The sequence below is a fragment of the Arthrobacter sp. ZGTC212 genome, from assembly GCF_002929255.1.
Lineage (GTDB): Bacteria > Actinomycetota > Actinomycetes > Actinomycetales > Micrococcaceae > Arthrobacter_B > Arthrobacter_B sunyaminii.
Genome location: NZ_PJIJ01000002.1, coordinates 57,672 through 115,342, shown reverse-complemented (window position 1 = coordinate 115,342; position 57,671 = coordinate 57,672). Strand labels below are relative to the sequence as shown.

48 protein-coding genes (2 of these 48 cut by a window edge) are annotated in these 57,671 nt (G+C 64.9%); 11 read left to right on the top strand and 37 right to left on the bottom strand.

Translation table 11 applies throughout. The annotated features are described in order from the left end of the window. The 3 genes from CXQ89_RS07125 to CXQ89_RS07115 form a co-directional block, all read right to left on the bottom strand. Positions 1-265, bottom strand: the 5' portion of a protein-coding gene (locus CXQ89_RS07125) for a CrcB family protein (RefSeq protein ID WP_104160780.1). It extends 194 nt beyond the left edge of the window; the window shows 265 of its 459 coding nt (coding positions 1-265); the start codon lies at positions 263-265; its stop codon lies off the left edge, out of view. A gap of 239 nt (positions 266-504) precedes the next feature. After that, complete coding sequence (locus CXQ89_RS07120; RefSeq protein ID WP_104160779.1) at positions 505-4,062, bottom strand: S41 family peptidase; 3,558 nt, start codon at positions 4,060-4,062, stop codon at positions 505-507. A gap of 138 nt (positions 4,063-4,200) precedes the next feature. Next, a complete protein-coding gene (locus CXQ89_RS07115; protein ID WP_104160778.1) occupies positions 4,201-5,820 on the bottom strand; it encodes a protein kinase in 1,620 nt (539 codons plus the stop codon). A 136-nt stretch (positions 5,821-5,956) separates the two neighbouring features. On the opposite strand from CXQ89_RS07115, the gene lipB reads away from it, so the two are divergent. From lipB to CXQ89_RS07100, 3 genes are all read left to right on the top strand, one after another. Beyond that, complete coding sequence (lipB, locus tag CXQ89_RS07110) at positions 5,957-6,679, top strand: lipoyl(octanoyl) transferase LipB (RefSeq protein WP_104160777.1); 723 nt, start codon at positions 5,957-5,959, stop codon at positions 6,677-6,679. Then, the gene (lipA, locus tag CXQ89_RS07105) at positions 6,676-7,680 is read left to right on the top strand and encodes a lipoyl synthase (protein WP_104160776.1); all 1,005 of its coding nucleotides are present in this window, start codon (positions 6,676-6,678) and stop codon (positions 7,678-7,680) included. Before lipB ends, lipA begins: the two co-directional genes overlap by 4 nt. A gap of 110 nt (positions 7,681-7,790) precedes the next feature. Further along, the gene (locus CXQ89_RS07100; RefSeq protein WP_104054673.1) at positions 7,791-8,543 is read left to right on the top strand and encodes a DUF4191 domain-containing protein; all 753 of its coding nucleotides are present in this window, start codon (positions 7,791-7,793) and stop codon (positions 8,541-8,543) included. A 97-nt stretch (positions 8,544-8,640) separates the two neighbouring features. Here CXQ89_RS07100 and CXQ89_RS07095 read toward each other — a convergent pair whose 3' ends face one another. After that, positions 8,641-9,081 carry an RDD family protein gene (locus CXQ89_RS07095; RefSeq protein ID WP_104160775.1) on the bottom strand — a complete coding sequence of 147 codons (441 nt, stop codon included), beginning with the start codon at positions 9,079-9,081 and terminating at the stop codon, positions 8,641-8,643. Positions 9,082-9,331: 250 nt separating this feature from the next. Between CXQ89_RS07095 and glnA (CXQ89_RS07090) the strand changes: the two genes are divergently transcribed. Beyond that, positions 9,332-10,756 carry a type I glutamate--ammonia ligase gene (gene glnA, locus CXQ89_RS07090; RefSeq protein WP_104054675.1) on the top strand — a complete coding sequence of 475 codons (1,425 nt, stop codon included), beginning with the start codon at positions 9,332-9,334 and terminating at the stop codon, positions 10,754-10,756. A gap of 140 nt (positions 10,757-10,896) precedes the next feature. On the opposite strand, the gene CXQ89_RS07085 is transcribed toward glnA (CXQ89_RS07090), so the two are convergent. The 5 genes from CXQ89_RS07085 to glnA (CXQ89_RS07065) form a co-directional block, all read right to left on the bottom strand. Next, entirely contained in the window at positions 10,897-11,595 is a 699-nt protein-coding gene (locus tag CXQ89_RS07085) for a DUF2510 domain-containing protein (RefSeq protein WP_104160774.1), read from the bottom strand. 672 nt (positions 11,596-12,267) lie between these two features. Continuing rightward, entirely contained in the window at positions 12,268-12,996 is a 729-nt protein-coding gene (locus CXQ89_RS07080; protein ID WP_104054677.1) for an amino acid ABC transporter ATP-binding protein, read from the bottom strand. Beyond that, on the bottom strand, positions 12,993-14,462 hold the full coding sequence (locus tag CXQ89_RS07075) for an amino acid ABC transporter substrate-binding protein/permease (protein ID WP_372434078.1): 1,470 nt from the start codon (positions 14,460-14,462) through the stop codon (positions 12,993-12,995). The genes CXQ89_RS07080 and CXQ89_RS07075 overlap by 4 nt, the downstream gene beginning before the upstream one ends. A 134-nt stretch (positions 14,463-14,596) precedes the next feature. Continuing rightward, on the bottom strand, positions 14,597-17,614 hold the full coding sequence (locus tag CXQ89_RS07070) for a bifunctional [glutamine synthetase] adenylyltransferase/[glutamine synthetase]-adenylyl-L-tyrosine phosphorylase (protein WP_104160773.1): 3,018 nt from the start codon (positions 17,612-17,614) through the stop codon (positions 14,597-14,599). Between the two features lie 16 nt (positions 17,615-17,630). After that, positions 17,631-18,971 carry a type I glutamate--ammonia ligase gene (gene glnA, locus CXQ89_RS07065; protein ID WP_104160772.1) on the bottom strand — a complete coding sequence of 447 codons (1,341 nt, stop codon included), beginning with the start codon at positions 18,969-18,971 and terminating at the stop codon, positions 17,631-17,633. A 196-nt stretch (positions 18,972-19,167) separates the two neighbouring features. Here glnA (CXQ89_RS07065) and panB point away from each other — a divergent pair, with 196 nt between their 5' ends. Continuing rightward, complete coding sequence (gene panB / locus CXQ89_RS07060) at positions 19,168-20,055, top strand: 3-methyl-2-oxobutanoate hydroxymethyltransferase (RefSeq protein WP_104160771.1); 888 nt, start codon at positions 19,168-19,170, stop codon at positions 20,053-20,055. Between the two features lie 36 nt (positions 20,056-20,091). Here panB and CXQ89_RS18140 read toward each other — a convergent pair whose 3' ends face one another. Next, the gene (locus tag CXQ89_RS18140; protein WP_146067205.1) at positions 20,092-20,268 is read right to left on the bottom strand and encodes an SPOR domain-containing protein; all 177 of its coding nucleotides are present in this window, start codon (positions 20,266-20,268) and stop codon (positions 20,092-20,094) included. Between the two features lie 130 nt (positions 20,269-20,398). Here CXQ89_RS18140 and map point away from each other — a divergent pair, with 130 nt between their 5' ends. Beyond that, complete coding sequence (gene map / locus CXQ89_RS07055) at positions 20,399-21,277, top strand: type I methionyl aminopeptidase (protein WP_104160770.1); 879 nt, start codon at positions 20,399-20,401, stop codon at positions 21,275-21,277. A 38-nt stretch (positions 21,278-21,315) separates the two neighbouring features. After that, on the top strand, positions 21,316-22,119 hold the full coding sequence (gene ppgK / locus CXQ89_RS07050) for a polyphosphate--glucose phosphotransferase (RefSeq protein WP_104054683.1): 804 nt from the start codon (positions 21,316-21,318) through the stop codon (positions 22,117-22,119). Positions 22,120-22,256: 137 nt separating this feature from the next. On the opposite strand, the gene nrdR is transcribed toward ppgK, so the two are convergent. The 26 genes from nrdR to CXQ89_RS06920 all read right to left on the bottom strand — a co-directional run bounded on the left by nrdR (position 22,257) and on the right by CXQ89_RS06920 (position 52,278). Next, positions 22,257-22,742, bottom strand: coding sequence for a transcriptional regulator NrdR (nrdR, locus tag CXQ89_RS07045; protein ID WP_104102978.1), 486 nt, complete (start codon positions 22,740-22,742; stop codon positions 22,257-22,259). 201 nt (positions 22,743-22,943) lie between these two features. After that, a complete protein-coding gene (gene hisD, locus CXQ89_RS07040; protein ID WP_258059946.1) occupies positions 22,944-24,296 on the bottom strand; it encodes a histidinol dehydrogenase in 1,353 nt (450 codons plus the stop codon). Between the two features lie 40 nt (positions 24,297-24,336). Then, a complete protein-coding gene (gene dnaE / locus CXQ89_RS07035) occupies positions 24,337-27,873 on the bottom strand; it encodes a DNA polymerase III subunit alpha (RefSeq protein WP_104160769.1) in 3,537 nt (1,178 codons plus the stop codon). Positions 27,874-27,958: 85 nt separating this feature from the next. Beyond that, on the bottom strand, positions 27,959-28,894 hold the full coding sequence (locus CXQ89_RS07030; protein WP_237686793.1) for an RluA family pseudouridine synthase: 936 nt from the start codon (positions 28,892-28,894) through the stop codon (positions 27,959-27,961). Next, positions 28,891-29,520 carry a signal peptidase II gene (gene lspA, locus CXQ89_RS07025; RefSeq protein WP_104160768.1) on the bottom strand — a complete coding sequence of 210 codons (630 nt, stop codon included), beginning with the start codon at positions 29,518-29,520 and terminating at the stop codon, positions 28,891-28,893. Before lspA ends, CXQ89_RS07030 begins: the two co-directional genes overlap by 4 nt. A gap of 139 nt (positions 29,521-29,659) precedes the next feature. Further along, positions 29,660-30,379 carry a DivIVA domain-containing protein gene (locus CXQ89_RS07020; RefSeq protein WP_104054686.1) on the bottom strand — a complete coding sequence of 240 codons (720 nt, stop codon included), beginning with the start codon at positions 30,377-30,379 and terminating at the stop codon, positions 29,660-29,662. A gap of 155 nt (positions 30,380-30,534) precedes the next feature. Then, entirely contained in the window at positions 30,535-30,825 is a 291-nt protein-coding gene (locus CXQ89_RS07015; protein WP_104054687.1) for a YggT family protein, read from the bottom strand. 66 nt (positions 30,826-30,891) lie between these two features. Continuing rightward, positions 30,892-31,470: a cell division protein SepF gene (locus tag CXQ89_RS07010; protein WP_104054688.1), complete on the bottom strand. Its 579-nt coding sequence runs from the start codon at positions 31,468-31,470 to the stop codon at positions 30,892-30,894. A gap of 73 nt (positions 31,471-31,543) precedes the next feature. Continuing rightward, positions 31,544-32,320: a YggS family pyridoxal phosphate enzyme gene (locus CXQ89_RS07005; RefSeq protein ID WP_104160767.1), complete on the bottom strand. Its 777-nt coding sequence runs from the start codon at positions 32,318-32,320 to the stop codon at positions 31,544-31,546. Positions 32,321-32,396: 76 nt separating this feature from the next. Then, positions 32,397-33,149 (bottom strand): polyphenol oxidase family protein, encoded by a 753-nt coding sequence (locus CXQ89_RS07000; RefSeq protein ID WP_104160766.1) that lies wholly within the window; start codon positions 33,147-33,149, stop codon positions 32,397-32,399. A gap of 53 nt (positions 33,150-33,202) precedes the next feature. Further along, entirely contained in the window at positions 33,203-34,399 is a 1,197-nt protein-coding gene (ftsZ, locus tag CXQ89_RS06995) for a cell division protein FtsZ (RefSeq protein ID WP_104054691.1), read from the bottom strand. 227 nt (positions 34,400-34,626) lie between these two features. Beyond that, on the bottom strand, positions 34,627-35,559 hold the full coding sequence (locus tag CXQ89_RS06990; protein WP_181032257.1) for a cell division protein FtsQ/DivIB: 933 nt from the start codon (positions 35,557-35,559) through the stop codon (positions 34,627-34,629). Beyond that, the gene (gene murC, locus CXQ89_RS06985) at positions 35,552-37,045 is read right to left on the bottom strand and encodes a UDP-N-acetylmuramate--L-alanine ligase (protein WP_104160764.1); all 1,494 of its coding nucleotides are present in this window, start codon (positions 37,043-37,045) and stop codon (positions 35,552-35,554) included. The genes CXQ89_RS06990 and murC overlap by 8 nt, the downstream gene beginning before the upstream one ends. Further along, positions 37,042-38,151, bottom strand: a complete 1,110-nt coding sequence (murG, locus tag CXQ89_RS06980) for an undecaprenyldiphospho-muramoylpentapeptide beta-N-acetylglucosaminyltransferase (RefSeq protein WP_104160763.1) — start codon at positions 38,149-38,151, stop codon at positions 37,042-37,044. Before murG ends, murC begins: the two co-directional genes overlap by 4 nt. Continuing rightward, on the bottom strand, positions 38,148-39,560 hold the full coding sequence (ftsW, locus tag CXQ89_RS06975; RefSeq protein WP_104160762.1) for a putative lipid II flippase FtsW: 1,413 nt from the start codon (positions 39,558-39,560) through the stop codon (positions 38,148-38,150). The genes murG and ftsW overlap by 4 nt, the downstream gene beginning before the upstream one ends. Then, complete coding sequence (murD, locus tag CXQ89_RS06970) at positions 39,561-41,138, bottom strand: UDP-N-acetylmuramoyl-L-alanine--D-glutamate ligase (RefSeq protein WP_104160761.1); 1,578 nt, start codon at positions 41,136-41,138, stop codon at positions 39,561-39,563. Continuing rightward, positions 41,120-42,223 (bottom strand): phospho-N-acetylmuramoyl-pentapeptide-transferase, encoded by a 1,104-nt coding sequence (mraY, locus tag CXQ89_RS06965; RefSeq protein WP_104054696.1) that lies wholly within the window; start codon positions 42,221-42,223, stop codon positions 41,120-41,122. The genes murD and mraY overlap by 19 nt, the downstream gene beginning before the upstream one ends. Next, complete coding sequence (murF, locus tag CXQ89_RS06960) at positions 42,223-43,740, bottom strand: UDP-N-acetylmuramoyl-tripeptide--D-alanyl-D-alanine ligase (protein ID WP_104054697.1); 1,518 nt, start codon at positions 43,738-43,740, stop codon at positions 42,223-42,225. Before murF ends, mraY begins: the two co-directional genes overlap by 1 nt. Positions 43,741-43,746: 6 nt before the next feature. Beyond that, the gene (locus tag CXQ89_RS06955) at positions 43,747-45,387 is read right to left on the bottom strand and encodes a UDP-N-acetylmuramoyl-L-alanyl-D-glutamate--2,6-diaminopimelate ligase (protein ID WP_104160760.1); all 1,641 of its coding nucleotides are present in this window, start codon (positions 45,385-45,387) and stop codon (positions 43,747-43,749) included. Between the two features lie 139 nt (positions 45,388-45,526). Next, positions 45,527-47,317, bottom strand: coding sequence for a penicillin-binding protein 2 (locus tag CXQ89_RS06950; RefSeq protein ID WP_258059945.1), 1,791 nt, complete (start codon positions 47,315-47,317; stop codon positions 45,527-45,529). A gap of 34 nt (positions 47,318-47,351) precedes the next feature. After that, positions 47,352-48,068, bottom strand: coding sequence for a hypothetical protein (locus CXQ89_RS06945; RefSeq protein WP_104160759.1), 717 nt, complete (start codon positions 48,066-48,068; stop codon positions 47,352-47,354). Continuing rightward, positions 48,065-49,063 carry a 16S rRNA (cytosine(1402)-N(4))-methyltransferase RsmH gene (gene rsmH, locus CXQ89_RS06940; RefSeq protein WP_104160758.1) on the bottom strand — a complete coding sequence of 333 codons (999 nt, stop codon included), beginning with the start codon at positions 49,061-49,063 and terminating at the stop codon, positions 48,065-48,067. Before rsmH ends, CXQ89_RS06945 begins: the two co-directional genes overlap by 4 nt. A 234-nt stretch (positions 49,064-49,297) precedes the next feature. Continuing rightward, the gene (mraZ, locus tag CXQ89_RS06935; RefSeq protein ID WP_104054701.1) at positions 49,298-49,729 is read right to left on the bottom strand and encodes a division/cell wall cluster transcriptional repressor MraZ; all 432 of its coding nucleotides are present in this window, start codon (positions 49,727-49,729) and stop codon (positions 49,298-49,300) included. Positions 49,730-50,044: 315 nt separating this feature from the next. Then, positions 50,045-50,428 (bottom strand): DUF3040 domain-containing protein, encoded by a 384-nt coding sequence (locus CXQ89_RS06930; protein WP_104054702.1) that lies wholly within the window; start codon positions 50,426-50,428, stop codon positions 50,045-50,047. A gap of 235 nt (positions 50,429-50,663) precedes the next feature. Continuing rightward, positions 50,664-51,911 (bottom strand): DNA polymerase IV, encoded by a 1,248-nt coding sequence (gene dinB / locus CXQ89_RS06925; RefSeq protein WP_258059943.1) that lies wholly within the window; start codon positions 51,909-51,911, stop codon positions 50,664-50,666. 70 nt (positions 51,912-51,981) lie between these two features. Continuing rightward, positions 51,982-52,278, bottom strand: coding sequence for a hypothetical protein (locus CXQ89_RS06920; RefSeq protein WP_146067204.1), 297 nt, complete (start codon positions 52,276-52,278; stop codon positions 51,982-51,984). A gap of 13 nt (positions 52,279-52,291) precedes the next feature. On the opposite strand from CXQ89_RS06920, the gene CXQ89_RS06915 reads away from it, so the two are divergent. Continuing rightward, complete coding sequence (locus CXQ89_RS06915; RefSeq protein ID WP_104160756.1) at positions 52,292-52,585, top strand: hypothetical protein; 294 nt, start codon at positions 52,292-52,294, stop codon at positions 52,583-52,585. Positions 52,586-52,593: 8 nt separating this feature from the next. Beyond that, complete coding sequence (locus tag CXQ89_RS06910; protein WP_104160755.1) at positions 52,594-53,703, top strand: polyprenyl synthetase family protein; 1,110 nt, start codon at positions 52,594-52,596, stop codon at positions 53,701-53,703. A gap of 143 nt (positions 53,704-53,846) precedes the next feature. Here CXQ89_RS06910 and CXQ89_RS06905 read toward each other — a convergent pair whose 3' ends face one another. Further along, the gene (locus CXQ89_RS06905) at positions 53,847-54,200 is read right to left on the bottom strand and encodes an Rv2175c family DNA-binding protein (protein ID WP_104054705.1); all 354 of its coding nucleotides are present in this window, start codon (positions 54,198-54,200) and stop codon (positions 53,847-53,849) included. A gap of 275 nt (positions 54,201-54,475) precedes the next feature. Between CXQ89_RS06905 and CXQ89_RS06900 the strand changes: the two genes are divergently transcribed. Both CXQ89_RS06900 and CXQ89_RS06895 read left to right on the top strand, forming a co-directional pair. Beyond that, on the top strand, positions 54,476-55,756 hold the full coding sequence (locus CXQ89_RS06900; protein WP_237685123.1) for a LysM peptidoglycan-binding domain-containing protein: 1,281 nt from the start codon (positions 54,476-54,478) through the stop codon (positions 55,754-55,756). Between the two features lie 79 nt (positions 55,757-55,835). Next, positions 55,836-57,671, top strand: the 5' portion of a protein-coding gene (locus tag CXQ89_RS06895) for a Stk1 family PASTA domain-containing Ser/Thr kinase (RefSeq protein WP_104160753.1). It continues 345 nt past the right edge of the window; the window shows 1,836 of its 2,181 coding nt (coding positions 1-1,836); it begins with the start codon at positions 55,836-55,838; its stop codon lies beyond the right edge, outside the window.

The following is a 57,671-nucleotide window of genomic DNA, read 5'->3' as shown; positions in this document are numbered from 1 at the left end:
AGCCGCCGCAGAAGCCGGTGCCGAGCAGCAGCTTGAGGTTCGCGCCGGTCGGGCGCGCCTTGTCGAGGCGGGTGACGGCTTCATAGAGGTAACCGAGCAGGAAAGCGCCGACCACGTTGATGATCGGGATGGCGATAGGAACCTCGCCGAGGTTCGGGATGGCGAGCGAAAGGCCCTCGCGGCTGGCGGCACCGAATCCACCGCCGACGAAAACAAGCGCAATCGCCGCCCAGCGCAGGTAGGACGGACGCGTAGCGGTATTCATTCGATGCTCCGAGGTTGGGTGGGGTTCCGGGAAACGCCGATGTCCGGGCGCTTCTCGGAAACGTCGGGATAAATGCCCATTTTCCGACGGTACCCCTATGCCCGTGCGCCTTCAACGCTGCAAGCTCTTGGGTGTCTGCGCTGGCCGGAACGCCGCAAAATGAAGGGACTCACAGCCCCGCTGCCCGCGGCCCTGCCTGCGAAGAAGAAGCAGGGCCGCGGACAGCCAAAGACCAGGATCTAGTGCCGGCCCGGAACCGCTGAGGAAGCCGCAACCGGTCCGGGAACCGTACCTCCGGGCACAGCCGCCGCCCCGGGCTCCGCCTGCGGACGCGGGGGAAGCGGAGCCGGCTGAAGCGACGGATAGCCGGTCATGGCCGGGGGTTGATCAGTGGGGATCTCCGACAGCATTTCGCGCAGGATGCCAACACCGTGCTCCAGCTGGGGGTCGTCCCCGGCTACGTACGCGTGCGGAGGGAATGCCACCTCAATGTCCGGCTCCACTCCGCGGTTTTCCACACCCCAGCCCACGCCGCCGGTGAACCAGAAGGCGTACCGCGGCTGGTTGACGGCGGTACCGTCCATGAGCTGGAACCGCCCGTCAATGCCGACGACGCCGCCCCAGGTCCGGGTGCCAACCACCGGTCCGATACTGCGCAGCTTGGCCACCTGGGTGATGGTGTCACCGTCGGAACCGGCGAACTCGTCCGTTAGGATCACCACGGGGCCGCGGGGAGCATGATCCGGGTAGGGAGTGGGTTTTCCGCCGCGGGGGTTCGCCCAGGCAGTCACCTTCCGCCCGATCAGCTCGGCCACCAGCTGGGACGTGTGTCCCCCGCGGTTGCGCCGGACGTCCACCACCAGGGCCTGCTTCGATGCCTCCTGGTCCAGGTCACGGTGCAGCTGTGACCAGCCGTTGGCCACCATGTCCGGGATGTGCAGATAACCGAAAGCACCGTCGGATGCGTCGCGGACAATGCGGCGGTTGGCGTGGACCCAGTTCTGGTAACGGAGGCGTTCCTCGCTGCGCAGCGGCACGACGGCGATACGGCGCTGGGAGGGTGCGCCGTCGTCGTTTGTGGAGACAATGGTCAGCTCCACGGTGCGGCCGGCCGCTCCGGCAAGCAGCGGAGCGGGTCCTTCACCGGCCGGAACGGGCTGCCCGTCCACGGCGGCGATTATGTCGCCGGGGTGGACGTCCGCACCCGGGGCGCTCAGCGGTGACGTAGCCTGCGGGTCCGAAGACTCGGCCCCAAGAATGCGCACCACCTCCCAGCCGCCGGCTCCCGGCAGCAGGTCGGCGCCGAGGAACCCCTGGCTTCCGGAGCCCGGTTCCGTGACGGGAGCCGGAGTGACGTAGGCGTGGGAGGTACCAAGCTCTCCGTGCATTTCCCAGAGCAGGTCAACCAGGTCATCGTGGCCGCCAAGGTTTTGGACCAGCGGCCGGTAGCGGGAGTGGACGCCTTCCCAGTCCAGTCCGCCCATGTCCGGAGCCCAGAAGAAGTCGCGCTGCAGCCGCCATGCTTCGTCAAAAGCCTGCCCCCACACCTGAACCGGATCAATCCGCACCCGGATCCGGTCCAACTCCACCCGGATGTCCTCCCCGGTTCCTTCCTCCACTTTGGCGGAGGCGGGAACCACCCGGACACCGCCGTCGTGGCGCAGCACCACCTTGGTGCCGTCACCGCTGACCTCAAAATCGTCCAGGGCCGGTACAAGGACGGACAGATCCTTCTTCACAAGATCGAAGCGTTCCAGCCGGGAGGCCGGGTCGCGGTCAGCGGCTGTGGCCCGGCCATCGCCGGTCACTCCGTAGATGTCAGCGGCCTGCCACAGCAGGGCTGAGTCTGCGGTCCGGAGCTTCTCGTAGCCTCCCTGCGGGACGGGAACGGCAATAATCCGGTCCCCTATCCGGTCAGCATCCACCACCACATCAGGAACCGCGGCGGCCTTTGCCGCGCCGTCATCTTTAGCCCCGTCCGCTGCGGTAACCACCGCGGTGCCCGAAACCGAAGGCCCAAAGGGCGACGGTGTGCCCGCTGCCAGTGCCACCAGGAACGGCTTGGTGGAGGACGGGAAGCTCAAATCGAAGCGGTGCGTGTCATAGACAGGATCAAAGCTGCGCTCGGAAAGGAAGGCCAAGTAGCGGCCGTCAGTGGTGAACGAGGGATCGTGGTCGGTGAACCGGCCGTCAGTCACATCGATCACCGGTGCTTCCGTATCCAGCACGGACCGGAGCCGGATCCGGGTGCGCCCGTCCGCGCTGGACGGTTCCGCCCAGGCAAGCCACTGGGAGTCCGGCGAGAAGGCGAGCTGATCTACGGCGCCGAAGCCCGTGGAGGCCACCGGGAACAACTGGGCCGCAGCGACGTCGAGCACAAAGACTTCACCGTATTCGGTGGCCACGCCCACGCGCTTTCCGTCCGGACTGGGCGCCAGCTGGCTGACCCGGGTGGGCCGCTCGAACTCCACACGGACAGTGCTGTCCCCCGGTTTGGGGGCGGACTCAGGCGTGGAGGCGGATTCAGGCGACTGTCCTCCCGCCGGAGATTCTGCAGCCAGCGGTCTTGCCTGCGGCAACCCGGCAGACCCGGCTGCGGACACCGGGCTGGGCAGAACCAGGCCGGCGCCGTCTGCGTCTTTCGCGGCAGGATCGGAAACGGGCGCCTCCTCCGCGGCCCGGGAGCCGACAGCGGATCCAACCGACAGCTCGGCGAAGACATCCTTAATGTAAATCGCTTCTTCCCCCTGGCGGTCCGAGACGAACACGGCCCGGGAATCGCCCAGCGGGCGGCCCAGGCGGGCGCGCACCGCGGAATCCGCTTCAATGACCCGGGAGGGCCCGTCGCGGTGGGTGAGCCAGTGAAGCGTGCCGTGGGTTTCCACCACGCTGGCGTTTCCGGCGGCATCGGGGACGACGCCGGCAAGATGCCTGGCAACGTCCAGCGGACGCGGGCGCCGGGCAGTGCCGGCGGACCCGAGGACGATGTCCAGGGGCTGGGCTTCAGCGTCCAGTGAGGGCAGCAACCACAAACGTCCTGCCGATTCGAAGACAATGCGGCTTCCGTCCGAGGAAGCGTGGCGGACATAGAAGGTGTCAAAGTCCGTGTGCCGGCGCAGATCCGAGCCCGACGGCGTCACCGAATACAGGTTGCCGTATCCCTCGTGGTCGGACAGGAACGCAACCCGCCCCTCAATCCACATGGGGTCCGACAGGTTGCCGTCAAGCTCGGGGACAAGGCGTTCGAATTCCCCGTTGCCGTCCGCGTCAATCCACAGTTTTCCGGCCGTGCCGCCGCGGTAGCGCTTCCACCAGGCCTGTTCACGGGTGAGCATGCTGCCGATGACCATGGGGCGTTCATCCCCGACGGCCGGACCTTCGGCGATGGTTTCCACCGGGCCGTACGGAAGCTTGACGGGCGCCGCGCCGTCCAGGGGAACGGCGAAGGCCCACCGCAGGCGGCTGTCCTCCTGCTCCACGGAACTGGTGGCTATAACCTGCCCCGCCGAGTTGAATCCCTTCATGCGGGTACTTTGGCTGCCCCAGAAGGTCAGCTGCCGGAAGTTCCCGCCGCTGACATCCGCCGTGACGATCTCCGGAGCACCGCCCTGGACCACCTGCCACGCCACTTGGGTGCCGTCCGGAGAGAACTTCGGGCTGCGGGCCGGCAGCTGCATGGAAGAAACGCGCCAGGCACGTCCGCCGGTAACCGGCGCCATCCAGACGTCGTCTTCCGCCACAAAGGTGACGAGATCGCCATGCAGATCGGGGTAACGAAGGTAAGCAGTTGAACTCATGGATCGATCCTATCTTTCACGGACCGCTCGGCTTTTCAGAAACAGGCCGGCTGCGGCATATCGCGGAGACGGGGTCAGCCCGATGAGGACGGCACCGGCGGCACCGGCGGCACCGGCGGCACCGATGATAGCTACGGCTCAGGCGGGCGGCGCCAGAATGTCCTCGATGCGCCAGCCGTCTGCGGTCCGCACCATGACCAGGACAACGTCTTGGTTGGATATTGCCGCCACGTTCCGGACCATTGCCCCGCGTGCGTCACGCTCCGCATAGGCAGAAGTGGAGACGGCGGCCCGTAGGCTGACCTTCCCTTCCTGCCCCGGTACGGCCGGTCCCGCGGACACAATCTCGACCGCCAGTCCGGAGAACACTGTGCCGGAGGCCTCGAGTTTGGAGATTTCCGCCTGATCCGCTTGCATGGCCGGCGAGCGCGGCACGTTGATGTCCGTGAGCAACTCCGCGTCGACTGCGGTGAACGCGCGTGCCCTCAATTCGGCGAGGGCACGCGCCGCTGCCACGGGATCGCTGCCGTTGACCATGAGCTGAAGCTCCGGATCCGTTGTCCGGGCCAGCGACAACTGTTCGGCGGGTTCGCCCGGTTCCGTCCCCGATCCGTCGTCGGTGCCCGTCGGAGCGGGTGTGTTTGCTCCCGAACCGATATCCGGGTCTGCTCCTTTGTCCGCGTCATTGACGGGGGCGGCACCCGACGCAGGCGGCGCGGTTTCGGGTTCCCCTGACGCCGCGCCCTGCAGGATTTCCGGCGCGGCTACCGCCACAGCTCCCAGTCCCATGGTTGCTGCCACGAGCACGGCAGCTGCCCCCAGCAGCACCCGGTTTGGCCGGTGTTCCTCCTCCCGGTGTTCCGGGAGGGCGCCCTCCCGGTGCGCCTGCCCCGGGTTTGCCCGCCGGACCCGCCTCCGCAAACCCCCGGCGGCTCTTCCCCGCTCCAGCCGGGATCGGCGCGTGGGTAATCCGCCAGCGGGGCCGGGAGCCTTCGCCAGGGCCAGGTTCAACGGCTCGGCGGGCATCGATTCAAACACCCGGCGGGCAAACTCAGCAGCGTCAGGCCGAAGCCCCGTTTCCTCCTGCAGCCCGGCATCAATAACCTCAGCGAGCGCTGCCGGGATTTCAGGAACCAGAACGGACAGCGGCAGGCGTCGTTCAGCCGGGGGCAGCGCCCGTCCCGTCAGGATGAGCCATCCCACCGAGGCGAGGGCCAGGACGTCACCCTCCTGCGACGCCGCTGATACCCGCCCGGTTCCGAGCAGGGCCGCGGTCCCGAGATCGGCCAACAGGGGTTTACCGCTGGAAGTGAAAAGGATGTTGTTGGGCGAAACCTCACCGTGACAGACGTTCAGGGTATGAAGATAAGCCAGCACTGACGCCACCCCCACCAGCACCGTCACGGCCTCTCCCGGCTGGAGAGTGCCCCGGGCCTGCAGCACCCGGCCAAGGGAACCTCCCTGGGCCCACTCCATCAGCAGCCCCGGTCCCTGATCCGTATCCAGGACGGTGTGGACGCGCAGCAGGTTTTCATGCTCAAAACGGGACAGGATGTTCAGCTCCCGCCGGGTTTCAAAGGTGGTTCCGGGACCACCCGGTGCGGCAGCGGGAATCTTCAGCGCAAAGCGGGCGCCGTCGCCCTCCCTCGCCACGGCCCATACCCGGGCCGTGGCGCCCGAGCCGAGCAGCTGCCCGGCCCGGTACCCCTCATCGACTTCCGGCGGGCGGGCTGGACCAGCCGGTTCATTGAACTCCATGCACTCTGTTGTAGTCCGAACCGCCGCATCGTGCAGAAGTTATCCACAGCTGTTCCAGGCACGGGATCACACCCTCTTCCAAGGTGTGATCAACGCCATAGTCGGAACTTCTGCCGCGGCAGTCTAGGCTGTCCCCATGGCTTTGGAGTTCCTGCGCATCGGCCTTGCCCCGGATTACGTGGATTACCTGGATGGTTGGGACCGGCAACGTGTCCTGCATGAGCGTGTTCTGGCCGGCTCGGCACCGGACACGGTGTTGCTGCTGGAGCATTCCCCCGTGTACACAGCCGGCAAACGGACTGAGGACCATGAACGGCCCTTTGACGGAACACCGGTGATCCCCGTGGACCGCGGCGGCAAGCTTACCTGGCACGGCCCGGGCCAGCTGGTGGGATACCCCATCCTTCGGCTGCCCGATCCCAGCAAGGTCGCAGACTATGTGGCCACGCTGGAGGACGCACTCATCGCCGTCCTCGCCGACTACGGGATCCGCGGCGAACGGGTCGCCGGGCGCTCCGGCGTGTGGGTGCGCGACGGCGGCCCCGACCGGAAGATCGCCGCAATCGGCATCCGGGTCAACCACGGCGTCACAATGCACGGCTTCTCACTGAACTGCAGCAACGATCTGGCCCCCTACGCGCAGATCGTGGCCTGCGGAATCACGGACGCGGGAACCACTTCCATCTCGGCCGAGACCGGCCAAGTTGTCACGCCTGCCGATCTGGTGTCCCGGGTGGAGGAAGAACTCCTTCGCCGCAGGGACCATCTTGTCCGCGAACATCCTGTTCGGGTCACGGACACCATCTCTCCGGAACCGGGCGCCACCGCGCCGGGCCGGCTGAAAGGATCCCTCCTATGACCCTCGCCCCCGAAGGACGCCGCCTGCTGCGCATCGAACAGCGCAACGTAGCCGTGCCCGTGGAACGCAAGCCGGATTGGATCAAGGCCAAAGTGGCCATTGGCCCCGAGTACGTGCACCTGAAGGAACAGGTCAAGAAGGAAGGCCTCCACACCGTCTGCGAGGAGGCCGGCTGCCCCAACATTTTCGAATGCTGGGAGGACAAGGAGGCCACCTTCCTGATTGGCGGCTCTGAATGCACCCGCCGCTGCGACTTCTGCCAAATCGACACCGGCAAACCCTCAGCAGTGGACCTTTTCGAGCCCACCAAAGTTGCCCGTTCGGTGCAGAAGATGAACCTGCGCTACGCCACGGTCACCGGCGTGGCCCGCGACGACCTCGAGGATGAGGGTGTCTGGCTCTATGCAGAAACCATCCGGAAGATCCACGAACTGAACCCGGGCACCGGCGTCGAAATCCTGATTCCGGACTTTTCCGGCAAACCCGAGCACATCGAGGCAATCTGCGCTGCCCGCCCCGAGGTCTTTGCCCACAACGTGGAAACCGTGCCGCGGCTCTTCAAGCGCATCCGGCCGGCCTTCCGCTACGAGCGTTCGCTTGACGTCATCACGCAGGGACAGAAGCTGGGCATGGTCACCAAGTCCAACCTGATCCTGGGGATGGGTGAAACACGCGAGGAGCTTTCCGGCGCCCTCCGGGATCTGCGCGACGCCGGTTGCGACCTGATCACGATCACCCAGTACCTGCGCCCCAGTGAGCGCCACCTTCCGGTGGACCGGTGGGTGAAGCCGCAGGAGTTTGTCGAGCTCAGCGACGAAGCCACGGAACTGGGTTTCCTGGGCGTGATGAGCGGACCCCTTGTCCGTTCCTCTTACCGGGCGGGACGGCTCTGGGCGGGCGCTATGCGCAGGAAAGGGCTTGACCTGCCCCCTCAGCTGGCACATATCGAGGATTCAGGCTCCACCCTCCAGGAAGCGTCCACCATTCTCGCGCGCGGCTGACCGCTCTGTCCGCCCGGCGCGAACCGGCACCGCCCAAACCGCCGGAGTTACGCTTTCGCACTGTTTCACGGCACGGAGCGGATACGGATATCACGTAGAATTGAACCACTATGGCCAACAGCACAGATTCCGACGCACCCAAGAGCGCCCGCCGCGGCCTCTTCTCCCGCAAGCCCAAAGCGGAAAAGAAGAAAAAAGGCCCGGGCCGCATGAAGCAGATCGCCGACGTCTTCAAGATGACGCGGCGCAACGACCCCAACCTGGTGTGGGTGATGGCAGGTGCGTTCCTGGGCATCATCGCCGTCGGGCTGCTGATCGGGCTGCTGATCGACAACTGGATCACGATGCTTATCATCGCGGTCCCCCTGGGCCTGCTGGCCGCTGTATTCATCCTGTCCCGCCGCGCCGAACGCGCAGCCTTCACCCAAATTGAGGGTCAGCCGGGAGCGTCCGGCGCCGCCCTCAGCATCCTGCGCCGCGGCTGGATCCTGGAAGAGCAGCCCGTTGCCGTGAACCCGCGCAGCCAGGAAGCCGTCTTCCGTGCCATCGGACGCCCGGGCATCGTCCTGGTGACCGAGGGCGCACCGGGCCGCGCAAAGGCACTGGCCGACGGCGAACGCCGCCGTATGAACCGCATCGCGCCGAACGTACCCGTGCATGTCATCCAGACCGGCAAGGGAGAGAACCTCACCCCGCTGTCACAGGTCGCAAAGAAGGCCAAGAAACTGCCCAAGGCGCTGACCAAGCAGGAAGTCCAGGCCGTCAACAAGCGCCTGGCGGCCCTGGGAACGCGCCTGCCGATCCCCAAGGGCATTGACCCGTACAAGGCCCGTCCGGACCGCAAAGCTTCACGCGGACGGTAAAGGCCTCCACAACACCAAACAAATGAAGGGCCCCTCCTCTGGAGGGGCCCTTCATTGTTGACGGAAAGCAAACAAATCAGCGGGTGGGACGGTTTCGCTAGTGCTTGACCTTCACAAGGACGGTTCCCATGGCGCGGTCGTGCAGGCCGCGCTGGTCCTCATCGAAGACAACGGCCGGAATCACCACGCACAGCAACAGCGTGCGCACGACGGCGGCCAGCGGGCCTGCGGGCCGGCCGTCCAGCTTCTGGACCTGCAGGCTGAACGCGCGGTGCCCAATGCCGTATCCCAGCAGTGACACGAGCACGATCTGTTCCACGGCGAAAATGGCGAGGATGGCGGTGGAGGAGCCGCCAAAAAACGCATAACCAATGACCGAGGCAATAGCCCAGTCAATAATGATTGCGCCCAGCCGCGGGCCCACGCGCGCGATGCTGCCGGGACCGGTCTTTGGCCGCCCCAGCCGCTTGCCCGGCCAGGAATTCTCGTCGGAGGGAGGCCCTTCAAGCCACGAACCTAAACTTCTTCTATCAACCACCGTTTAAGACTACCCGGACTGTGTGTTGCGCCGGCCCGGGTGGCAAATGCCCGCGTCAGTTCCGTACACGCTAGGGTGGAGGGGAGACTTCGGTTTGCGTAACTTGGCTGAAACACGGCCGTCACGGATGAGAAATTAGTTGGCCCTAGAGTTCTAAGCAGTTGACAGCGATCCCGTTTCCAGCCTGCTGCAGGTCAGGATGTGCAGTCCGGAGTCATCCACCCAATTGTGTATAAGGAGCAAAGTACCGATGTTCAAAACTGCGGACGAAGTCCTCAAGTTCATCGCTGACGAAGATGTGAAGTTCGTCGACATCCGATTCACCGACCTCCCCGGAGTGCAGCAGCACTTCAACGTACCGGCGAAGTCCGTAGATGCCGACTTCTTCATCAACGGCCAGCTCTTCGACGGGTCTTCCATCCGCGGGTTCCAGGGCATCGCCGAATCCGACATGCAGCTGATTCCCGACGTGACCACCGCGTTCCTGGATCCGTTCCGCATCGAGAAGACCCTGGCGCTGAACTTCTCCATCGTCAATCCCCGCACCGGCGAGCCGTACCACCGCGACCCGCGCGGCGTAGCCGAGCGCGCTGAGGCCTACCTGGCCTCCACCGGCATTGCCGACACGGCCTACTTCGGTTCCGAAGCCGAGTTCTACATCTTCGACAACGTCCAGTACGAGTCCTCCCCGCAGGGCAGCTTCTACAAGGTCGACTCCATCGAGGCACCGTGGAACAGCGGCCGCGAAGAAGCCGGCGGAAACCTTGGCAACAAGACCCCGTTCAAGGGCGGCTACTTCCCCGTGGCTCCCGTGGACAAGCAGGCTGACCTGCGCGACGCCATCTGCGTGGAGCTGGACAACGCCGGCCTTGAGGTTGAGCGCGCCCACCATGAGGTTGGCGGTGCCGGCCAGGCCGAGATCAACTACAAGTTCACCACCATGACGCACGCGGCCGATGACCTGCTGAAGTTCAAGTACATCGTCAAGAACGTCGCCGATGCCTGGGGCAAGTCCGCCACCTTTATGCCGAAGCCGGTCTTCGGTGACAACGGTTCGGGCATGCACTGCCACCAGTCCCTGTGGAACGGCTCCACGCCGCTGTTCTACGACGAGAAGGGCTACGCCGGTCTGTCCGACGTCGCCCGCTGGTACATCGGCGGCCTGCTCAAGCACGCTTCCGCCGTCCTGGCCTTCACCAACCCGACGGTAAACTCCTACCGCCGCCTGGTCAAGGGCTTCGAAGCTCCGGTCAACATGGTGTACTCGCAGGGCAACCGCTCGGCCGGTATCCGGATCCCGATCACCGGTTCCAACCCGAAGGCCAAGCGCCTTGAGTTCCGCGCTCCGGACCCTTCCTCCAACCCGTACCTGGCCTTCGCCGCACAGCTGATGGCAGGCCTGGACGGCATCAAGAACCGCATCGAGCCCGCTGACCCGATCGACAAGGATCTCTACGAGCTTCCCCCCGAAGAGGCCCGCGGCATCCAGCTGGCACCGGGTTCGCTGGAAGAGGCACTCGATGCGTTGGAGAACGACAACGAGTTCCTCCAGGCCGGCGGCGTGTTTACCCAGGACTTGATTGACACCTGGATCGCATACAAGCGCGAAAACGAAATCCAGCCGCTGCTGCTGCGCCCGAACCCTTACGAGTTCGAGCTCTACTACGGCTGCTAATCCCTAGCTCCGGCAGCGTCGCTAACCTTCGGCGGCTGCAGCCGGAGCTGATGGAGCACTAAAGAGAGTCCGCGTCCTGCTGTATCAGCAGGACGCGGACTCTCTTGTCTATATTGTTTGTCTGTTTCACCGGGTGCGCACTAGTACATCGATGCCGCGTCTACCGAAGAGAAGATGAGTGCCAGCAACAGCACGGTGATGACGGTAAAGAGGATTCCAAAGATCAACCCTATGATCCCGAATACCTTGTAGGCCGGCGCATGGTCCGGGCCCTGGTTGGAGAGCCCAATGGCAGAGAACGCGCCGGCTGAAAGGGCGATGAGAGTGCCGAGGAACGGGATCCAAAAGAAGAACATGGCCACGAAGCCCAAAATAAACCCAGTCAGGGCCAGTGCGTTCGTTCGGCGTGCAGGCGGAGGATAGCCGGGAAAACCCTGGTAGCCGGGGTATCCCGATGGCGGTTCCCCGGAACTGCCGCCGTGGTATCCCTGGCCGGCGGGCTGGTAGGCCGGATTGTCTTGCTGGTATGCGGGGTAACCCTGCGGCTGGCCTGGCTCAGGGTAAGACGGCAGGGGTGCGTGGGTCCGGGTAAAGTCCGGACGGGTTTTCATAGCGGGGTCTTCCTGCTGCTCGCCGTGCGCAATCCCGGTCTCCCGAGGCTCAGACACCCCCGGCCTCTCTTCGCTGCTTGCGTGTTCGCCGCTGCCCGGTTCGGCGGGCACAGGATCCGTGCCATCTGCCAGCGGCAAGGTATAAGTGCTCCACTCCCTGCCGTCCCACCATCTCTGCTCTCCGGGATGAGCCGGATCTTGGTACCAGCCGGGCAGTGGTGTTGTCATGCGGATCTCCTGGTGGTTCGGCGGCAGGCATTGCGGTCACGCGGACCTGTGTTGTCGGTTCTACCGTAACCGACCGTGCGCGGTAGCCGCTTTCAGCCGGCAGATCGAGCGCCGCTGCAGGTCAGGGCGTAAATCCGGTACTGACGGAAGTATTAGCGCCAGAGCTGTTCAGCATGCTGATCTCAGCCGCTGAAACGCCTCCGGCCACGAGAGCGCAGCCAAGGACAATGGCTGCCACTTGTGCGGTTACTGATGGATTTGTCCTGCGACGGGTCTTGGCGACATGCTTCAGCATGGATGGATTCTCCAATCGATTGGTGTTGCATTCCTTAGGCGAGCGGCTGCCTTCCGGCTGGCATGCAAGCGCACGCATGCGGCGTCTCTGCGCCGTAATGGGGAATGCGGATACTGCTCCTGCCGGGAAGGCAGTGCGGCTGCTGCAGTGCAGTCTTTGACGTACAGCGCGGCCGCTGCAGTGCAGGGCGGCGTCTTTCGGGAAAACCCCGATGCGCCGCAATCCCTGCTTCCTTAAGACTAGGAGCCTTTCGGAACTTCCTCAACGTGGGTCTGCTCACTGCCTGGAGACCAAACGACGACGGCGGCCGCCCCCCGCTCAGGGGGACAGCCGCCGTCGTTAGGGTGGCGCAGCCGATGCAGCGCCGCCGGGGTGAGTCAGAGCACCTTGGCCAGGAAATCCTGCAGCCGGGGATGCTTGGGTGAGGAGAAGAACGTCTCGGGGTCGCCTTCTTCCACGATGTGACCGTCCGCCATGAAGATCACCCGGTCCGCCACTTCGCGGGCGAAGCCCATTTCGTGGGTTACCACCACCATGGTCATGCCGGCCTTGGCGAGGTCGCGGATGACCTGCAGCACCTCGCCCACCATCTCGGGGTCAAGGGCGGAGGTGGCTTCGTCGAAAAGCATGATGTCCGGAGCCATCGCCAGTGCCCGTGCAATCGCTACACGCTGTTTTTGGCCGCCCGAGAGCTGCGCGGGGCGGGCATCGGCCTTGTCCGCCAGACCCACCTGGTCCAGCAGGCGCAGGGCGTTGGCCCGCACCTCGGCCTTGGAACCCTTCTTCAGCTCCAGCGGCGCCAGCATGACATTCTGCAGCACGCTCATGTGCGGGAACAGGTTGAAGTGCTGGAACACCATGCCGATGTTCTGGCGGACCTTGTTCAGGTCAACCTTGGGATCGGTGATGCTGACCCCGTTGACCTCCACCTCACCGGCAGTGATGTCTTCCAGCTTGTTCAGGCAGCGCAGGAAGGTGGACTTTCCGGAGCCGGAGGGGCCGATAACGCAGACCACCTCGCCTTCGGTAACGGTGACGTCGAGGCCTTTGAGAACCTCGTTGGTGCCGTAGGACTTGCGCAGTCCGCGGGTGACGATCTTGCTCACTTGTTAAACCTCTTATCCAGTACATCCGCCAGCTTGGTCAGCAGCGTGATGACGATGAAGTACAGGGCGCCCACGATCAGCAGCACCTCGGCGGTGCGGAAGTTCACGGCGTAGATCTGCTGGGCCTGGTACGTGAGTTCGGCAAAGCCGATAACCGCCAGCAGCGATGTGTCCTTCAGGGTGATGACGAATTGGTTGATGAAGGAGGGCGTCATAATCTTCACGGCCTGCGGGATGATGACCTTCTGCATCGTCTTTCCGTAGCCGAGGCCCAAGCTGCGTGCAGCTTCCATCTGGCCCGGATCCACTGACTGGATGCCGCCGCGCACGATTTCCGTCATGTAGGCACCCGCGTTCAGCGACAGCGTCAGCACGCCGGCGGTCAGCACGTCCACCGGCTGTCCGATCAGCTGCGGCAGGCCGAAGTAGAAGAAGAACGCCTGCACCAGGACGGGGGTGCCGCGGAAGATGCTCACGTAGGTGGTGGCTATGCCGCGCAGGATCACGTTGTGGCTGACCTTGAAGAAGCCGAAGAGCACGCCGAGCACCAGAGCGAAGACCAGGGACAGCGCGGTGGCGAGCAGCGTCAGCCCCAGGCCCTTGGCAAAGGCCGGAGCGTTGTCCGTTACCAGGGACCAGAAACTGGAGTCTTCAGCACCTGCTTCGAGGTAGCGGTCCAGGATCTCGTCGTATTCGCCGCTGTCCTTCAGCTCGGCCAGGCCGGAGTTGAATGCCGCCAGCAGTTCGGGATTGGTGCCCTTGTTCACGGCAAAGCCGTAGGAGGACCCAACTTCCTTGTCCGTGACGGTCTTGAGACCGTTGCCGGACTTGATGCCGTAGGCGAGCACGGGGTAGTCGTCGAAGACGGCCACGGAGCCGCCGGACTTGACGTCGTCGTACATTTGCGCGGACTGGGCAAAGGCCACCACGGTGAAACCGTACTGGTCCTTGATGGACTCCGCGAAGGTCTGGCCCTCGGTGCCAGTCTTGACCGCCACACGCTTTCCGGCGAGATCTTCGTAGCCGGTAATCTCATTGTTGTTCTCGGCGACGGCCATCTGGATGCCGGACTCGAAGTACGGGTCGGAGAAGTCGAAAGTCTTCTGGCGTTCCTCGGTGATGGACATGCCGGCAATGACACCGTCCACCTGGTTGGACTGCAGCGCCTGGAGCGCCGCATCAAACCCGAGGGAGCGGATGTCGACGGTGAAGCCCTCTTCCTCGGCGATCGAGTTGAGCAGGTCCATGTCGATGCCCACGAGTTCGCCGTCCTGGCGGAACTCAAAGGGCGCGAAAGTGGTGTCCGTGCCGACGGAGAAGCTTTCGCCCTCGACGGTCTTGGGGTCCTCAGCGGCGTAGGCCGCGGTTGCGGGGACGCCAAGGAGCAGTGCGATGGCCGCGGTCGCCGCTATGAACGGGGCGGCGAGCTTAGCCGGGCCTCGACGGGCCCGTGTGCCGGTTTGCAAGGTGAAAACGTCTCCTAGATGTTCCGAATCGGCACAGAAATGCCGATAATGCCTCATAGAGCCTACCCAGCGGGGAGCTCAGGAACTAACCGGGAGTGGGGCGGGCCGGGATTCGCCCGCCGTCGAAGCAGGTGTCAGTGCGTGCTGTAGCCGTAGAACCAGCGCTCAAAAACTGCCCTTGATCGGCGCGTGATCCGCAGGTAATCCTCCTCCAGAACGCCGCCCTGTCCCGCCCCGTAACCGCACCAGCGGGCAACAGCTTCCAGTTCCTGGCGTGAGGAAGGCAACACGTCGGGGTAACGTCCGCCCCTGATGACATTGGCGCTGCGGATCCTGCTGGCCAGCAGCCAGGCTTCACGGAGGATCGCTGTGTCCGCCTCGGGAATCAGACCCGCCGCAGCAATGGCATCCAGTGCCGGGAGCGTGGATGTGGTGCGCAGTTCAGGATGGGTGCCGGCGTGTTCAAGCTGCAGCAGCTGCACCAGCCACTCGACGTCGCTGAGCGCCCCGCGGCCGAGCTTGAGCTGCCGCGAGGGATCGGCACCGCGCGGCAGGCGTTCGTTTTCCACGCGCGCTTTGATGCGCCGGATTTCCACAATGTCGTGCTCACTGACACCCGCCGAATAGCGGATCGGATCGATCAGGTCGATGAAGTCGGCGGCGAGGTCGTCGCTGCCGGCCATGGGCCGGGCCCGCAGCAGTGCCTGCGCTTCCCAGATCAGCGACCAGCGGCTGTAGTACTCGCGGTAGGACCCCAGGCTGCGGACCAGCGGCCCGTTGCGTCCTTCCGGGCGCAGGCCGGCATCCAGGACCAGCACTTTCTCTGCCAGGATGGCAGGCGTGCACGGCTGCTGCAGCAGGGCCGAGAGCTGCCCGACAATGCGCTCGGCCTGGGACTGTGCAGCCCCGGGATCCGCGCCGGGCAGTGCCCGGTGGACGTACAGGACATCTGCATCGGATCCGTAGCCGATTTCCCGCCCGCCCTGCCTGCCCATGGCCACCACCAGCATGTCGGTGAGCTTCTCCTCCTGCTCCAGCACTGCGCCTTCGGCAACGTGCAGTGCCCCCAGGACCGCAGCCCGGTCCGCGTCAGCGAGCGCCTGGCCCACCTCTTCCTGGGTAAGCAGGCATGCGCTGTCGGCAAGCGCAATCCGCAGCATCTCGCGCCGGCGGATCAGCCGGATCAGCCGCATGGCCTCCTGCGGTTTGGGATGGCGGGACATCTTCGACCGGATTTCCTGCCATTGCGCGTCGAAGGTCATTGGGACCAGGAATTTATCAGTGTCCAGCCAGGCCGTGGCCTCCGGCGAGACCTCCAGCAAATCGGTGATGAACCTGCTGGAGGACAGGATGGAGCACAGCCGCTCCCCCGCGGCTGACGAGTCGCGCAGCATTCCCAGGTACCAGTGGGTCTCTCCCAGCGATTCGCTGAGGCGCCGGAAGCCCAGCAGGCCGGCGTCGGGATCCACCCCGTCGGCGAGCCAGCCCAGCAGCACGGGCAGGAGCTGGCGCTGCAGGGCAGCACGGCGGCTGATGCCGGTGGTCAGCGCCTCGATGTGCCGCATGGCCCCCTTGGGGTCCGCATAGCCCAGGGCAGCCAGCCTGGCCTGCGCGGCTGTCGGCGTAAGCCGTACCTCGTCCGCGCTGAGGTTCGATGCCGTGTTCAGCAGCGGCCGGTAGAAGATGCTCTCGTGGAGACGGCGCACCAGCCGCTTGGTGCGCTGCCAGGTCTCGGTGAGCCGTTCCGCCGTGGGACGCCCCGCGGCCAGCGATCCGCTGGCGGCCTTGGCCAGTGCCCGCAGGGCCGCTTCGGACTCCGGCATCAGATGCGTGCGCCGCATGTGCACCAACTGGATCCTGTGTTCGAGCACGCGCAGGTACCGGTAGGCGGCATCCAGGTCCACGGCATCGGTGCGTCCGATGTAGCCGCCCTCGCTCAGCGCCGCGATGGCCGCCGTCGTACTGCGGACGCGCAGGGTTTCATCGGTCCGCCCGTGGACCAGCTGGAGGAGCTGGACGGTGAATTCGACGTCGCGCAGACCGCCGCTGCCCAGCTTCAGCTGCCGGGCTTCTTCGTGGGCGGGAATGTTGTCGGTGACCCGGCGGCGCATCGCCTGCACGGCTTCCACGAAGCCCTCGCGCTCGGTGCTGGACCAGATCAGCGGCGCCACTGCCTCCTCATACCGGCGGCCGAGGTCCGGGTCCCCTGCCGCGGCACGGGCCTTGAGCAGCGCCTGGAACTCCCAGGTGTGCGCCCAGCGCGAGTAGTAACTCAGGTGTGAATCGAGGGTGCGGACCAGGGGCCCGTCCTTGCCCTCGGGCCGCAGATTGGTGTCCACTTCCCACAGTCCCGGCTCGGGGGCGGAGGCGTTAATGGCACGGGAGATCCCGGCCGCCAGAGCGGTTCCTATCCGCGACGCGAGCGTCTCATCCAGCCCCGGAGCCTCCATCACGTAGATGACATCGACGTCGGAGATGTAGTTGAGCTCCCGCGCACCGGCTTTGCCCATGGCGATGACGGCAAGGCGCACCCGGGAAATGTCCTCTGCCGGGTAGCTGGTGGCCAGCTCGGCACGCGAGACAGCCAGCGCCGCCTCCAGAGCGGCACCCGCAAGGTCTGCGAGCTCGCGTCCGACGGCGGGCAGCACGTCGGTGGGCGAGGCGGAGCCAAGGTCCCGCACGGCAAGGTCCAGCAGGTGCCTGCGGTATCTGGTCCGCAGGGCAACGTAGGCTTCCGTTCCCGTCAGTCCGGCCACCGGTGCAGTCCCGGTACCGGCCTTGACGGATTCCAGCAGCGAAGTCCGCAGGATGTCCCCGGGCACCTCCGCGGGTTCGGCACGCAGCGGAGCCCGCAGGCTGTCCGCTGCCTCAGGGTGGCGCATCAGGAACTCTCCCAGCGCCTCTGAAGCACCCAGGAGCCTGAAGAGGGCTTCGCTTTCCTGTTCGCCCGCCTCAACCAGCTCCCGCAGCGAGGGAACGCGGTCCAGCAGCCGGACCAGCGACTGCAGCGCCATATCCGGATCCGCGGCCTGCAGGAACCCGGTAAACAGCGCCTGCTCATCAAGCCCCTCCAGCTCGGGAGCCTGCAGGAAACGGCTGCTTTTGTCCAGGTCGCTGAAGCCTGCGGCGATCAGCCGGCGGGTGAGACTCACGCGAGGACCTCCATCTCTAGAGAATGCCCAGGTTCTTCTTCAGCTCAAACTGGGTGACGTGCTGGCGGTACTCGTTCCATTCGGCACGCTTGTTGCGCAGGAAGTTCTCAAAGACCTGCTCACCGAGGATCTCCGCCACCAGTTCAGACTCTTCCATGGCCCGGACGGCGTCATGCAGGGATGCCGGCAGCGGATCCAGGCCCATGGCGCGGCGTTCGGCAGCCGAGAGGCTCTCAATGTCATCCTCGGCACCGGCGGGAAGCTCGTAGCCTTCTTCGATGCCCTTGAGCCCGGCACCGAGCAGGACGGCGTAGGACAGGTACGGGTTGGCTGCGGAGTCGATGCCGCGGTATTCAATCCGCGCGGACTGGCCCTTGCCCGGCTTGTACAGCGGCACCCGGACCAGCGCGGAACGGTTGTTGTGGCCCCAGGACACGTAGCTGGGTGCCTCCCCGCCGCCCCACAGGCGCTTGTAGGAATTCACGAACTGGTTCGTGACGGCAGTGAATTCCGGTGCGTGCCGCAGGATGCCGGCAATGAACTGGCGGGCGGTGCGGGACAGCTGGTACTCGGCGCCAGCTTCGAAGAACGCGTTGGTGTCGCCCTCGAACAGGGACAGGTGCGTGTGCATGCCGGAACCCGGATGATCCGAGAACGGCTTGGGCATGAACGTGGCGTAGCAGCTGGTGGTCAGGGCCACTTCCTTGACCACGGTGCGGAACGTCATGATGTTGTCTGCCGTCTGCAGGGCATCCGCGTACCGCAGGTCAATCTCGTTTTGGCCGGGGCCGGCCTCGTGGTGGCTGAACTCCACCGAGATGCCTACGGCTTCCAGCATGGACACCGCGGTGCGGCGGAAGTCCTGGGCCACGCCGCCGGGCACGTGGTCAAAGTAGCCGGCGCGGTCTACGGGGACGGGTTCGCCGTCGGGCCCGAGCTCATCGGACTTCAGCAGGTAGAACTCAATCTCGGGGTGCGTGTAGCAGGTGAAGCCCATGTCCGCGGCCTTGGCGAGCTGCCGCTTGAGCACGTTGCGGGGATCCGCCGCCGAGGGCTGGCCGTCGGGGGTGAGGATGTCGCAGAACATGCGCGAGGTCTGCTCGGAGTCTCCGCGCCAGGGAAGGATCTGGAAGGTGGACGGATCCGGCTGGGCCAGCATGTCTGATTCAAAAACGCGTGCCAGTCCCTCAATGGAGGACCCGTCGAACCCCAGACCCTCTTCAAACGCGCCTTCGACTTCGGCCGGGGCCAGGGCCACGGACTTCAGCGTGCCCACAACATCGGTGAACCACAACCGCACAAACCGGACGTCTCGCTCTTCAATGGTGCGCAAAACGAATTCCTGCTGGCGGTTCATCCCTACCCTCTTTCTTCAGACGGTGGGACGGCCCGGATCCTCCGGTGCCGTCCCAGTATTACAAGCCTGGGTTCACTCTACCCATCCTCGGGCCTTTTGCCGCCGCAGGCCCTGAAGGGGACCCTGCGTTACGGCGGAGGCCGGCGGCTTTCGGGAGAACGGCGGCAACGCCGTGCGTGTTTAGTACGCTCGGGTCATGACCGATGCGCAAGAGTCCGCTCCGTACGCGCCGGATCCCGGGAGCCCGCGGGTTTCCGGCACTCCCGGGGATCCTGCGAACCCGTCCGTGCCCCGCCGGATCCGCATCCCGCACCTGCAGCAGTTCAAGGACTCCGGGGAGCACTTTGCGATGCTCACCGCTTACGACCAGTACACCGCCGCCATCTTTGACGAGGCCGGCATCGAGGTGCTGCTGGTGGGTGATTCGGCCGCCAACAATGTCATGGGCCACGCCACCACGCTGCCCATCACACTGGATGAGATGCTCGTGTTCGCCCGCTCCGTCACGGCGGGAGCCATCCGTGCCCTGGTGGTCTGCGACCTGCCCTTCGGCTCCTACGAGGTCTCCCCCGCACAGGCCGTGGAATCTTCGATACGGCTGCTCAAGGAGGGGTTGGTGCACGCCGTCAAGCTGGAGGGCGGGGCGGCTTACGCACCGCACGTCCGGGCCCTGGCGGCGGCAGGGATCCCCGTCATGGCCCACGTGGGCTTCACGCCGCAGAGTGAGCATGCCCTGGGCGGCTACCGGGTACAGGGGCGCGGGAACGCCCGGCACACAGTGCTCGACGACGCCGCCGCCCTGGCCGAAGCGGGCGCCTTCTGTGTCCTGATGGAAATGGTGCCGGCCGATGTCGCTGCCGAGGTGGATGCCGCCGTCGCGGTTCCCACCATCGGCATCGGCGCCGGCAACGCCACCACCGGACAGGTTCTTGTCTGGCAGGACATGGCAGGCCTGCGCAGCGGCAAGCAGCCGCGGTTCGTCAAGGCGTTCGCGGACGTCCGCTCAGTACTGGCAGCCGCTGCCCGGAGCTATGCGGATGAAGTGCGCAGCGGAACCTTTCCCGGCCCGGAGCACAGCTTTTAGCCGGTGCGGTTCTTGGCCCGCCCGCGGCGGGAGCCGCTACCAGCTGCGGTTTTCTTCGTCCTCTTTGTCCCAGGCTTCGTTGCGCTGCTGCACCTTCAGAAGAGCTGACTGCGCCTCTTCCTCTGTTTTGTACGGGCCGAGCAGTTTCGTCCAGTCGGACTGGGGGCCCTTTTCAACCTCGTGCGTGACAACGTTGAACCAGTATTCGGTCATGGTCGGATCTCCTTGAACGTGGTGCGTTTTCTTCCCAGAACTTTTGCTCCGTGCTCATAAAGACGTTCCGGAGCTCCGGCCGAGGGGACGGCGTGCCGCGGCACAGCCGTGCGGCGATAAGATCGATGGTATGCCCCACACAGTTGCCACTGCACCCCTTGGCCATCTCACCCCGGGAATCGTGAGCCGACGGCGTCCGGTTCCCGCCTCGATTCCGCGACCGGAATACGTGGACAGGGAAGCTCCCACGCCCTTCACCGGTTCAGAGGTCAAGAGCCCTGAAATCATCGAAAAGATCCGGGCGGCCTCAAAAATTGCCGCCCAAGCCATCGTGGAAGTGGGCAGGCACATCGCCCCCGGCGTCACCACGGACGAGCTGGACCGCGTAGGCCATGAATTCCTCGTGGACCACCATGCCTACCCGTCCACGCTGGGCTACCGCGGCTTCCCCAAGTCGCTGTGCTCCTCCGTCAACGAGGTCATCTGCCACGGCATCCCGGACACTACGGTGCTGGAAGACGGCGACATCATCAACATCGACATCACCGCGTACATCAACGGCGTGCACGGGGACACTAACTGGACCTTCCTCGTGGGAGACGTGGATGAAGAGTCCCGGCTGCTGGTGGAGCGCACGCAGGAATCCCTCCGCCGGGCCATCAAGGCCGTCATGCCGGGACGGGAAATCAACGTCATCGGCCGCACCATCGAGTCCTACGCCAAGCGTTTCGGTTACGGTGTTGTCCGTGACTTCACCGGCCACGGCGTCGGTGAAGCCTTCCACACCGGCCTGATCATTCCCCATTACGACGCCGCGCCCGCCTACAGCAGGCTGATCGAACCGGGAATGGTGTTTACGATTGAACCTATGCTCACTCTCGGCACCATTGAGTGGGACATGTGGGATGACAACTGGACCGTCCTTACCAAGGACCGCAAACGCACCGCCCAGTTTGAGCACACGCTGCTCGTGACGGACTCCGGCGCCGAAGTTCTGACCCTTCCCTGACCTGTTAGTCCGAGCTGAGAACTACTACTGGAGAACCCATGGCCAAGAAGCACAAGTCCGACAAGCATGTCGACGCCGTCATTGGAATTGATATCGGGGGCACTGGCATCAAGGGCGGCATCGTCGACCTGGCCAAGGGCAAGCTGATTGGTGACCGTTACCGCATTCCCACCCCGCAGCCTGCCACCCCCGAAGCGGTAGCCGGCGTCGTGGCGCAGATTGTCGAAGAACTGTCCTCCCGGAAGGGCGGCCCCGGACCCGACGTCCCCGTGGGTGTCACGTTCCCGGCCATCATTTCCCACGGTATTGCCCGGTCCGCGGCCAATGTGGACAACAGCTGGATTGATACGGATGTGGACACGCTGCTCACCAAGGCGCTGGGCCGCGACGTCCAGGTGATGAACGACGCCGACGCGGCAGGCCTGGCGGAGGCCCGCTACGGCGCCGGCCGAGAGGTGGACGGCACAGTCCTGGTGATCACCCTCGGCACCGGTATTGGTTCGGCGCTGATCTACAAGGGCATGCTGGTTCCCAACGCCGAACTCGGTCATCTGGAAATTGACGGGCACGACGCCGAGTCCAAGGCCTCAGCCTCGGCGCGGGAACGCGACGGCATCAGCTGGGAGGAATACGCGCAGCGTCTGCAGCGGTACTTCTCCCATGTGGAGTTCCTGTTTTCGCCGGACCTCTTTGTGGTGGGCGGCGGCATCTCCAAGCGCAGCGAGGACTTCCTGCCGCTGCTGAACCTCCGCACCCCGCTGGTCACGGCCAACCTCAAGAACAACGCCGGCATTGTGGGCGCTGCACTGCAGGCTGCCCTGCACTTCAAATTCATTAAGTAGATACTGGCCGGGATCAGCTGGGCCGGGCGCCGGACAGCCGCGGCGGCCCATAAGAGAGGCGGCAGCAGGATTATCCTGCTGCCGCCCTTTTTTGGCCGCTTCTGGTCCGCGTGCGGAGAAAAATCGACTTAGCGTGGTCAGCGGCCCCGGGAGCCTGCCGGAGCGGACGAACCGTGCAGGGAATCCTGGCGCAGCACAGCGATGGCGGCCTCAAAGTCCTCCAGCGATTCGAAGGCCTGATAGACGCTTGCGAAACGCAGGTAGGCCACCTGATCCAGTTTCTGCAGAGGTTTGAGAATGGCCAGGCCCACCTCATGGGCATCAATTTCAGCCACGCCGCTGGCGCGGATGGATTCCTCCACCTCCTGCGCAAGCATGGCCAGGTCATCTTCGCTCACGGGCCGGCCCTGGCACGCCTTGCGCACGCCGTTGATCACCTTCCCGCGGCTGAACGGCTCCCCAACACCGGACCGTTTGATAACGCTCAGGCTGGTGGTCTCCACAGTGCTGAACCTGCGGCCGCACTCCGGGCACTGGCGGCGGCGGCGGATCGCCGAGCCGTCCTCGGCCAGGCGGCTGTCAACGACGCGGGAATCAGCGTTGCGGCAGAACGGACAGTACATCCGGTGTCCTTTCGCTGGGGTCCAGGGTCCGGGACGGCAGCTTGTTGCCGCCAAGCCCCGGAAGGAACTCGTACAAACCGGCACGGCGCCGGCTGCGCACTCATTCTAGGGTCCGGAACGGCCCATCACCAACTGCTCGTCACCATATGTAGTACCCATCTGCACTACATATGGTGGTTCGGCGTCTGCGTCGGCGCAGCCTCAGGAAGAAAACCGCACGGATACGGCGTCGCCGTGCGCGGGCAGGTCCTCTGCACGGGAGAGAGCGACCACGTGCCCGCTCACTTCCGCCAGGGCAGCCCGGTCATAGTTGATGACCTGGATCGCGCGCATGAAGGTGGTCACATTCAGGCCGGAAGAGAAGGCAGCAGTGCCCGCCGTGGGCAGCACATGGTTGGAGCCGGAGCAGTAGTCGCCCAAGCTGACCGGGCTGTAGCTGCCAACAAAGACGGCGCCGGCGCTGGTGATGCGCGCCGCTGCTTCTTCCGCGTTGGCCGTCTGGATTTCCAGGTGCTCGGCTCCGTAGGCGTTGCAGACCTCGATGCCCTGCTCCAGGTTGTCCACCAGGATGGTCCCGGACTGGGGACCGGACAGTGCGGTGGCGACACGCTCGCGGTGGCGGGTCGCCGCTATCTGACGGTCCAGTTCTTCCCGAACCCGCTGCTCCAGCTCAGCGGAGTCGGTGACGAGCACCGAGGCGGCGTTCGGGTCGTGCTCGGCCTGGCTGATCAGGTCCGCGGCCACCAGACGGGCGTCTGCCCCGGCATCGGCCAGGATGGCAATCTCGGTGGGCCCGGCTTCTGCGTCGATTCCCACGACGCCCTTGACCAGGCGCTTGGCGGTGGCCACGTAGACGTTGCCTGGTCCGGTGACCACATCCACCGGTTCCAGCTCGGGGTTGTCCCCCGCGGCGGGAACACCGTAGGCGAAGGCAGCAATGGCCTGGGCGCCGCCCATGGCGTACACCTCTTCAATACCCAGCAGCTCTGCCGCTGCCAGGATGGTGGGGTGCGGCAGGCCGCCGAAGGCCGGCTGAGGCGGAGAAGCCAGAGCCAGCGAAGAGACGCCGGCAGCCTGGGCGGGGACAACGTTCATGATCACCGAGGACGGGTAAACGGCAAGGCCGCCGGGCACGTACAGGCCCACGCGGCGGACCGGAATCCATTTCTGGGCCACGTTGGCACCGGGCCCAATCTGCAGGTCGGTGTTCCGGGGACGCTGGGCGTCGGCAAACAGCCGGGCGCGGCGGATGGATTCCTCCAGCGCAGCACGGACCTGAGGGTCCAGTTGCTGCAGGGCCTCCTTCAGCGCCGCGCGGGGAACCAGCGGACGGTGCTGCTCCACGCGGTCAAACCGGGCTGCCAGCTCGCTCAGCGCGTCGTAACCGCGGGAGCGGACGTCGGCAATGATGGCGGCGACGGCGTCGGAGGCCACGTCTGTGGTGGTCTCCGCACGCGGCATCGCCTGTTTCAGTGCCGCGGTCGACAGATGCCGGCCGCGCAGGTCAAGGGTTCGGAAGGACGTGCTGACGGCTGCGGGGCTGGAAGAAGTCACGGGTTCATTCTACTGCCCCACCGGCCCCGCTGCCGCTTTGCTACACGTCCAGACAGGTTGGGCCCAGCAGCACCTTCAAGTCGCCGAACAGGGACGGCGTGGGGTTCACCCGCAGGTCAACCCCCAGCTTCATGACTTCCACCGTCCGTGACCCGTTGAGCCGGATCTGCACCTCCGACGTTCCCGGGTGGGTCCGGAGTACGTCACCGAGCTGCGTGACCACGGTTTCCGTGGCCTTGTAGGTGGCCATGGAAATCACCACCGGGCCGGAGTGGCCCTCGCTCAGGTCCGGAACCGTAAGCTCCTGGGCGTTCAGGGTCACGGCGCCGTCGTCGCGCCGCTGGAGCCTGCCGCGGACCACCACAATCAGGTCCTCGGCGAGCACAGCGGCAATCGGGCCGTACACCTGGCCAAAGAACATGACCTCCATGGAGCCGGCCAGGTCCTCAATCTCACAGCGGGCGTAGGCGTTGCCGCTGTTCTTGGCGATCCTGCGCTGCAGTGAGGTAATCATCCCGGCAATGGTGACGATCGCTCCGTCGGGCGGACCTTCCTCGCCCACAATGTTGGTGATGGAAGAATCGGCGTGCTGGCTGAGGATGCCCTCAAGACCCTGCAGCGGGTGGTCGGACACGTACAGGCCCAGCATGTCCCGTTCGAAGGAAAGCTTGTCCTTTTTCTCCCACTCAGGCAGGTCCGGAATCTCGATGCTGATCGAGTCCTCCGGCTCCTGGTCCGCGATGGCGGCAAAGAGGTCAAACTGGCCCACGGCTTCGTTGCGCTTGAGCACGACGACGGAATCGATCGCTTCTTCGTGGATCATCGCCAGCGGACGCCGGGCGTGGCCCATGGAATCAAACGCGCCGGCCTTGATCAGCGACTCAATGGTGCGCTTGTTGCAGACCACTGCAGGGACCTTCATCAGGAAGTCCTTGAAGTTGGTGAACGCACCCTTTTCTTCGCGGGCGGACACCATGGACTGCACCACGTTGGCGCCCACGTTGCGGATGGCGCCCATGCCGAAGCGGATGTCCTTGCCCACAGGGGTGAAGTTCACGCTGGACTCGTTGACATCCGGCGGCAGCACCGTGATGCCCATCTTGCGGCACTCGTTCAGGTACATGGCGAGCTTGTCCTTGTCATCACCCACCGAGGTGAGCAGGGCAGCCATGTACTCGGCCGGGTACTGCGCCTTCAGGTACGCGGTCCAGTAGGACACCACCCCGTAGGCGGCAGAGTGGGCCTTGTTGAAGGCGTAGTCGGAGAAGGGCAGAAGGATGTCCCAGAGCGCCTTGATGGCTGCCTCCGAATATCCGCGGTCAATCATGCCCTGGTGGAAGCCGGCGTACTGCTTGTCCAGCTCGGACTTCTTCTTCTTACCCATGGCGCGGCGCAGGATGTCGGCCTGGCCGAGGCTGAACCCGGCAACCTTCTGCGCAATGGCCATCACCTGCTCCTGGTAGACGATCAGGCCGTAGGTGGTGCCCAGGATCTCTGCCAGCGGTTCCTCGAGCTCCGGGTGGATTGGAGTGATTTCCTGCTGCCCCGTTTTACGCAGGGCATAGTTGGTGTGCGAGTTGGCACCCATCGGGCCCGGCCGGTACAGGGCGATGACGGCGGAAATGTCTTCAAAGTTGTCCGGACGCATGCTCTTGAGCAGCGACCGCATGGGTCCGCCGTCGAGCTGGAACACGCCCAGGGTCTCGCCGCCGGCCAGGAGGTCATAGGCCTCTTTAAGGTCCAGCGGCAGGTCTTCCAGGACCAGGTCCTCGCCGCGGTTGTTCTTGATGTTCTCCACGGCGTCGGAAACGATCGTCAGGTTTCGCAGGCCAAGGAAGTCCATCTTGATCAGCCCCAGGCCTTCGCAGGTGGGGTAATCGAACTGCGTGATGACCTGGCCGTCCTGCTCGCGGCGCATGATCGGAATGATGTCGATCAAAGGGTCGGAGGACATGATGACGCCGGCGGCGTGCACGCCCCACTGGCGCTTGAGGCCTTCCAGTCCCAGGGCGGTGTCGAACACGCGCTGGGAGTCGGGATCGGTGCGCAGCAGTTCGCGCAGTTCCTCGGCCTCCCCGTACCGCTTGGCGTCCTTGTTGTGGACGTCCTGCAGGGACAGGCCCTTGCCCATGACGTCCGGCGGCATGGCCTTGGTCAGGCGCTCTCCCACGGAGAACGGGTAGCCCATGACACGGGAGGAGTCCTTCAGCGCCTGCTTGGCCTTGATGGTGCCGTAGGTGACGATCATGGCCACGCGCTCGTCGCCGTACTTCTCGGTGACGTAGTGGATCACTTCGGAGCGGCGCCGATCATCGAAGTCGACGTCGAAGTCAGGCATGGAAACACGGTCAGGGTTCAGGAACCGCTCAAAGATCAGACCGTGCTGCAGCGGATCCAGGTCGGTGATCCCCATGGCGTAGGCGGCCATGGAACCGGCACCGGAACCTCGGCCCGGACCCACGCGGATGCCGTTGGCCTTGGCCCAGTTGATGAAGTCGGCCACCACCAGGAAGTAGCCCGGGAAACCCATCTGGGCAATGATGCCCACCTCATAGTCGGCACGTTTGCGGACGTCGTCGCTGATTCCGTTCGGGTAGCGGCGGTGCAGGCCCGCTTCCACTTCCTTGACGAACCAGGATTCCTCGTTCTCCCCTTCCGGACAGGGGAAACGCGGCATGTAGTTGGCCTTGGTGTTGAACTCAACGTCGCACCGCTCGGCAATGAGCAGTGTGTTGTCGCAGGCCTCGGGGTAGTCGCGGAAAATGGCGCGCATTTCCGCCGGGGATTTCAGGTAGAACTCGTCGGCGTCGAACTTGAAACGCTTGGGGTCGGCCAGGGAGGAGCCGGACTGCACGCACAGCAGTGCTGCGTGTGCAGAGGCGTCCTCTGCGTGCGTGTAGTGCAGGTCATTGGTGGCCACCAGCGGCAGCTGCAGTTCACGGGCCAGCTTGATCAGGTCGGCCTGAACGTTGCGCTCAATATCCAGGCCGTGGTCCATCAGCTCGCAGAAGAAGTTTTCCGGCCCGAAGATGTCCCGGAAATTCGACGCCGCCTGGACGGCTTCCTTGTACAGGCCCAGGCGCAGTTTGGTCTGGACTTCCCCTGAGGGGCAGCCGGTGGTGGCGATGAGGCCCTTGCCGTAGGTCTGCAGCAGGTCCCGGTCCATGCGGGGCTTGTAGAGGAAACCCTCCAGGGACGCCAGGGAGGACATGCGGAAGAGGTTGTGCATTCCCTCGGTGGTCTCCGCCCACATGGTCATGTGGGTGTAGGCGCCCGCACCGGAGACATCGTTGCGTCCGCCGTCGCCCCACTTCACACGGGTTTTGTCCGACCGTGCGGTTCCCGGCGTCAGGTAGGCTTCAACACCCACAATGGGCTTGATGCCGGCGTTGCGTGCCTTGTTCCAGAAGTCGAAAGCTCCGAACACGAATCCGTGGTCCGTGGTTGCCACGGCGTTCATGCCGAGTTCTTCAGCGTGGCTGAAGAGGTCCGTCAGGCGGGCTGCGCCGTCCAACATGGAGTACTCGGTGTGGTTGTGAAGATGGACAAACGATTTCGAAGAAGTTGCTGAAGCCACCGAACCATTCTAGGCCGGGTTAAAGCGGCAGCCGGACGGCACGCCGCCGTCCGGCTGACAGCCTCGTCACTTCCGGGCGGAAGCCTCAGACGTCGCCGCGCTGCAGGGCATCCAGTGCGTACTGAAGATCCTGCGGGTATTCGCTGATAACTTCCACGCGTTCACCGGTGCCGGGGTGCGCAAACGCCAGCTTGCGGGCATGCAGCCACTGCCGGGTCAGGCCCAGCTCGGCCGCAAGCTTAGCCTCCGCACCGTAGGTGAGATCTCCGGCACAGGGGTGCTTGAGGGCGGAGAAATGCACCCGGATCTGGTGGGTGCGCCCGGTCTCCAGATGCACCTCCACCAGGGACGCCTTGCCAAAGGCTTCCAGCACCTCATAGTGGGTAACGGAGGGCCGTCCGCCTTCCAGCACTGCAAAGCGCCAGTCATAGGAGGGGTGCCGGCCGATCGGCGCGTCGATGGTCCCCCGCAGCGGATCAGGCAGGCCCTGGACCACGGCGTGGTACATCTTCTCCACGGTGCGTTCCTTGAAGGCCTGCTTCAGCAGCGTGTAGGCGTGTTCGGTCTTGGCGACCACCATGGCGCCGGAGGTTCCCACGTCGAGGCGGTGGACGATGCCCTGCCGCTCAGGGGACCCGGAGGTGGAAATGCGGTAGCCGGCGGCAGCCAGTCCGCCCACCACGGTGGGGCCTACCCAGCCGGGCGAGGGATGCGCGGCCACACCCACGGGCTTGTCGATGACCACAAAGTGGTCATCGTCGGCCAGGATCTTCAGGCCTTCCACCGGTTCAACGACGACGGCGAGCGGGTCACGCTGCTCGGGAATGTCAACGCTCACCCGGTCTCCGGCCGAAAGGCGGTCGGACTTTCCCAGCGACCGGCCGTTCATGCTGAAGTAGCCGTCGGTAAACCAGGTGGCTGCGGTGGAGCGGGAGACATCCAGGAGCTTGGCGAGGACGGCATCCGCTCTTCCTCCGTCAGCCTCATCCGGAATCTGCAGGACGGTGTGAATCTCGTTCATTTGTTGTCTTTGCCGTTCTTTATGTCTTTGGTGCCGATTTCCTCGGTGCTGCCCGTTTCCGGCGCCGTGCTTGAAGGAGTCCGCACTCCGTCCAGGCCCACTCCCCGCAGCGTCAGCAGGCAGACGAGAATCACGCCGGAGACCACGCAGGTGTCTGCAATGTTGAAAATTGCGAAGTTGGGCAGTGCGATGAAGTCCACCACGTGGCCCTGCCCAAACGAGGGTTCACGAAACAGCCGGTCCGTCAGGTTACCCGCTGCCCCGCCCAGGACCAGCCCCAGCGCTACAGCCCAGGACACGGAGCGGACCTTCAGCATGAGGTACACGAGGAAACCGCACACGGCCGCCATGATGATGGTGAACACCCATGTGTAGTCGGTGCCGATGGAGAAAGCGGCCCCCGGGTTGAGGATATAGTGCCAGCGCAGCAGCGGCGGCAGCACGTCTGTGACCTGGCCGAGCGTCATGGTGGATTCAACCCACCACTTGGTGAGCTGGTCTATTCCGAGCCCGAGTGCGGCGCACGCCGCCATGATTAGGGCATACCCGGACCAGGCCGGGCGTACATGCTCACCGGTGCTGCCGGCGGATTTCGCGGACACAGGTTCCTCAGAAGATTTCGTCATGGTGCTTTCATTCGTTGTGGCACGGGGCGGGACGCGGGCCGCTGCCAAAACAACGGGCCGGCTGGCCGGGGCGTCCCGGCCAGCCGGCCCGTGCTTATATTCAGTTTAGTGCACCAGTGGTGCCGCGGTGGTGTTCCGGTTACGCGTCGGCGGTCTCCGAGGCAACGGATCCGCGGGCATCCAGATCACGCAGCTGGCCTTCAATGTAGGCCTTCAGACGTGAACGGTAGTCGCGCTCAAAGCCGCGCAGCTGCTCAACCTTGCGCTCCAGGACAGCCTTCTGCTGTTCCAGGTTGCTGAGGATCTTGCGGCTCTTGTCCTGCGCTTCGCTAACGAGCCCGCTGGCTTCCATCTGTGCTTCTGCGATGATCTTGTCGCGCTGCTCAACACCGGCACCCACGTAGTCATCGTGCATCTTCTGGGCCATCGCCAGGATGCCTGCGGCGGTCTCGGTGTTGCTGGCCGCAGTTGCCGGAGCGGGTGCTGCGGCTGCGGGAGCCGGTGCTGCGGCGGCCGGGGCCGGAGCAGCTGCCTTGGGCTCTTCAGCCTTGGCGGCTGCGGGAGCCTTCGGCTCCTCAGCCTTGACCGGTTCGGGCTTCTTTTCTTCCTTCACCGGGGCCGTGACCTGCTCGGTCTTAGCCGCAGCTGAGACCGGAGCGGGAACAGCCGTGCTTTCACCGGACTTGCCGGCAAGGCATTCCGCGAGCTGGCTGCGCAGGTCTTCGTTCTCTGCGTTCAGACGGCGCAGCTCAATAACGATCTCGTCGAGAAAGTCATCAACCTCGTCCTGGTCGTAGCCTTCACGGAACTTGGTCGGCTGGAACCGCTTATTGACAACATCTTCTGGCGTCAGAGCCATCTGGTCACCTCACACTGGTTATAAGATTCGCCTGCGAGTTCAGCAGACGGTTCTACGTACAGAATATCGAACATAAAAATCTAAGGGGTCTTATTCTTTTTCACAGTATATCTTCCGGAGAAGGAACACTAACCGGACCCGGAACACCGCCGCCCCTAGAAGAGGGCGCCCGCGACGATCTGCTTCACGATGGCAACAACGATGAACAACACGATGAAGGCCAGGTCCAGGGAGATCCCGCCCAGGCGCAGCGGGGGAATGAACCTGCGCAGCAGCCGGATAGCCGGATCCGTGGCCCCGTAGATTAGGGACGCCAGCACCAGGGCCGGCCCCTTGGGGCGCCACTGTCGGGCGAAGATTTGGACGGCGTCGTAGACAATCCTCAGGAACAGAGCGAACTGAAAGAGCACCAGCAGCACATACAGCAGGGCAAAAATAATACTCACGCGTGTTGTTTCGTTTCAGGGGAGGCCGTAGCGATCCGGGGAGATCCCGCTGCTGCGGGCCCGCGGTCAGCTCTGATTGAAGAATGCCGACTGGGATTCACTGACTTTTTTGTCATCCCCCAGCACCTCCACGTAGGACGGCGACAGGAGGAACACCTTGTTGGTCACGCGCTCAATGCTACCGCGCAGCCCAAAGACAAGGCCAGCAGAGAAATCGACGAGGCGCTTCGCATCTGCTTCGCCCATGTCGGTGACATTCATAATCACGGGAATCCCGTCCCGGAAGCTCTCACCGATGATCTTGGCGTCGTTGTAGGAACGGGGATGAACGGTGGTGATCTGGCGCAAGCCAGCCACTTCCTCTCGGGATGACGGGGCTCGCTTGATCGGGGTGACCGGTGCCCGGTATTCTTCGACTGCGGTGCGGACCACAGGTGCCGGTGCAGGCTCGGCGTCACGGTCTGACCGCTCAGTCCGCTCGGCGCGTTCAGCCCGGTCGGGGCGCTCCGTGCGCTCGTACTCGGGGGTGTACTCCTCGGCGCTGCGCACCGGGGCTTCCCGCTGGCTCTTCTGCTCAGACTCGTAGGGCTCTTCACCGTCGGCGAGCCCAAGGTAGATCATTGTCCTGCGCATTGCGCCAGCCATGGTTGCTCCTTCTAGAACTTCAGCGCCGTAGCACCCGCCCCTCGCCAGATGAGGGACTTTCCTGCAATAGACGCTACCGTACCGGGGGCCGGGGCCCGAGAATATCGGAGCCGATCCTCAGGTGTGTCGCCCCGTTTTCCAACGCTGCTTCCAGGTCCCCGCTCATGCCGGCCGAGATCGCGTCCGCCCCGGGATGGTCCCTCTGCAGCTCGCCGGACAGGGCCGCCAGACGGGCGAATGCCTCCCGGGCATCGGCGCCAAGGGGTGCCACCGCCATGACCCCGGCCAGGCGAAGACCGGGGGTTGCCGCGGCTGCCTCAGCCAGCTCGGGCAGCTCCCGCGGCAACGCTCCCCCGCGGCCTGCGCCGGTCCCTGCGCCCGCTCCGGAGGATCCCCCTGCGGCTGCCTGCTCCCGCAGATCCACCTGCAAAAACACATCCAGGTCGGCTCTGGGCTGCTCCCCTGCCTGGGCACGGCGCGATTGTTCAGCAGCCATGGCTTTGCCAAGGGCTGTGACCAGCGAGAGCCGGTCCACTGAATGCACTGCGGCAGCATAACGGACCACGGATTTCGCCTTATTGCTTTGCAGCTGGCCGATGAAATGCCAGTTAAGATCCTGGGCCTGCACTGACAAAGCTTTTGCAGCAGCCTCCTGGTCCTTGTTTTCACCGACGTCGGTGACGCCCAGACCGGCCAGGAGATCGACGTCTGAGGCCGGAAAATACTTTGTGACCACTATGAGGGTTGGTGCGGCCCCACCGGCTGCAGCTGAAGTGATGCGCGTGTGCACCCGCCTGAGCCGGTTCGAAAGTTCAGCGGACCGTTCGGCGGGGGTAAGGCTGGCAGTCATGGGGTGCTCCTTGTATCAAGCGGGTATTTCAGGCAGGCGGAGCTGCGGGTCGTCCGGGATCCCGGGACCCCAAGCGTCAGTTTCGCCAGATCAGCCCGGCGAAGCGCCCTGCGCTGCTGCTGCGGCGGTGCGAGTAAAGGTCGGTGGATTCGAGGGTGCAGCCGGGGACCCGGACGACGTCGACCCCCAGGGCTTCCAGCTGTGTCCGGGCACCGGCGGGAAGGTCCAGGGCAGGAGTTCCCCAGCGGGTGGTCGAGTGCAGTTCCGGCATCACCTCGGCTGCCTCCCGCTGCATTGCTGCGGGAACCTCGTAGCACTCTCCGCACACGGACGGCCCAATCCAGGCGCGGAGGCTCTCAGCACCCGCGGCGGCCATCTCCTGCACAGTGTTGGCCAGGATGCCGTCGAGCAATCCCCGGCGTCCGGCATGGGCAACCCCCGTCACCACCCCGGCGCCGTTCCGCCCGGCCAGCACCACGGGCACGCAGTCGGCAACCATGACGGCCAGCGGCACGGAACCATCCGGGCTGACGAGGGCGTCTGCGGTGAGTGGGTCCGCAGTGAGCGGTCCCGCCGCCGGAACGGCACCAGGCCCGGCAGGCGACGGGCCGGCAGGTGACGGGCCGGAGACCGAGGCGACGGCGGCCGAATGCACCTGGTTCATGAAGCGCAGCGACCCGGCCGGCACACCCATGTGCGCCTCCAGTGCCCGGCGGCGCCGCAATACCAGCGCCGGGTCATCCCCTACATGCAAAGCGAGGTTGCCCGCCGCTGTACTGGTGAACGCGACCGTCAGGCCGTCACCGGCCTGCGTCTGCCACCAAAACATTGTCGAACAACCTCGCTGCGCTAAATGGTCCGGGTCAAGGACCCGGATCGGTGTTACTTCAGGAAGTCAGGGACATCCAGGTCATCATTGCGACCCGTGGACAGATCTGACTCCACGACGGCGGGCAGGTCCACGTCGAAGCCTGCGTCCGCAGGAACATCGCTGTGCTGCGTTGAGCGCTGCGACCATGCCGACAGCCCTGCCGAAGCAGGTGCAGCGGCCGCGTAACCGCCACCGGCCGGTGCGCTGGCCGGGGGCAGCACAGGTTCGGCCGGCTTGTGCGAGACCGGCTGCGAGGTGACATCCACCTGGTCAAAACCCGCTGCGATCACGGTGACGCGCGCTTCGTCACCAAGGGCATCGTCAATGACGGCACCAAAGATGATGTTGGCTTCCGGGTGGGCAACTTCCTGCACCAGCCGCGCGGCCTCGTTGATCTCGAACAAGCCGAGGTCTGAGCCACCCTGGATGGAGAGCAGGACGCCGTGGGCGCCGTCGATGGACGCTTCCAGCAGAGGAGACGCTATGGCCAGCTCGGCCGCCTTGACGGCGCGATCCTCTCCACGCGCGGAACCGATACCCATGAGGGCGGAACCGGCACCCTGCATGACGGATTTGACGTCGGCAAAGTCGAGGTTGATCAGGCCCGGGGTGGTGATCAGGTCGGTAATGCCCTGGACACCGGAAAGCAGCACCTGGTCCGCCGAGCGGAAAGCGTCCAGCATGGACACGTTCCGGTCGCTGATGGAGAGCAGCCGGTCGTTGGGGATGACGATGAGGGTGTCGACTTCGTCGCGCAGCGTATCAATGCCGGACTCAGCCTGGTTGGAACGGCGGCGGCCTTCGAAAGTAAAGGGCCGCGTCACCACGCCGATGGTCAGGGCGCCAAGGGAACGGGCAATGCGGGCCACGACAGGTGCGCCACCGGTGCCGGTGCCGCCGCCCTCGCCTGCGGTCACGAAGACCATGTCCGCTCCGCGCAGGACTTCCTCGATTTCTTCGGCGTGGTCCTCGGCGGCCTTGCGGCCCACCTCGGGGTCCGCGCCGGCGCCCAGGCCGCGCGTCAGTTCGCGGCCGACGTCGAGCTTCACGTCGGCGTCGCTCATCAGCAGCGCCTGTGCATCGGTGTTGATGGCGATGAACTCCACGCCTCGGAGCCCTACATCAATCATCCGGTTTACGGCGTTCACGCCACCGCCGCCGATGCCGACGACCTTGATGACGGCCAAGTAATTCTGCGGTGCTGCCACGTCCTGTGTCCCTTGTTCGAATCTGTGCAACTGATCATTTGTGGCCGGAATGCTCCGGCCGAAAACCTTGAACCTGACCTGTAACGTTCAACCGCAAACCCTAAGCTTCCAGTTGAAGGTTATAGTTATGTCAAGTAATCCTCTACCAGTGACGCTATGGGGCGAAAACTGGTTCTGCAATTACCTCTGCCGCGTGTCGGATTATTCTTTCCCGCAGGAGGAAAAAATCACCGCGTAACCGGAGCGGTTGGGGTGCTGACGTCAAACACGCTGATCGGCGGATCCTTGGGCGGCATCAAAAGCAGGGCTTCCAAAACACGCGCCTTGGCCACATTGGATTCGGCGCTCCCCCAGAATACCGTCTGCCCGTTGACCAGCTTCAGTTCCACCGAATCAACGGATGTCGCCGCGGCGTGGTCCAGCTGGGCGAGCACGTTTTCCGGCAGCACGGACAGTACGGAGGTGACCGTACTGAATACTGCGCTGTTCACCGCCTCGCTGCCGCCATCGATCAGCGGCAGCCTGGCCTCGGCCCGGTTGGCCGCGGTTCCGATCACCAGCCCGTCTTCATCAATCAGCGAAAAAGCATTCCCGCTTTGCAGGACCGCCACCGGAACGCGTTCCGTGATGGTGACCACGATCTCGGACGGGGGCAGGGCCACGACGTCGACCCCGGCCACCTCGGGCCGGTCCGCGAGCAGCCCGGCAACGTCGCCGTCGTCGATCGTGGTTAACGGTTCACCCATGAGCGGCTGCAGGGCACGGTGGACCTCTTCTTCAGGCAGCAGCGAGTTTCCCTGGACCGTTACCGTCTTCAGGGCCAGCGCCGGAGACAGGAAGAGGAATGCCAGGAAAGCACCCAGAAGAACAACGGCTGTCGACACTGAAATGAGCAGCCACCGACGGCGTTTGCGGACGGGCGGTTCGGGAAAGGCCAGCACCGTGGCAGTGACCGATTCACCGTTCCCGGAGCCCGGTTCCGTCCGGATGTGCCCCTCGGTCTTGGCGTCAGCGAGGTTCGGCCTTCCGGCACCTCCGTGCAGCCTCCGCTCCCGGGAGCCGGAATCGCCGTAGCCTGCGGAGCGGCGGACGCTGCTGCGCCCGCCGCCGGCATGGCGGGTGGGATCCACCTCGGGGCGCCGGGGTTTTTTGCTAGCCACGGAGTTCCTTCCGCAGCACCGGCTGTGCCGCGTCTGACTCCGGTTCGGCGTCTGTCTCAGCTCCGGTCTGAACGCTGGCATCCCCAGCCAAGGCGGGCGCCGTCCTGGCCAGTTCCTGCACCAGATGCGCACCGTATTGCGTGACGTCTCCGGCACCAACCGTGAGGATGATGTCTCCCGGCGCGGCGCGGCGGCAGATATCCCGCACGGCCTGGCCGGCATCCGGAGCGTAGCCTCCCGGCCGGTTCACCCTGGAGGCGATGACTTCGCTGGTAACGCCGGGCACCGGATCCTCGCGGGAAGCATAAATGTCCAGCACCGTGGCGGTGTCGGCACGTTCCAGGGCGGCAGCGAATTCTTCCGCGAAGGCCAGCGTCCGGCTGAACAGATGCGGCTGGAACAACACATGGACGCGGTGGTCCCCGGCAACGGTGCGCGCCGCCTCCAGCGCGGCCACCAGCTCGGTGGGATGGTGCGCGTAGTCATCGAAGACCCGCACCCCGCGCACGGCGCCTTTGGCTTCGAAGCGGCGTGCTGCGCCGGAGAAGACCGCCAGGCCTGCCGCAGCCTGGGCGGGGTCAACTCCGAGCCCAAGCCCGACGGCGAACGCAGCCGCGGCATTGCGGATGTTGTGCACCCCGGGGACCAGGAGCCTCAGTTCCTGCTCGCAGTCCAGTCCGTCCAGGCTGAAGCGCAGCATTGACACCGATCCGCTGGCGACCGGCCGCGTGTCAGTGATCCGGATGTCGGCGTTTTCGCTGTAGCCGTAGGTGCACACGCGGGCGGCACCGGAGCGGCGCACCACGTCCGCGGCACCGGGATCATCCGCGCAGGCCACCAGCAGGCCGTCCGCCGGCAGCAGCCGGACAAACCGGTCGAAGGAGGCAAAGACTGCTTCCTCGGTGCCGTAGTGGTCCAGGTGATCGGCCTCGACATTGGTGATAACGGAAATTCGCGGGCGGTAATTCAGAAACGATCCGTCGGACTCGTCGGCTTCGGCGACGAACACACTGCCGCTTCCGAAAGCGGCATTCACTCCCAGTGCCGCCACGTCTCCGCCGATGGCGAAGGAGGGATCCAGTCCTGCTTCGCGCAGCAGGACGGTCACCATGGCCGTGGTGGTGGTTTTCCCGTGGGTTCCGGCGACGGCAACCGTGTCCTGCGTCCCCATCGCCGCGGCGAGAGCTTCGGAACGATGGATGACCCGCAGGCCCAAGTTCCGGGCCGCGGCCAGTTCCGGATTGTCGGACCGGATGGCGGTGGAAACCACCACGGTGTCGGCGCCCTGCACGTTGGCCGCGTCCTGGCCCACGAACACTGCGGCGCCCAGGGCCTCCAAAGCACGCAGGCCGGCGGAGTCGCGCGAGTCCGAGCCGGACACGGAAACGCCCTGGCCGATCATGACCCGGGCGACTGCGGACATGCCCGCGCCTCCCAGACCAATGAAGTGCACCCGGCCGAGGTCGGGAAGATTCAGGGTGCTCATGCTCGTGACCTTACCTTTGCTTCGAGAATAAACTCCGCCATCCGCCGGTCCGCGTCACGGATGCCTTGGGCTGACGAAGCGGCGGACATGGCATCCAGTGCTGCGGGGTCGGCCAGCAAAGGTATCAGTCTGTCCACTATCCACTGTGCGGTGAAGAGCGCATCCGCAACCACAACGGCTCCGCCGGCCGCCGCCAGCCCGGCTGCGTTCAGTGCCTGTTCCCCGTTGCCGTGCGGCAGCGGAACCAGCACGGCGGGCAGGCCAACGGCACTGATCTCGCAAACCGTACCGGCGCCTGAGCGGGCGAGCAGCAGGTCCGCAGCAGCGTACGCCTGCTCCATCCCGTCCACATATTCGACCTGCCGGTAAAGCGGCGCCGCCAGCGGCTTGCCCTCGGAGGTCAGGAGCTGCTTGCCCCGTCCGGTGATGTGCAGGGTCTGGATGCCCGCTTCCGCAAGGGCCGGCAGGGCCGCCTCAACGGCACGGTTGATGCTGGCCGCTCCGGAAGAGCCGCCGGTGACCACCAGGGTGGGACGGTCCGCCTCCAGCCCCAGGGCGGTACGCGCGCCGGCACGCGCCCGGCTGCGGTCGAGTCCCGAAATCTCGCGGCGCATGGGCATGCCCACCAGTTGCGCGCGGGGCAGCTTCGTCTCGGCAAAGGCGGTGCCGACGACGTCGGCGAACCGTGCGCCCACCCGGTTGGCCAGCCCGGGACGGGCATTGGCCTCGTGCACTATGACCGGCAGCTTCCGCCGGCGGGCAGCAAGATAGACCGGCGTGGAAACGTACCCGCCGACACCCACCACGACGTCGGCAGCGGCTTCGTCGAGAATCGCACCGGCCTGGCGAACGGCCTGCAGGAGCCGGCCGGGCAGCCGGACCAGGTCCCCGCCCGGTTTCCGGGGCATCGGGACCCGGTCGATGACGGCCAGCTCGAACCCCGCGGCCGGAACCAGCCGGGTTTCCATGCCGGCGGCCGTGCCCACAACCTTAATGCGGGACTCCGGAGCGGACTCCCGCACAGCGCGCGCCACCGCGAGAAGCGGGCTGATGTGCCCGGCGGTGCCGCCTCCGGCGAGGACGAGGGAAAGGGGACGTTGTGTCATGGAGCTGATGGTTCACTTTCAGAAAGTTTGTGTTCGGGGATTTTGCGGGCGAAGGAGAGCAGGACCCCCACGGCAGCCAGGGTAATGGTCAGGGAAGACCCGCCGTAGGAGATGAAGGGAAGCGGCACTCCGATCACGGGCAGCAGGCCCGTCACCATGGCGATGTTCACAAAGGCCTGGCCGATAATCCAGACCAGGATGGAGCCGCAGACAATCCGGATGAACGGATCGGTGTGCCGCATGGTCATGCGGATGGTGGCGACCGCCAGGACGCCGAAGAGCAGCACGATCAGGAGCGTGCCCAGCAGGCCGAACTCCTCGCCGATGATCGCAAAGATGAAGTCATTGTGCGCTTCAGGGATCCAGCTCCACTTCTGCCGGCTCTGTCCGATACCCACCCCAAACCAGCCTCCCGAGGCCAGGGCGTACATGCCGGCGTTGGCCTGGTCGCAGAGCCCGGCACCGCAGTCCTTCCCCAGCCAGGCACTGATCCGGCCCGCACGGTTGTCGCTGAGCACCGACATCAGGGCGGCCGCAGCGCCGCCTGCGGCCACCAGGGCCGCGATAAAGCGCAGCGGCGTTCCGGCGAAAAACAGTGCGGCCACCATAATGAGGCCCAGGATGATCACCGTGCCGAGGTCCCTGCCGATCATTACCAGGCCGATGAGGATGGTACCGCCCGGAAACACCACCGGAACCAGGGCATGCTTCCACTGATTGAGGAGTTTCTGCTTCAGGGACAGCACTGAGGCAAACCAGATGGCCATGGCCAGCTTCGCTGCTTCCGAGGGCTGGCCGCCGATCGGTCCGATCTCGATCCAGTTCCTGTTGCCGTTGACCTCTTTGCCCACCCCGGGGATGAACACCAGCAGCAGCAGCACGACGGCCAGGACCAACAGCACCCAGGCCAGCTTCTTGTACGCCCTGGGGCCAAGCCGGGAAAGCACCAGCATGGCCACAACACCAAAACCGGCAAACATGGCCTGCTTGACGAAGAAACTAAACGTACTGCCCGCGGATTCACCGGCGGAAGCGGCAATGGACTCCACGGAGGACGCCGAGAGGACCATCATCAGGCCGATCGCGGTCAGCGCCAGCGCGGCACCCAGGATGGTGTAGTAGGCCGACCCCGTTGCTTTCCGGCGGCTGCCTTCCAGCAGCACGATCCCGCGTTCCAGCAGTGATGGCTTCTTGTTGGGGTCCTTCTTCGAGCTTGCCGGCGTGCGGGTGCCGCGCGGAGCACGCGTACCGCTCTCAGCCGCCGCCGTCGTCCTGCCGGAAGAGGAGTCAGCGGAGGACTGGCCTGTGGAGGACTTGCCTGTGGAGGACTTGCCTGCGGCTGCGGAGGCGGCCGGGCGCGCGGACCGGAGCACAGGCTTCCGGGGCTTCCCTGAGGACGTAGTGACCATCTAGGGCTCCTTAGGAGTCTGCGCCTGTCCTTCCACGTACCCGCGGACGGCCTCGATGAAAGCGTCTCCGCGGTGCGCGTAGGACGCGAACTGATCCATGGACGCTGCTGCGGGCGCCATCAGGACTGTGTCTCCTGACTGGGCTTCAGCGGCTGCGGCCGCGACAGCCAGAGCCATCACGTCCTCACCGCTGACCGCTGGAGCAGCGGCATGCCTTCCACCAGTGTGCGGCGGAACGGCATCAATCACCCGGACGTCGGGCGCGTGTCGCGCCAAAGCCTCACGGAGGTCTGCGGAGTCCGCACCGATCAGCACCACGGAGCGAAGGCGGGATGCATGGTCCCGGACCAGATCCCCGTAGTGGACACCCTTTGACAGTCCCCCGGCGATCCATACCACCGAGTTGAAGGCGGACAGGGACGCTGACGCGGCATGCGGGTTGGTGGCCTTTGAGTCATTGATCCACAGGATGTCGTTGAGGCGGGCAACCGGCTGGATGCGGTGGTCTCCGGGCGCGTAGGCCCGAAGCCCGTCCCGTACCGCCGCCGGTTCAAGGCCGTACGCCCGGACCAGGGCAGCGGCGGCCAGGGCATTGGCCACCATGTGCCGGGGAGCGTACTCGCCAAGATCGGCCATGGAAGCGAGCTCAGCCGCCGAATCCTTGCGCTGTTCGATGAAGGCGCGGTCCACCAGCAGGTTCTCCACCATTCCCACCATGGACACCGCCGGCATGCCGGTCGTGAAGCCGACAGCGCGGCAGCCTTCAACGACGTCGGCTTCTTCGACCATGTGCTCGGTCTCGATCTGCTCGGCGTTGTAGATGCAGGCCACCTGCGTGTTTTCGTAGATCTTGGCTTTATCGGCCATGTAGGCCTCGTAGGAGCCGTGCCAGTCCACGTGGTCTTCGGCAATGTTCAGGCACACGCTGGCCAGCGGAGAGATGGAGTGCGTCCAGTGCAGCTGGAAAGAGGATAGTTCCACGGCGAGGACGTCATAGCCCTGCGGATCCCGAATGGCGTCCAGGATGGGGGTTCCGACGTTTCCGGCAGCGATGGCCCGCAGTCCCGCGGCGCGCAGCATGCTCTCGGTCATCGAGACCGTGGTGGTTTTGCCGTTGGTGCCGGTGATGGTCAGCCATTGGGCGGTCTTACGCCCTTCACGGACGCGGACTCGCCAGGCCAGTTCGACGTCGCCCCATACCGGGATGCCGCCGTCGGCCGCCGCCCGCATCAGCGGATGGCTGGGGCTGAAGCCGGGCGAGGTGACAACCAGCTCAGCCGGCTCGCCGTCAACGGCGGGCAGCGCTTCGGCATGATGGGCGCCGAGCAGGACGTCGGCTGCTCCGACGATCCGCAGGGTGTCGGCCTTGGCCCGGTTTTCCTCTGTGTCCCGGGCGTCAACCACCACTACCCGGGCGCCGAGTTCGATCAGGGTATCGGCCGCCGAGAAACCGGAGAGGCCAATGCCCGTGACGACAACGCGCAGTCCGCGCCAGTCGGCATCCCACGTGGTCAGCTCGTCAAGCCGGGACGTCCCGGCAGCGGAGTCAGCTGTTTCGCTCAATTTCCTACCACCCATTCCGCGTAGAAGATGCCAAGGGCCACGGCCACGCACAGTCCGGCCACGATCCAGAAGCGGACCACCACCGTGACTTCCGCCCAGCCCTTGAGCTCAAAGTGGTGCTGCAGCGGCGCCATCTTGAAAACGCGTTTTCCGCCGCTGATTTTGAAGTAGCCCACCTGGATGATCACGGAAAGCGTGATGATCACGAAGAGGCCGGCCAGGATGACCAGCAGCAGTTCGGTGCGGGAGAGGATCGCGAAGGCGGCAATGGCGCCGCCGATGGCCAGCGATCCGGTGTCGCCCATGAAGATCTTGGCCGGTGAGGTGTTCCACCAGAGGAAGCCCACCAGCGCCCCGGCCAGGGCGCCGGCAAGCAGCGCCAGATCCATGGGATCGCGGACTTCGTAGCAGACGGCTCCTGCGAGGGGTGATCCGCAGCTCTGGTTGGACTGCCAGATGCCGATCAGGAAGTAGGCGCCGAACACCAGGATGGAGGCACCGGCGGCGAGTCCGTCCAGGCCATCCGCCAGGTTCACGCCGTTGGTGGTTCCCGTGATGATCAGGTTGGCCCAGAGGATGAAGAGGATGGCGCCGATCAGGGTACCTGCGAAGGCCAGGTCGATGCCGGTGTCGCGGATAAAGGAGATCTCCGTGGACGCGGGCGTCCGGCCCTGCGCGTTGGGGAAATTCAGGGCCAGGATGGCGAACGTGACGCCCACGAGTGTCTGGAGGATGATCTTCGCCTTGGCGTTCAGCCCCAGGCTGCGCTGGCGGGAGATCTTGGTGTAGTCGTCAATGAAGCCCACGAGGCCCATCCCGACCATCAGGAACAGGACAAGGAGACCGGACGCCGAGGGCCCGAAGGTCCCCGGGTTGATGACCGGGCTGATGAGGTGCGTGATGAAGTAGGACGCCACCACGGACGCCACGATGACGGCGCCGCCCATGGTGGGCGTGCCGCGCTTGGTGTGGTGCGACGTCGGTCCGTCATCGCGGACAAACTGGCCGTAACTCTTCTTGACGAGGAAACGGATAAACAGGGGCGTGCCGGCAAAGGCAAGGATCAGAGCCAGTGAAGACCCGATAAGCAGGGAAACCACTACTGGACGCCTCCGGCTTCCCCGGTGAGGTCCGGGCTGGTGTGCTGCGGCGCGGACGCCGGGGCGGTGGTTGACGAGGGGGCGTTCAAGGCTATCCGATCACCGAGGTGGCGCAGGGCTGCACCGTTTGAGGATTTGAAAAGGACGAGGTCTCCGGGCTGCAGCGAGGACTCCAGGATGCGTTCGGCGTCTTCGGGGGTCTCCACGAAGACGGACTCGTCGCCCCAGGAACCCTCCATGACTGCGCCTGTGTGCATGGCCCGGGCACCTGTGCCCACCACTATGAGCTGGGAGATGTTCAGGCGGACCACGTACCGGCCGATCGCGTCGTGTTCGGTCACGGAGGATTCCCCGAGCTCGAGCATTTCGCCCAGCACGGCCCAGGTGCGCCGTCCCCGGCCCAGCTCGGCCAGGGTGCGCAGGGCCGCCCGCATGGATTCCGGGTTGGCGTTGTAGGCGTCATTGATGACGGTCACGCCGTCCGGACGGTCGGTGCGTTCCATGCGCCAGCGGCTGGCCGCCTTCTGGCCGGACAATCCGGCGGCAATCCGTTCGGCCGGGATGCCCGCGGCAAAGGCGGCAGCTGCGGCGGCCAGCAGATTCGCCGTGTGGTGCGCACCAATCAGGCCGGATTCCACCGGATACTCGCTTCCGTCGGGGAAACGGAGGGTAAAGACGGGCCGGCCCTGTTCATCGGTCCGGGCATCCAGCGCCCGAACGGACGATTTGGCGCCGTGGGCTTCTTCCGGGGAGGAGGTGAAATACAGCAGCTCCACGCCGGCGCCCGCACGTTCAGCCATGGCTGCCACGCGAATATCGTCGGCGTTCAGGACGGCTGTTCCGCCGGGAGCCAGGGCCTCCACCATTTCGCCCTTGGCACGGGCAATGTTCTCCACGCCGCCGAATTCTCCGGCGTGCGCGGTTCCCACGCACAGGACGACGCCGATGTCCGGCTTCACCATGGAGGCCAGGTATTCGATGTGGCCGATGCCTGTCGCCCCCATCTCCATGACGAGGTAGCGGGTGCCGTAGTCCGCCCCGAAAATGGTCAGCGGAACACCCACCTCGCCGTTGTAGGACCCCACGGGAGCCACCGTTTCGCCTTCGGCGCGCAGGATTCCGGCCAGCAGGTCCTTGGTGGTGGTTTTTCCTGCTGATCCGGTGATCCCGATGACGGTCAGCGGCGACGTTTCCCGCAGCCGCCGGACGATGTCCGCCGCCAGGGTGCCCATGGCAAGAACAGCATCCGGGACCAGGACCGCAGGGTAGACGGATCCGGAGGCATCCTCGACGGGACGCTCCACGAGGGCCAGGACGGCACCGCGTTCAAAGGCCGCTTCCACGAAGAGATGGCCGTCTGAGTTTTCGCCGGGTTTGGCGATGAAGAGGGAGCCGGGTGAGGCTTCCCGAGAGTCGGTTGTGGCCGAGTTCACGATCGTCGCGGATGCCTGTGCGGCACCGCCGATCAGTTCGCCGCCCGTAATTGCCGCTATGTCTGCTGCACTAAGTTCAATCATGACGTTTTAGGACTCTACCCCGTCGCCGGACAGCACAGGGAATCCGTACCGTGTCAAAGCCTGCCGTAGTTCAACGCGGTCGTCGAGGGCCAAATTCACTCCTTTTACTTCTTGGAATACTTCATGTCCCCGGCCGGCGACCAGCACCGTGTCCTGCGGGCGGGCAAGCGCCACGGCGCGGTCTATGGCCGCAGCACGCGGCGCCACCTCGAGGATTTCACACGCCAGTGCGCCGCGCTCCCGGGCGGCGCGTGCACCGGCCAGGACATCGGCGCGGATAGCGGCTTCATCCTCGTCGTGGGGGTCATCGTCAGTGACGATCACCACGTCAGCGAGCCGTGCGGCAATATCTCCCATCAGCGGCCGCTTTGACTGGTCGCGCTGTCCGGTTGCGCCAAAGACAATGATGACGCGCGGCGGGGTTTCCCCGCTTTCGGAGCCGGTAGGCGCAGATCCGCCCGTGCCCTGGGATTCCCGGCGGACGGATTCCAGGGTGCGGGCCAGGGCATCGGGATTATGGGCAAAGTCGACAATTGCGGCCGGCGCTTCTCCCACCAGCTGCATCCTGCCCGGAACTTCGACAGTGAACGGATCGCTGCGGTCCAGCGCGTTCTGGAGCTGCTCGATCTCCACGCCCGAGGCCAGGACCATGACGGCGGCAAGTGCGGCGTTGGAGACGTTGAAGGTCCCGGGAAGTCCGGTACCCGCCCGAAGAACGGCTCCGTCGGGGCCGCGCAGCACAAAGCGGTGGCCCAGCCCGTCGCGGACGACGTCGGTGACCCGCCAGTGAGCTTCGGCGCCGCCGTCGCGCGTGGCAAGCGTCCAGACCGGCACCGGAGCCGCCGCGGCCATCCGCTCGCCCCATTCATCGTCCACACAGATGACGGCCCGCTGAGCCCGTTCCGGTGAGAACAGGGCGGCTTTGGCCGCAAAGTACTCTTCCATGGATCCGTGCAGGTCCAGGTGGTCCTGGGTGAGGTTGGTGAATCCGGCTACATCAAAAACGACGCCGTCAACGCGCCGGTACGAAATGGCATGCGAGGAAACTTCCATGGCGGCTGCGTCCAAGCCCTTTTCGCGCATCAGGGCGAGCAGTCCGTGCACCTGGGGCGATTCCGGTGTGGTGAGGGTGCTCGCGATGGGTTCTCCGCCGGCAAGGATTTCGATGGTTCCGATGAGCCCGGTTCTCTTGCCGAGGGCGCTGAGCAGCGAATTGATGAAGTAGGTGGTGGTGGTTTTGCCGTTGGTTCCCGTGACTCCGAACAGCGTGAGACCACTGCCGCCCTGCGGACTGCTGCCGAACACTACCCCGGCCAGCGGACCAACCAGCCGGCGCGGGTCGGAGGTCACGTAAACAGGTACCGGCAGCTCCGTCAGCTGGCGCGCTCCCTCTTCATCGGTTAGCACCGCCGCCGCTCCGGCTTCGGCCGCCGAGGCAGCGAAGCGGGCGCCGTGGTGGCGGGCACCGGGCAGCGCCACGTACAGGTCGCCGGCCCGGACCTCACGGGAGTTGATCGTGAGCCCGGTGAGCATGATGTCCGCTTCCCCATCTGCCGCGCGTGCGGGCTCAACGCCGGGCAGGCCGGCCGCTGCGAGCGAGTCCGCTGCTGCCCGCAGGGACACCGGCTGAACTGCTGACGGCCGCATTCCGCTCCCCTGCTGCTGCGGATTGCTTTGATCATTTGTAGGCACTGCACTGCTCCAGAAAAATTGACGTGGTACTCGAAAAAGATCAGTCCGATACGGACGGCCGTCTGGGTGCTTGCCCGGCGACGCGCAGCCGGTTTCAGTACTCCACGGGGTACAACTCCGGTTCCGACGAGGACGGCGCCACATTTCGGGTGGTGAGGACCTGCTGCATGACCTTCTTGAAGGTCTTGCCGGGGTCCAGGACCTGCAGGGAACCTTCGGGCCGCTGCAGCGTCACCACCACGACGTACTGCGGATCATCCATGGGTGCAATACCAGCATAGGAGAGTGTATAGCCGTCGTATCCACCGTTGGCTCCCGGTGCCTCGGCAGTACCGGTCTTGGACCCCACCCGGTACTGGTCCAGGGCGCCTCCCTTGCCCGAACCTTCGGCTGTGACGGTCTCCAGCATGTGTTGGACTTCACGGGCGGTCTCTTCCGAAACCACCCGGGTGGACTCTGCCTTTTCGGCGGCAGTTTCCGTACCGTCGGCTCCGATGTAGCTGTCGATCAGGCTCGGTGCCAGCCGGACGCCGTCGTTCGCGATCGTTTGGTAGACCATCGCCGTGTGCAGAGCGGTCTGTGCCAGGCCCTGGCCGAAGAGCACAGTGTATTGCTGCCTGCCGTCCCATTCCTCCGGTTTAGCCAGCAGTCCCACCGTTTCACCGTTGAGGCCCACTTTCAGGGGTTCGCCGATGCCGAACTTTTTCAGCCAGTCATAGCGTTCCTGGGGAGTGAGCTGCTGCCCGATCATGACCGTGCCCGTGTTCATGGACTTGGTCAGGATGCCCGCCGCCGTCATGTGCACGGTGCCGTGGTCAAAGGCGTCCTTGAACGTCTGCCCGTCGACCGTATACGTGGACGGAATCTCGAACTGGGACAGCGGATCAATGATTCCCTGTTCCAGTGCCGCCGCCATGGTGATGACCTTGGTGGTGGAGCCGGGTTCGAAGGGGACGGTCACGGACAGCGGTTGCCGGGACTCCGCCGGCGTCTGGCCCGGATCGTTTGGATCAACTGTGGTGGACTCTGCCATCGTGATGATGCGGCCGGTCTTGGCCTCCACCACCACCACGTTTCCCCAATCCGCGTTGTACTCCTGGACCTGGCTCGCAATGGTTTGCTGGGCAAACCACTGCAGGTCCTGGTCAATGCTGAGTTTGACGGAATCTCCGTCCCGCACGGGGACGTCCTCGTTGGTGGCATACGGAATGCGGATACCGTCGCCGCCAATTTCGTACGTCCTGCTGCCTGCCTCACCCGCGAGGACGTCATCCTGGGTCAGCTCCATGCCCTCCTGCGGGCCGTCGGTTCCCAGGAATCCAACAATTGATCCGGCCACCGAACCGGATGGATAGGTGCGCAGCGTGGTGCGGTCTGCGTATATACCGGGAAACTTGACGGCCAGGACCTTGTCCTTGATTTCCGGAGTCACGGTCTTGGCGACGAAATTAAAGCTGGCATCCCCGAGTACCGAGCTCCGCAGGGTTTCGGCGTCCTGCCCCAGAATCGCCGAAAGCTCCTCGAAGGCCTGGTCAAAGGAAACAACTTCCTGTCCCTCGGAAGTGCTTCGCGCGTACTCCTGATCCTCCGCATAGGGGTGGGAGAGGGTTTGATCCACCACGATGTCGAAACGCTCCACGCTGCGGGCGAGATAGTTGCCCTCGGAATCGAGGATGCTGCCGCGCAGTGCCGGCACCGCTCTGGTCTGCAGCCGCTCGGCGACTGCAGTTTCGGCCATCCCCTCAGGATCGACGGCCTGCACCTGGAACAGGCGCACGCTGAGCACTGTCAGCAGAACCAGGGCCAGGATCAACCCGGTCCTGAGCCTGCCTGTAACGACGGCTACTCTGTGGTTCCCCTTCGCGGGGTCCTGCACTTTTGCCACAACGTATCCTCGTCACTGCCTAGTAAATCTAAACCTATTGTCCGCTTCTCTGGACCGGAACCGGAATGGTTCCGCCGTTCAGATCCGCTTCCTGTAATGCGGGCGCCGGTTCCGCTTCAGCTTCACCGGCGGCCGTCGATTCTGCTCCAGCCATTTCCCGTTCTTCGGCCGCCCTTGCCGACTCGGCCACTGGTGCCGCCTCTTCCTCCGCGGTCGTCACGGCCGGGGCAACCGGCTGCGTCAGCACATTGGGGGCGGGAATGAGGGCCGGCAGTGCTTCGACTTCCTCCGCCGGGACGGGATCCCCTGTCACAGCCAGCGTCTGCAAATCAATGCTTCCAAACGTGGACGAAGTCACCATCCCCAGTTCAGCGGCTTCGGCTGCCAGTACCTGGGGAGCCTGATGGTTCTCCAGCTGCTGGGTCAATGCCTCGTTGCGCTGGGCAAGTTCCGTGCGCTCGTTCTGCAGCTGGACCAGTTGGTACTGGCCGCTGGAAACCGAGATGTTCAGCAGCAGGACTGCTCCCAATCCAAGGATGAGCGCAATGAAACAGAAAATGACAACGGGGGCCCGGCGGCGGCGCCGCACTGCGGGCACCACTGACAGCGGAGTCCTTCGGCGCGGGGCGGGGGCGGCGGGTGCCGGCCGAGCCGGTGCCGGGCTCCAGTCCAGAGCCCTGGCGGTGTTGCCGTGCGTGGTCCGGCGGTGTGCGGCGCTCTCTGCATGGGGCCGGGTCTGTACCTGCGTCATGAATCTGCCCCGTCGGTAGCGATGCGAATCCGTTCCACGGCCCGCAGCTTCGCGGAGGCAGCACGGGGATTTTCGGCAATTTCTTCGTCGGTGGGAACTTCAGTCCCCTTGGTCAGCCGCAACAGCTGCGCCTTGTGCTGTTCCAGTTCCACCGGGAATCCCTTGGGTGCGGAGGACCGGGCACCGGCCGCGAAGACACCCTTCACGATCTTGTCTTCCAGCGAGTGGTAGGACATGACCACCACCCGGCCCCCGAGGTTCAGGACCGAGAGCGAAGCGGGAATGGCACGTTCCAGGACGTCCAACTCTTCGTTGACCTCGATCCGCAGCGCCTGGAAGGTCCGCTTTGCGGGATGTCCCCCGGTGCGTGCCGCACCGGCAGGCACCACGGTACGGATGGCATCGACCAATTCCCCCGTGGTGGTGAAGGGCTTGCCGGCGCGCGTGGAAACGATCGCCGAGGCAATGCGGCCGGCGAATTTTTCCTCACCCCACTTGCGGATGATGGAAACCAGATCCGCTTCGCTGTAGCTGTTAACGATGTCAGCCGCGGTGCGCCCGCGGCTGGTGTCCATCCGCATGTCCAGCGGTGCGTCGTAGGAGTAGGCGAATCCCCTGTCCCGTTCATCGAGCTGAAGTGAGGACACTCCGAGGTCGAAGAGCGCTCCGTCGATTCCGGTAAAACCCAAATCGCGGACGACGTCGGCGATTTCGTCGTACACGGCGTGCACCAGATCGATGCGGTCTTCGAAGGGCGCCAGGCGCGCTCCGGCCAGCGCCAGTGCCTGCTGGTCCCGGTCAATGCCGATCACATGCAGCTGCGGGAAGCGTGCCAGCATGGCTTCGGTGTGTCCGCCCATACCCAGGGTTGCGTCCACCACCACGGCGCTGCCGTGGTCCGCCACGGCTTTTTCGATGGCAGGCGCCAGCAAATTAATGCAGCGGTCACGCAGCACCGGAACATGCCGTTCCTCGGTAGGGCGTTCTTCGCTCATCTGCTGTCCTTCCGCGTCCGGGACGGCGGCGTAGTTCTTGAATCAGACCCCCATCCGCGCCTCACGCTGCGGCGCCTGGCTCCGGGGAAGTGAAGTCAGGTGCCGGCCTTGCGGGGCGGCTGGAGATCTCATGCAAGAAACCGCTGCATCCGGTCCCTGCGTGGTGGTTGGTTGACTTGGTTAGGTTTGCTGGATCTGTGTCTGCCGGGTAGTGCCATTGACCGCGCAAGCGGTCTAGAAGATTCCGGGGATGGTGTCCTCGTCGGTTTCCGAGAACGCCGTTTCCTGCTCTTCCAGATAGGTCTGCCACGCTGTGGCGTCCCAGATTTCCGCCCTGGTCCCTGCTCCGATCACGGCCAATTCGCGGCCGAGTCCGGCGTAGGCCCGCAGCGCCGGCGGAATGGTAATCCGGCCCTGCTTGTCCGGGACTTCATCTGAGGCTCCCGAGAGGAAGACCCGAATGTAGTCACGTGCCTGGCGTGAGGAAAGCGGAGCTTCCCTCATCTGCTCATGCACCCGTTCAAACTCTTTCTGGCTAAAAACGTAGATGCAGCGTTCCTGCCCCCTGGTAAGGACCAGTCCGCCGGCCAGTTCCTCGCGGAATTTTGCCGGCAGAATGAGCCGCCCTTTCTCGTCCAGGCGAGGTGAATGTGTCCCGAGGAACATCAGTCACCACCTGTCCAAATTGGGAGAAGTTCCTCCTGCTATACCTGCCTTGCTGCCCCTACGCTCTTATGGCCTCCACTTTACTCCACTTCACTCCACAGTCAACGTTCAAGCCACGTGGTTTGCGGCGCGTCGGACCTTTTCTTCCGCAGAATGACGCGGATCAGGCTCGGTGGAGGATCAGGACGCCCAAGGGCGTCCCGGGACGGGGTTCTTTCATCCTTTTAGCCACAAAAAAAGACCCGCCTGGGCGGGTCTTTTCTGGAGCCGTGCGGCCCGGGGAGCGAAGTGGAGCAGACTCTCCCGTCCCGCCGGTTACTGGTCTCGCTTGCGCTCATCCCATTTGTTTTCCAGATTGCTCATAAAGTTCTTCGGCGCACTCGTCTCGCGCTCCTTCTTACGTGCCGGCGAGTTTGGCTGCGAGGCCCGCTTGCCGCGCGTCGTCGCGTAGTAAACTCCCGCACCCATGACCAGGAAGCCCAGTATGCCCAAAACGAGGCTGAACGGCGTATCAGAGGCGACGCCTCCGAGCAGCAGTCCGATCCCCGCAATGGCAACCAGCGCGCCAAGCACAATCCGCCTGGTTGAAATGCCCGTGGTTGCCGGGGTTGCCATGGAATTGGCAAATTTGGGGTCCTCGGCGTGTAATTGCTGCTCCAACTGGTCCAGCAAGCGCTGCTCGTGTTCCGAGAGTGCCATTACTGCCTCCTTGCGGTCCGAAATACCCATGTCAAGCAACCAACGATCCCCGTGCCGGGGCGGTTCCCGCCGCCGGCCGTCCCGGAGACCTTAGGTGATCCCCCGGTTAGGCCGGGCAGTTCACCTGGACCGACAATCCGGGCAGAACGCGTGTTGTGCTTACGTTCTAGGATAGGTGGCAATGTGGTCCGGGGAAAGCGGTGGGGACGCTGCCGTGATCCATTCCGCCTAGGGCTTAGCTGCTTTCCTCCGGCGGCGGGCCCGTCCGGCCCGAAGTCCGGCCGGAACGTCCCCGGCGCGCGGGATCCAAAAGCCGGGCAGGCATGACGCCAAGTTCGCCGAACCGGGCATTAATTTTGTCCAGCGCGTCTTCTGCGGACCGCCAGTTGTCGTCGCGGCCGTCCAGTGTCAGCTGAACCGCCGCGCCTTCAGCCGGCTCCAGCCGTTCGGTCCTCAGGCCTATCAGGCGCACGCTCATTCGGCGCGGACCCAAAGCGGCCAGCAGTGCCCGCGACTCTTCATAGATTAACTGAGCACTGTCCACCGGTTCCCGGAGGGTCCGGGTCCTGGTCAGCGTGGAAAAATCCGCATAGCGCAGTTTGAGGGACACTGCGCGGCACTGCAGCCCGGCCGCCCGCAACCGTACTGCCGTCTTGTGTGCCAGGCGCAGCAGTTCCGTATGCAGCGTCTCATCGTCGGACACGTCCCGCGCGAAAGTCTCTTCCGCTCCAATGCTCTTCTCCCGGCGCACCGGAGTGACCGTACGGGGATCTCTCCCCCAGGCCAGCTCGTACACATGCTCTCCGGTGGCTCCGAGCAGGCGCTTAAGAACACTGACAGGTGTGCGGGCCACATCCTCCACGGTGGAAATACCCACCCGTGCCAGCGATTCCCGTGTTTTTGCCCCGACACCCCACAAAGCCGAGACGTTCAGGGTGTGGAGATAGGCCACTGTTTCATCCCGGGGAATCAGCAGCAGCCCGTCCGGCTTGGAGCGGGTGGAGGCAATCTTCGCCACGAACTTTGTAGAAGCAATTCCAACACTGGCCGTGATGCCGAGCTCCGAAGCCACCCGCTTCCGGATCAGCTCTCCGATAGCCCGCGGTGGACCGAGCAGACGCATGGCACCGGCGATATCCAAAAAGGCCTCGTCAACGCTGAGCGGTTCCACCAGCGGCGTGATGGATTCGAAGATGGCCATGAGGCGGCCCGATACATCACGGTAATCCTCATGGTGAGGCTCCAGGATGACTGCCTGCGGACACAGCCGGAAGGCCTGGGACATAGGCATGGCCGAGTGCACGCCGTAGCGGCGCGCTTCATAGGAAGCGGACAGCACAACAGAGCGGCCGCCCAGTCCGCCCACGATGATGGGACGGCCGGCCAGTTCGGGGCGCTTGAGCAGTTCCACCGACACGTAGAAGGCATCCATGTCCACGTGCATGATGGTGCAGTCGCGGTTTTCGCTGGGGCCGTTGCTCACTCCTTCATGGTAGACAACGGGTCCGACGTTTGTGCTTCGCCTAGACTGGGGACCAGATCCTGACCTCCCATCAGATGCGGATACCCATGAAAAAGCTCCCGATTGCCCTTACCGCCGCCGCCCTGCTCCTGACGGCTGCAGGCTGCACCTCGGATTCAGACACAACAGATGCCGGAACCGGCACTGCTTCCGCTTCGGCCTCTTCAACCGCGGCGCCCTCCCCCTCGACAAGCGGCCCGTCATCCTCAGCCAGTCCGTCAACCTCGGCCAGTCCGTCAACGTCTGCCGGGGCCTCGGCGTCAGCCGGCAGTACGGCCACCCCGTCAGCAACCTCCACCTCCGGGGCTATTGCAGAAGGCTTTCCCACGGATCTGATTCCCTTGCTCCCGGGATCCACGGCGCTGACCACCAGCTTCGAGGAGACCAGCACCCTCTTCACCGCTTCGCTGAGCGGCAGCACGGATTCCTCCACCAAGGAGATCCTGGCCTTCTACGCCAAGACGTTCTCCGCGCAGGGCTTCACGCCCTCCGATCCGGAAGTACAGGACCCGGCTACCGTGCAGCAGTTTGTCCGTTCCGGCGGTGATGACACAGCCAACGTGACGGTGGTATCCCGCGACGGCAGCTTCTTCTACACCGCCAGCATTAACACACTCCCCGAGTCAGCCAAGTAGGCCCGGCCATGCCAACAGATATTCCCTCACCCAAAGGTGACGCAGCCCGGGAACAGGCCTCGTACCGTGAACACCTCGGTGCGGAACTGGACGCTTTCCTTTCCGAACAGCAGGCAGTGCTCCAGGAAGTGTCCATGGAATCCCTTCCCCTGCTGGACGCCGTCTCGGCGCTGGCCCAGGGTGGCAAGCGCCTGCGGGCATTGCTGAACTATTGGGGCTGGCGCGGTGCCGGCGGAGCCGAACTCGGATTGCCGGCGGTTCGCTCCGGCGTCGCATTGGAACTGTTCCAGAGTGCTGCCCTGATTCACGATGACATCATCGACCGTTCCGACACCCGGCGGGGCGGTCCCAGCGTCCACCGCCGGTTCAGCACGGCCCACAGCGATGCATCCTGGCATCTGGACGGAACGCATTTTGGCTCCTCCGCCGCCATTCTGGCCGGCGACCTGTGTTTGTCGCTGAGCGAGGAAATGTTCGCCGCAGTGGGGGCCCAGGCAGCGCACGGGACACCTGCACGGCGCATTTTCAACCGGATGCGCACGGAGGTCATGGCCGGCCAGTACCTGGATATCCTCGAGGAAGTTGTCGGGCCCACGCACGAGCCCGAGCGCGCCGTCGTCCGGGCCAGGAACATCCTGCGCTACAAATCCGCCAAATACACCACCGAACATCCTCTGACCCTGGGCGGCGCCCTGGCGGGGGCAACAACCGAATTGCTGGATTGGTACTCGCGGTTCGCGCTGCCGCTGGGGGAAGCGTTCCAGCTGCGCGACGACGTCCTCGGCGTCTTTGGTGACCCGGCACAAACGGGCAAGCCCGCCGGCGATGACCTGCGGGAGGGCAAGCGCACTGTCCTGGTCGCCTACACCTTGGCTTTGGGCGGGCCTTCAGCGCAGGAAGCCGTTGCGTCCGGCTTGGGCAGGGAAGATCTGGATGACGACGGCGTGGCCCGACTGCGCACCCTCATGGAGGACTCCGGGGCGCTGGCCGCCACGGAGACCCTTATTGAGGGCCACACCCACGCTGCCTTCGACGCACTCGATCAGATGCCCGTCGATGATGTCACCCGGGCGGCCCTGCGCTCATTGGCACATGCAGCGGTGACCCGGACCGCCTGACCTTCGAAGAACTCCGGCCTCCCGGTCAGGGCGCCGGATCAGACCGGTTCATCAGGAACAGGGACTTAAGCAAACAGCGGCTCCCGTGTGAAAACGGGAGCCGCTGTTTGTCGTTCAGCGTCTGATATTGCTCAGCGTCCGAATTACCAGCCCAGGGCCTGGGCGCGGCGGCGGATTTCCGTCTTCCGGCCCTCGCGCAGTGCGTCAACCGGGCGCCCCGGCAACGAGTCATCCGCCGTAAAGAGCCAGCGGACCATTTCGACGTCGTTGTAGCCGGCGTCGATCAGCACGGAGATGGTCCCCTTCAGGCTGTCCAGGACAGCGCCGTCGTCAATGAACGCGGCGGGGATGCTGCGGATTTTGCGGTCGCCAAGCCGTACGGCCACCAGCGCACGCTCTTCGAGCATGCTGTGCACCTTGGTAATGGATACGTTCAGTTTTTCAGCCACATCGGGCAGGGTCAGCCAGTCGGAAACCAGTTCCTCGAGTTCAGTCACTCCCCTAGGTTCCCACGGGAACCCGTCCGCGGGCCAGTTGGAACACGTTGTGGAACCGAAATCGGTGCCCAGCCGGTACTCAGGTACTGCTCTGAGCCTGCGTAGTGTAAATTCGCTTAGGTCACAGAAATAACTTCTGTCACACTCGCACCACTGCACGCAGTGCTTTTCCCGAGTTGCGGTAGAGGCCGCGCCGTTTACAGATGAGGAAACAACCCTTTATGACTGCACAGTCGATTCAGGGAAGCAATTCCCCCCGATCCGCTTCCAGGGGAATGCCCCGCAAACTGAGTGTCGCCGTGACCACCGCTGCCATTCCCGCGGTCATGATGTCGGCGCTCGCCCTTGCTGAACCGGCACAGGCAGTCCCCGCCGCTCCGGATGCCGCGCTCTTCCCGCAGCTGCCGCTCCAGGCCATCAAGAACATGACCGCCGTCACCACTGCCGGTGTTGTGGCCCCGTCGCAGCTCGCCACTCAGATTCCCTTCACCATTCCGGCGGAGTCCAGTGTCCCGGCTACCCACCGCATCGAAGCCGGAGACACCGTAAGCTCCATTGCGGCCCGTTACGGCCTGTCCCTGGATGAAGTGCTGCGGGTTAATAACCTCCAAAGCAGCTCGCTGATCTTCGCCGGCGAAGAACTGCGGCTCCCGGGAGCGGGCACTGCTGCAGCTCCTGCCGCAGCTGCCTCGGTGTACACGGTACAAGCCGGTGACACCCTCAGCGCCATCGCCGCGGACCACGGCGTCAGCTTGGACAGCGTCCTGGCCGCCAACGGCCTGACCATGACCTCCATCATCCGCCCCGGACAGGAAATCTCCCTTTCCACCGGCACGGCTCCTTCGGCGGCCCCTGCCGCTGCAGCCGCGCCGGCCGCAGCGCATACCGTAGAGGCCGGCGACACCCTGACCGGAATCGCCGCCCGCTACAACATGGGACTGTCAGATCTGATGGCCGCCAACGGCATGGATGATTCCACCGTCCTGTTCCCGGGCGACGTCGTCGCCCTTTCCGCCGGGGGTCAGGTGACAACCCTGTCCGGCGCGCCGGTGGAAGCCGCTCCTGCGGATCTGGTTCCCAACACCTTCCTGCACTACACCTACCCGGACCACGTGGTTGCGGACGCCAATGCGAACAAGCACGCGCTCAACAACACGGCAGTTCCCAGCCAGGCGGACATGCAGCAGATTGTTGCCCAGACTGCCGTACAGATGGGCGTGGATCCCGCCCTGGCCATGGCCTTTTCCTTCCAGGAGTCCGGCTTCGACCAGCGGGCAGTCTCCCCCGCCAACGCCATCGGTGCCATGCAGGTCATTCCCAGCTCCGGTGACTGGGCCTCTGATCTGGTGGGCCGCCAGTTGAACCTGCTTGACCCCTATGACAACGCCACCGCAGGCGTGGCGATCATCCGCTCGCTGCTCCTCACCAGCGACAGCCTGGAGAATGCCGTGGCCTCTTACTACCAGGGCCAGTACTCGGTGACGACCCACGGCATGTTCGAGGACACACGGGGCTACGTTGCCTCAGTGCTGGCCCACCGTCAGTCCTTTAGCTGACAGGCCTGACACCACGCAGGGCAGGGGCCGGATCGGTGTCGATCCGGCCCCTGCCCTTTCGCACACGTAGGATCAAAGAGTGCATGAATCCGTGAATGATCCCCTTGTCGGCACCGTAGTGGATGACCGCTACCGGGTGCTGTCCCGTATTGCCCGCGGCGGCATGTCCACGGTCTATCTGGCCACTGACCTGCGGCTGGACCGCAATGTTGCGTTGAAGGTCCTGTACCCGCATCTGGCTGCGGACCGGGGTTTCCTGGACCGCTTTGAGCGGGAGGCAAAGTCCGCCGCACGCCTGTCCCACCCCCACGTCGTCGGCGTCCTGGACCAGGGTTTTGCGGAAAACCTTGCTTACCTGGTGATGGAGTACGTGCCGGGCAAAACCCTGCGCGAACTGCTGGAAACCCGGACACGGCTCTCCCCCCGGCTGGCCCTCGCCCTGCTCGACGCCGTGGTTGACGGACTGGCAGCCGCCCACGACGCCGGGCTGATCCACCGGGATGTAAAACCGGAGAATGTCCTGCTGGCGGACAACGGCAGCATCAAAATAGCCGACTTTGGCCTGGCCCGGGCGGTGTCCACCAGCACCAACACCGGCACCTTGGTGGGAACGGTCGCCTATCTGGCCCCCGAGCTCGTCACCGGCACCGGCGCAGATGAACGCAGCGATGTGTATTCAGCCGGCATCATGCTGTACGAAATGCTCACCGGCGTCCAGCCTTTCACCGGCACAGTCCCCATCCAGGTTGCCTTCCAGCACGTCCATTCCACGGTTCCCGCTCCGTCGGAATCCTGTCCGGGGCTGGCCGCTGACCTGGACGAGCTGGTCCAGTGGTGCACAGCCCCTGACCCGGACAACCGGCCGGTGAACGGCAGGGCCCTGCTGGGCGAGCTGCGCCACATCCGGACCTCGCTGAGCGACGCCCAGCTGGATTTCCAGTGCCCGGACCCCGATCCTCGGATCAGTGCTGACCACGACCGTGCAACCGGCCAAATTCCGTCCGGATCCGGCGCCTCCGGGGTTTCCGACCCGGACGCCACCACCGCTCTGCCGCGTCCCCCCGCCGGAGCCACCGAGATCGTTTCACCATCCGCTCAGGCATCCGGCGGCGCCGGCGCGTATCCCACTGAGGTCATTTCCCGCAGCGGCAACCAGACCACGGTGTTTCCTGCCGGCAGCCGAGGGGACTCCGGTCCGGATGGCAGCGGCGGAACGGACGAATACGAACCGGAAGACGACGGATCCCCGCAGCGTGCCGCGGCCGGAAGCCGCGCCGAACGGAGACAGGCCCGCCGGGAATTCAAAGCTTCACAGCGTCAGAGCAGCCGCGACGCGCATCGCCCCGAGGTGTCGCTGCGCCGCGGACGTCCCCGGCGCCGCGGCGCGCTTCTGGTCGTGCTGGCTGTGCTGCTCATCGCTGCCGCCGTCTTTACCGGCTGGTTCTTTGGCCGCGGCCCGGGCGCCGTCGTCGCTGTCCCTGACGTAGCCAACGTTTCGCGGGAAGCCGCCGGAGCCCTGCTCAGCGGTGAGGGGCTCAAATACTCCACCAGCGAGATCCATGACGAAATTGTTGCAGCCGGACTTGCCGTGGGAACGGATCCGGATGCCCCGGCGGAAGTCCGGCGCTACCAGCCGGTGACCCTGCTCATCAGCAAGGGACCGGAGCTGTTCGATGTACCCAACGTGGTGCAGCGCACCTTGGAGGCGGCCACCAAGAACATCACGGACGCCGGACTCACGGTGGGAGCAGTCACTGAAGAACACAGTGAATCGGTCGATGCCGGGAAGATCATCAGCCAGTTCCCTGCTCCCGACACGCAGCTGCGGCGGGACACGGCCGTCAACGTGGTTGTCTCCCTCGGCCCTGCTCCGGTGGAAGTTCCCTCAGTGGTCGGGAAAACCGAGGATGAGGCC

Excerpts from the sequence above, each read along its gene's own strand:
- CXQ89_RS07120 (WP_104160779.1), bottom strand. The coding sequence starts at position 4,062 with ATGAGTTCAACTGCTTACCTTCGTTACCCCGATCTGCATGGCGATCTC.
- CXQ89_RS07115 (WP_104160778.1), bottom strand. The coding sequence starts at position 5,820 with ATGGAGTTCAATGAACCGGCTGGTCCAGCCCGCCCGCCGGAAGTCGAT.
- lipB (WP_104160777.1), top strand. The coding sequence starts at position 5,957 with ATGGCTTTGGAGTTCCTGCGCATCGGCCTTGCCCCGGATTACGTGGAT.
- lipA (WP_104160776.1), top strand. The coding sequence starts at position 6,676 with ATGACCCTCGCCCCCGAAGGACGCCGCCTGCTGCGCATCGAACAGCGC.
- CXQ89_RS07100 (WP_104054673.1), top strand. The coding sequence starts at position 7,791 with ATGGCCAACAGCACAGATTCCGACGCACCCAAGAGCGCCCGCCGCGGC.
- glnA (WP_104054675.1), top strand. The coding sequence starts at position 9,332 with ATGTTCAAAACTGCGGACGAAGTCCTCAAGTTCATCGCTGACGAAGAT.
- CXQ89_RS07085 (WP_104160774.1), bottom strand. The coding sequence starts at position 11,595 with ATGACAACACCACTGCCCGGCTGGTACCAAGATCCGGCTCATCCCGGA.
- glnA (WP_104160772.1), bottom strand. The coding sequence starts at position 18,971 with ATGAACCGCCAGCAGGAATTCGTTTTGCGCACCATTGAAGAGCGAGAC.
- panB (WP_104160771.1), top strand. The coding sequence starts at position 19,168 with ATGACCGATGCGCAAGAGTCCGCTCCGTACGCGCCGGATCCCGGGAGC.
- CXQ89_RS18140 (WP_146067205.1), bottom strand. The coding sequence starts at position 20,268 with ATGACCGAATACTGGTTCAACGTTGTCACGCACGAGGTTGAAAAGGGC.
- map (WP_104160770.1), top strand. The coding sequence starts at position 20,399 with ATGCCCCACACAGTTGCCACTGCACCCCTTGGCCATCTCACCCCGGGA.
- ppgK (WP_104054683.1), top strand. The coding sequence starts at position 21,316 with ATGGCCAAGAAGCACAAGTCCGACAAGCATGTCGACGCCGTCATTGGA.
- nrdR (WP_104102978.1), bottom strand. The coding sequence starts at position 22,742 with ATGTACTGTCCGTTCTGCCGCAACGCTGATTCCCGCGTCGTTGACAGC.
- CXQ89_RS07030 (WP_237686793.1), bottom strand. The coding sequence starts at position 28,894 with ATGAACGAGATTCACACCGTCCTGCAGATTCCGGATGAGGCTGACGGA.
- lspA (WP_104160768.1), bottom strand. The coding sequence starts at position 29,520 with ATGACGAAATCTTCTGAGGAACCTGTGTCCGCGAAATCCGCCGGCAGC.
- CXQ89_RS07020 (WP_104054686.1), bottom strand. The coding sequence starts at position 30,379 with ATGGCTCTGACGCCAGAAGATGTTGTCAATAAGCGGTTCCAGCCGACC.
- CXQ89_RS07010 (WP_104054688.1), bottom strand. The coding sequence starts at position 31,470 with ATGGCTGGCGCAATGCGCAGGACAATGATCTACCTTGGGCTCGCCGAC.
- CXQ89_RS07005 (WP_104160767.1), bottom strand. The coding sequence starts at position 32,320 with ATGACTGCCAGCCTTACCCCCGCCGAACGGTCCGCTGAACTTTCGAAC.
- CXQ89_RS07000 (WP_104160766.1), bottom strand. The coding sequence starts at position 33,149 with ATGTTTTGGTGGCAGACGCAGGCCGGTGACGGCCTGACGGTCGCGTTC.
- murC (WP_104160764.1), bottom strand. The coding sequence starts at position 37,045 with ATGAGCACCCTGAATCTTCCCGACCTCGGCCGGGTGCACTTCATTGGT.
- murG (WP_104160763.1), bottom strand. The coding sequence starts at position 38,151 with ATGACACAACGTCCCCTTTCCCTCGTCCTCGCCGGAGGCGGCACCGCC.
- ftsW (WP_104160762.1), bottom strand. The coding sequence starts at position 39,560 with ATGGTCACTACGTCCTCAGGGAAGCCCCGGAAGCCTGTGCTCCGGTCC.
- murD (WP_104160761.1), bottom strand. The coding sequence starts at position 41,138 with ATGGGTGGTAGGAAATTGAGCGAAACAGCTGACTCCGCTGCCGGGACG.
- murF (WP_104054697.1), bottom strand. The coding sequence starts at position 43,740 with ATGATTGAACTTAGTGCAGCAGACATAGCGGCAATTACGGGCGGCGAA.
- CXQ89_RS06955 (WP_104160760.1), bottom strand. The coding sequence starts at position 45,387 with ATGCGGCCGTCAGCAGTTCAGCCGGTGTCCCTGCGGGCAGCAGCGGAC.
- CXQ89_RS06945 (WP_104160759.1), bottom strand. The coding sequence starts at position 48,068 with ATGACGCAGGTACAGACCCGGCCCCATGCAGAGAGCGCCGCACACCGC.
- rsmH (WP_104160758.1), bottom strand. The coding sequence starts at position 49,063 with ATGAGCGAAGAACGCCCTACCGAGGAACGGCATGTTCCGGTGCTGCGT.
- mraZ (WP_104054701.1), bottom strand. The coding sequence starts at position 49,729 with ATGTTCCTCGGGACACATTCACCTCGCCTGGACGAGAAAGGGCGGCTC.
- CXQ89_RS06930 (WP_104054702.1), bottom strand. The coding sequence starts at position 50,428 with ATGGCACTCTCGGAACACGAGCAGCGCTTGCTGGACCAGTTGGAGCAG.
- CXQ89_RS06910 (WP_104160755.1), top strand. The coding sequence starts at position 52,594 with ATGCCAACAGATATTCCCTCACCCAAAGGTGACGCAGCCCGGGAACAG.
- CXQ89_RS06900 (WP_237685123.1), top strand. The coding sequence starts at position 54,476 with ATGCCCCGCAAACTGAGTGTCGCCGTGACCACCGCTGCCATTCCCGCG.